Annotated in this window: 47 protein-coding genes; 16 read left to right on the top strand and 31 right to left on the bottom strand. The window is 62.6% G+C overall.

What is annotated here, in order from left to right; translation table 11 throughout:
• Window positions 1-128: 128 nt before the first annotated feature.
• The 5 genes from tsf to hprK form a co-directional block, all read right to left on the bottom strand.
• On the bottom strand, window positions 129-1,043 hold the full coding sequence (gene tsf / locus ACESY8_RS04605; protein ID WP_054338311.1) for a translation elongation factor Ts: 915 nt from the start codon (window positions 1,041-1,043) through the stop codon (window positions 129-131).
• Window positions 1,044-1,134: 91 nt separating this feature from the next.
• A complete protein-coding gene (rpsB, locus tag ACESY8_RS04610; RefSeq protein ID WP_009256930.1) occupies window positions 1,135-1,863 on the bottom strand; it encodes a 30S ribosomal protein S2 in 729 nt (242 codons plus the stop codon).
• Window positions 1,864-2,076: 213 nt separating this feature from the next.
• Window positions 2,077-3,270, bottom strand: a complete 1,194-nt coding sequence (locus ACESY8_RS04615) for a DUF4179 domain-containing protein (protein ID WP_054338310.1) — start codon at window positions 3,268-3,270, stop codon at window positions 2,077-2,079.
• Complete coding sequence (locus ACESY8_RS04620; RefSeq protein ID WP_024724138.1) at window positions 3,251-3,751, bottom strand: RNA polymerase sigma factor; 501 nt, start codon at window positions 3,749-3,751, stop codon at window positions 3,251-3,253. Before ACESY8_RS04620 ends, ACESY8_RS04615 begins: the two co-directional genes overlap by 20 nt.
• A 128-nt stretch (window positions 3,752-3,879) precedes the next feature.
• Entirely contained in the window at window positions 3,880-4,836 is a 957-nt protein-coding gene (gene hprK, locus ACESY8_RS04625) for an HPr(Ser) kinase/phosphatase (protein ID WP_007495549.1), read from the bottom strand.
• A gap of 179 nt (window positions 4,837-5,015) precedes the next feature.
• Here hprK and rpmB point away from each other — a divergent pair, with 179 nt between their 5' ends.
• Entirely contained in the window at window positions 5,016-5,204 is a 189-nt protein-coding gene (gene rpmB, locus ACESY8_RS04630) for a 50S ribosomal protein L28 (RefSeq protein ID WP_007495551.1), read from the top strand.
• 99 nt (window positions 5,205-5,303) lie between these two features.
• Window positions 5,304-5,780, top strand: coding sequence for a superoxide dismutase family protein (locus ACESY8_RS04635; RefSeq protein WP_009256933.1), 477 nt, complete (start codon window positions 5,304-5,306; stop codon window positions 5,778-5,780).
• Window positions 5,781-5,849: 69 nt separating this feature from the next.
• Here ACESY8_RS04635 and ACESY8_RS04640 read toward each other — a convergent pair whose 3' ends face one another.
• The 4 genes from ACESY8_RS04640 to ACESY8_RS04655 are packed head-to-tail and all read right to left on the bottom strand — an operon-like array spanning window position 5,850 to window position 11,641.
• A complete protein-coding gene (locus tag ACESY8_RS04640) occupies window positions 5,850-7,880 on the bottom strand; it encodes an S-layer homology domain-containing protein (protein WP_434307667.1) in 2,031 nt (676 codons plus the stop codon).
• An 18-nt stretch (window positions 7,881-7,898) separates the two neighbouring features.
• Window positions 7,899-9,080, bottom strand: a complete 1,182-nt coding sequence (locus tag ACESY8_RS04645) for an ABC transporter permease (RefSeq protein ID WP_054338309.1) — start codon at window positions 9,078-9,080, stop codon at window positions 7,899-7,901.
• Complete coding sequence (locus tag ACESY8_RS04650; protein ID WP_054338308.1) at window positions 9,077-9,808, bottom strand: ABC transporter ATP-binding protein; 732 nt, start codon at window positions 9,806-9,808, stop codon at window positions 9,077-9,079. The genes ACESY8_RS04645 and ACESY8_RS04650 overlap by 4 nt, the downstream gene beginning before the upstream one ends.
• Before the next feature lie 15 nt (window positions 9,809-9,823).
• Window positions 9,824-11,641: an efflux RND transporter periplasmic adaptor subunit gene (locus tag ACESY8_RS04655; protein WP_055180137.1), complete on the bottom strand. Its 1,818-nt coding sequence runs from the start codon at window positions 11,639-11,641 to the stop codon at window positions 9,824-9,826.
• Window positions 11,642-11,836: 195 nt separating this feature from the next.
• Here ACESY8_RS04655 and ACESY8_RS04660 point away from each other — a divergent pair, with 195 nt between their 5' ends.
• The 7 genes from ACESY8_RS04660 (at window position 11,837) to ACESY8_RS04690 (ending at window position 17,446) form a co-directional block, all read left to right on the top strand.
• Entirely contained in the window at window positions 11,837-12,514 is a 678-nt protein-coding gene (locus tag ACESY8_RS04660) for a response regulator transcription factor (RefSeq protein ID WP_007495566.1), read from the top strand.
• On the top strand, window positions 12,511-13,767 hold the full coding sequence (locus tag ACESY8_RS04665; protein WP_054338306.1) for a sensor histidine kinase: 1,257 nt from the start codon (window positions 12,511-12,513) through the stop codon (window positions 13,765-13,767). The genes ACESY8_RS04660 and ACESY8_RS04665 overlap by 4 nt, the downstream gene beginning before the upstream one ends.
• 78 nt (window positions 13,768-13,845) lie before the next feature.
• Window positions 13,846-14,241 carry a thioesterase family protein gene (locus ACESY8_RS04670; RefSeq protein WP_024724146.1) on the top strand — a complete coding sequence of 132 codons (396 nt, stop codon included), beginning with the start codon at window positions 13,846-13,848 and terminating at the stop codon, window positions 14,239-14,241.
• Window position 14,242: 1 nt separating this feature from the next.
• The gene (locus ACESY8_RS04675; protein ID WP_054338305.1) at window positions 14,243-14,716 is read left to right on the top strand and encodes a YbaK/EbsC family protein; all 474 of its coding nucleotides are present in this window, start codon (window positions 14,243-14,245) and stop codon (window positions 14,714-14,716) included.
• Between the two features lie 76 nt (window positions 14,717-14,792).
• The gene (locus tag ACESY8_RS04680; RefSeq protein ID WP_024724148.1) at window positions 14,793-15,380 is read left to right on the top strand and encodes an HdeD family acid-resistance protein; all 588 of its coding nucleotides are present in this window, start codon (window positions 14,793-14,795) and stop codon (window positions 15,378-15,380) included.
• A 119-nt stretch (window positions 15,381-15,499) separates the two neighbouring features.
• Window positions 15,500-16,255, top strand: coding sequence for a DUF2087 domain-containing protein (locus ACESY8_RS04685; RefSeq protein ID WP_434307669.1), 756 nt, complete (start codon window positions 15,500-15,502; stop codon window positions 16,253-16,255).
• 3 nt (window positions 16,256-16,258) lie between these two features.
• A complete protein-coding gene (locus ACESY8_RS04690) occupies window positions 16,259-17,446 on the top strand; it encodes an MFS transporter (protein ID WP_021632525.1) in 1,188 nt (395 codons plus the stop codon).
• Window positions 17,447-17,498: 52 nt separating this feature from the next.
• Here ACESY8_RS04690 and ACESY8_RS04695 read toward each other — a convergent pair whose 3' ends face one another.
• From ACESY8_RS04695 to ACESY8_RS04710, 4 genes are all read right to left on the bottom strand, one after another.
• Complete coding sequence (locus ACESY8_RS04695; protein WP_138306960.1) at window positions 17,499-18,164, bottom strand: TIGR03936 family radical SAM-associated protein; 666 nt, start codon at window positions 18,162-18,164, stop codon at window positions 17,499-17,501.
• Window positions 18,151-19,992, bottom strand: a complete 1,842-nt coding sequence (locus tag ACESY8_RS04700) for a TIGR03960 family B12-binding radical SAM protein (protein WP_055180146.1) — start codon at window positions 19,990-19,992, stop codon at window positions 18,151-18,153. Before ACESY8_RS04700 ends, ACESY8_RS04695 begins: the two co-directional genes overlap by 14 nt.
• Before the next feature lie 116 nt (window positions 19,993-20,108).
• A complete protein-coding gene (locus ACESY8_RS04705; protein ID WP_054338304.1) occupies window positions 20,109-21,239 on the bottom strand; it encodes an SLC13 family permease in 1,131 nt (376 codons plus the stop codon).
• Window positions 21,240-21,381: 142 nt separating this feature from the next.
• Window positions 21,382-21,588 (bottom strand): DUF6514 family protein, encoded by a 207-nt coding sequence (locus tag ACESY8_RS04710; protein ID WP_007495596.1) that lies wholly within the window; start codon window positions 21,586-21,588, stop codon window positions 21,382-21,384.
• Window positions 21,589-21,852: 264 nt separating this feature from the next.
• Between ACESY8_RS04710 and ACESY8_RS04715 the strand changes: the two genes are divergently transcribed.
• Together ACESY8_RS04715 and ACESY8_RS04720 are read left to right on the top strand one after the other, a co-directional pair.
• Entirely contained in the window at window positions 21,853-22,617 is a 765-nt protein-coding gene (locus tag ACESY8_RS04715; protein WP_009256948.1) for an XRE family transcriptional regulator, read from the top strand.
• A gap of 160 nt (window positions 22,618-22,777) precedes the next feature.
• Window positions 22,778-24,541: an aryl-sulfate sulfotransferase gene (locus ACESY8_RS04720; protein ID WP_054338303.1), complete on the top strand. Its 1,764-nt coding sequence runs from the start codon at window positions 22,778-22,780 to the stop codon at window positions 24,539-24,541.
• A gap of 29 nt (window positions 24,542-24,570) precedes the next feature.
• Here ACESY8_RS04720 and ACESY8_RS04725 read toward each other — a convergent pair whose 3' ends face one another.
• The 14 genes from ACESY8_RS04725 to abc-f all read right to left on the bottom strand — a co-directional run bounded on the left by ACESY8_RS04725 (window position 24,571) and on the right by abc-f (window position 35,194).
• On the bottom strand, window positions 24,571-25,287 hold the full coding sequence (locus ACESY8_RS04725; RefSeq protein ID WP_498794650.1) for a ClpP family protease: 717 nt from the start codon (window positions 25,285-25,287) through the stop codon (window positions 24,571-24,573).
• Window positions 25,288-25,501: 214 nt separating this feature from the next.
• On the bottom strand, window positions 25,502-26,188 hold the full coding sequence (locus tag ACESY8_RS04730) for a hypothetical protein (protein WP_243427552.1): 687 nt from the start codon (window positions 26,186-26,188) through the stop codon (window positions 25,502-25,504).
• Window positions 26,175-26,690, bottom strand: coding sequence for an RNA polymerase sigma factor (locus ACESY8_RS04735; protein WP_243427553.1), 516 nt, complete (start codon window positions 26,688-26,690; stop codon window positions 26,175-26,177). The genes ACESY8_RS04730 and ACESY8_RS04735 overlap by 14 nt, the downstream gene beginning before the upstream one ends.
• Window positions 26,691-26,760: 70 nt before the next feature.
• Complete coding sequence (locus ACESY8_RS04740) at window positions 26,761-27,114, bottom strand: sporulation initiation factor Spo0A C-terminal domain-containing protein (protein WP_009256953.1); 354 nt, start codon at window positions 27,112-27,114, stop codon at window positions 26,761-26,763.
• A 15-nt stretch (window positions 27,115-27,129) separates the two neighbouring features.
• Complete coding sequence (locus ACESY8_RS04745; RefSeq protein ID WP_009256954.1) at window positions 27,130-27,405, bottom strand: helix-turn-helix domain-containing protein; 276 nt, start codon at window positions 27,403-27,405, stop codon at window positions 27,130-27,132.
• A 154-nt stretch (window positions 27,406-27,559) separates the two neighbouring features.
• Entirely contained in the window at window positions 27,560-28,966 is a 1,407-nt protein-coding gene (locus ACESY8_RS04750; protein ID WP_054338302.1) for an aminopeptidase, read from the bottom strand.
• Between the two features lie 17 nt (window positions 28,967-28,983).
• Window positions 28,984-29,592: a dephospho-CoA kinase gene (gene coaE, locus ACESY8_RS04755; protein ID WP_044940364.1), complete on the bottom strand. Its 609-nt coding sequence runs from the start codon at window positions 29,590-29,592 to the stop codon at window positions 28,984-28,986.
• 85 nt (window positions 29,593-29,677) lie between these two features.
• Complete coding sequence (locus ACESY8_RS04760) at window positions 29,678-30,694, bottom strand: L-threonylcarbamoyladenylate synthase (RefSeq protein ID WP_054338301.1); 1,017 nt, start codon at window positions 30,692-30,694, stop codon at window positions 29,678-29,680.
• 21 nt (window positions 30,695-30,715) lie between these two features.
• Window positions 30,716-31,117, bottom strand: coding sequence for a nuclear transport factor 2-like protein (locus ACESY8_RS04765; RefSeq protein WP_021632533.1), 402 nt, complete (start codon window positions 31,115-31,117; stop codon window positions 30,716-30,718).
• On the bottom strand, window positions 31,114-31,245 hold the full coding sequence (locus ACESY8_RS04770; RefSeq protein WP_007495619.1) for a hypothetical protein: 132 nt from the start codon (window positions 31,243-31,245) through the stop codon (window positions 31,114-31,116). The genes ACESY8_RS04765 and ACESY8_RS04770 overlap by 4 nt, the downstream gene beginning before the upstream one ends.
• 18 nt (window positions 31,246-31,263) lie before the next feature.
• A complete protein-coding gene (locus ACESY8_RS04775) occupies window positions 31,264-31,521 on the bottom strand; it encodes a hypothetical protein (protein WP_007495620.1) in 258 nt (85 codons plus the stop codon).
• Window positions 31,522-31,574: 53 nt separating this feature from the next.
• The gene (gene prfA / locus ACESY8_RS04780; protein ID WP_021632534.1) at window positions 31,575-32,642 is read right to left on the bottom strand and encodes a peptide chain release factor 1; all 1,068 of its coding nucleotides are present in this window, start codon (window positions 32,640-32,642) and stop codon (window positions 31,575-31,577) included.
• 12 nt (window positions 32,643-32,654) lie between these two features.
• Window positions 32,655-33,296, bottom strand: a complete 642-nt coding sequence (locus tag ACESY8_RS04785) for an ElyC/SanA/YdcF family protein (protein WP_054338300.1) — start codon at window positions 33,294-33,296, stop codon at window positions 32,655-32,657.
• The gene (abc-f, locus tag ACESY8_RS04790) at window positions 33,293-35,194 is read right to left on the bottom strand and encodes a ribosomal protection-like ABC-F family protein (RefSeq protein WP_054338299.1); all 1,902 of its coding nucleotides are present in this window, start codon (window positions 35,192-35,194) and stop codon (window positions 33,293-33,295) included. Before abc-f ends, ACESY8_RS04785 begins: the two co-directional genes overlap by 4 nt.
• Window positions 35,195-35,259: 65 nt before the next feature.
• Between abc-f and mtnA the strand changes: the two genes are divergently transcribed.
• Window positions 35,260-36,249, top strand: a complete 990-nt coding sequence (gene mtnA, locus ACESY8_RS04795; RefSeq protein ID WP_054338298.1) for an S-methyl-5-thioribose-1-phosphate isomerase — start codon at window positions 35,260-35,262, stop codon at window positions 36,247-36,249.
• 60 nt (window positions 36,250-36,309) lie between these two features.
• Here mtnA and ACESY8_RS04800 read toward each other — a convergent pair whose 3' ends face one another.
• The gene (locus ACESY8_RS04800) at window positions 36,310-37,701 is read right to left on the bottom strand and encodes a UDP-N-acetylmuramoyl-tripeptide--D-alanyl-D-alanine ligase (protein ID WP_204681222.1); all 1,392 of its coding nucleotides are present in this window, start codon (window positions 37,699-37,701) and stop codon (window positions 36,310-36,312) included.
• A gap of 16 nt (window positions 37,702-37,717) precedes the next feature.
• Window positions 37,718-38,767, bottom strand: coding sequence for a D-alanine--D-alanine ligase family protein (locus ACESY8_RS04805; protein WP_204681224.1), 1,050 nt, complete (start codon window positions 38,765-38,767; stop codon window positions 37,718-37,720).
• A 161-nt stretch (window positions 38,768-38,928) separates the two neighbouring features.
• Between ACESY8_RS04805 and ACESY8_RS04810 the strand changes: the two genes are divergently transcribed.
• On the top strand, window positions 38,929-39,351 hold the full coding sequence (locus tag ACESY8_RS04810; RefSeq protein ID WP_054338297.1) for a hypothetical protein: 423 nt from the start codon (window positions 38,929-38,931) through the stop codon (window positions 39,349-39,351).
• 49 nt (window positions 39,352-39,400) lie between these two features.
• Here the strand turns inward: ACESY8_RS04810 and ACESY8_RS04815 are convergent, their stop codons facing one another.
• Window positions 39,401-40,693, bottom strand: coding sequence for an Ig-like domain-containing protein (locus tag ACESY8_RS04815; RefSeq protein ID WP_054338296.1), 1,293 nt, complete (start codon window positions 40,691-40,693; stop codon window positions 39,401-39,403).
• Window positions 40,694-40,793: 100 nt separating this feature from the next.
• Entirely contained in the window at window positions 40,794-41,996 is a 1,203-nt protein-coding gene (locus ACESY8_RS04820) for an FtsW/RodA/SpoVE family cell cycle protein (protein ID WP_021632540.1), read from the bottom strand.
• Window positions 41,997-42,106: 110 nt separating this feature from the next.
• On the opposite strand from ACESY8_RS04820, the gene tsaE reads away from it, so the two are divergent.
• From tsaE to upp, 3 genes are read left to right on the top strand one after another with little or no spacing between them, the layout of a single operon-like run.
• Window positions 42,107-42,535, top strand: coding sequence for a tRNA (adenosine(37)-N6)-threonylcarbamoyltransferase complex ATPase subunit type 1 TsaE (gene tsaE / locus ACESY8_RS04825; protein ID WP_007495635.1), 429 nt, complete (start codon window positions 42,107-42,109; stop codon window positions 42,533-42,535).
• Window positions 42,532-43,317 (top strand): tRNA (adenosine(37)-N6)-threonylcarbamoyltransferase complex dimerization subunit type 1 TsaB, encoded by a 786-nt coding sequence (tsaB, locus tag ACESY8_RS04830; RefSeq protein WP_007495636.1) that lies wholly within the window; start codon window positions 42,532-42,534, stop codon window positions 43,315-43,317. Before tsaE ends, tsaB begins: the two co-directional genes overlap by 4 nt.
• On the top strand, window positions 43,253-43,882 hold the full coding sequence (upp, locus tag ACESY8_RS04835; RefSeq protein ID WP_034566285.1) for a uracil phosphoribosyltransferase: 630 nt from the start codon (window positions 43,253-43,255) through the stop codon (window positions 43,880-43,882). The genes tsaB and upp overlap by 65 nt, the downstream gene beginning before the upstream one ends.
• Window positions 43,883-43,918 lie beyond the last annotated feature (36 nt).

Below are 43,918 nucleotides of genomic sequence, written 5' to 3' on the forward strand. Positions count from 1 at the left end.
GTTTTGCCTCCGGCAAAACGCTTGTACGCGCCATGCGGCGCGGGCCGCCGGAGGCGGGCGCAGGAGAACGCGCAGGCATGGAAAAGCGCCGGACACTCAGTGTCCGGCGCTCAAAGACAATCTGTGGTTTACTTGCCCAGCTGCTTAGCGATCTCTTCGGCGAAGTTCTCCTGCTTCTTCTCGATGCCCTCGCCCTTCTCAAAGCGGACGGCGTTCTTGAAGGTAATGGTGCCGCCCAGAGTCTTGGCAACGGAGGCGATATACTGCTCCACGGTCATGGCGTTATCCTTCACGAACTCCTGCTGCAGCAGGCAGTTCTCCTTGTAGAACTTGCCCAGCTTACCGGCGACGATGCCCTCCTTGACCTTCTCGGGCTTGGAAGCCATCTTAGGATCGTTCTCCATCTGCACCAGGAGGATCTTTTTCTCCTCATCCAGGGTGGCCTGGTCAACCTGGCTCTTGTCCCAAAAGCGGGGGTTCAGGGCGGCGATCTGCATGGCCACGTCCTTGCCCACGGTCTCCACCTGTTCGGCAGTCAGGCCAGTCTCCAGGTTTACCAGCACGCCGATCTTGCCGCCGGCGTGGACATAGGGCACGGAGATGCCATCGGTAAAGAAAGCAAAGCGGCGGACCTTGATGTTCTCGCCGATGACGAGCACCATCTCCTGCTGCTCCTCCTGCACGGTGCGGCCGTTGCCGTAGGAAAGGGCCATCAGGGCATCCAGGTTGGCGGGCTTGTTGGCGGCTACAACGGCGGCCACGCCCTTAACGAAGTCCACGAACTTCTCGTTCTTGCCCACGAAGTCGGTCTCTGCATTGACCTCGACCACCACGCCGACGCCGTTCACCACGGTGGCATAGGCCATGCCCTCGGCGGCAATGCGGCCCGCCTTCTTCTGAGAGGCGGCCAGGCCCTTCTCGCGGAGGATCTCAACGGCCTTGTCCATGTTGCCCTCGGCCTCAGTGAGGGCCTTCTTGCAGTCCATCATACCCACGCCGGTCATCTCGCGCAGGGTCTGTACGTCTTTTGCAGTGATTGCCATGATCACATTACCTCCATCTCAAATATCAAAAGGAGCGCCCCCCCCCCCCGGGGGGGGCGGGCGCTCTCAACATCACGGTTTGGGGCCGGAATTACTCGGCGGCCGCTTCCTTCTCAGCGGAAGCCTCGGCGGCGTCCTGGCCCTGCTTGCCCTCCTGGATGGCGTTGGCCATCACACCGGAGATCAGCTTGATGGCGCGGATGGCGTCGTCGTTGCCGGGGATAACATAGTCGATCTCGTCGGGATCGCAGTTGGTGTCCACGATGGCCACGATGGGGATGTGCAGCTTGCGGGCCTCATTGATGGCATTGCGCTCCTTGCGGGGGTCAACCACGAACAGCGCGCCGGGGAGCTTCTTCATCTCGACCACGCCGCCCAGATACTTCTCCAGCTTAGCGATCTCACCCAGGTGCTTCATGACTTCCTTCTTGGGCAGCATGTCAAAGGTGCCGTCCTCCTGCATCTTCTTGAGCTGGTTCAGACGCTCCACGCGGCCGCGCATGGTCTTGAAGTTGGTGAGCATGCCGCCCAGCCAGCGGGCGTTGACATAGTACATGCCGACGCGCTCGGCCTCTTCCTTGATGGCCTCCTGGGCCTGCTTCTTGGTGCCGACGAACAGCAGGGTCTGGCCGGACTCGCCCAGGGAGCGGACGAAGCTGTAGGCCTCCTCCAGCTTCTTCACGGTCTTCTGCAGGTCGATGATATAGATGCCGTTGCGCTCGGTGTAGATATAGGTGGCCATCTTGGGGTTCCAGCGGCGGGTCTGGTGACCGAAGTGGACGCCCGCCTCGAGAAGCTGCTTCATAGATACGACTGCCATGGTAAAATTCCTCCTTTATTTGTTGATTCCTCCACCCGGTTCATCCGAAGCCGGCCAACCTCCCATTTGGAAAGCACCTGGCCCATCGTCCGCGGGTGTGCGTAATCACATGCTTTGGTATAATATCACATCGTTCCCCGTTTTGCAAGGTTTTTTTCATTCCCGCGCAAAAAAGGGCCCGGATAGCTCCGGGCCCCTTCATAAAGTGTATACTCAGTCCTTCTTCCAGTAATAGTTGACCTCGTTCCAGTAGGTTTCATTTTGAAAATGCCGAGGGCCGAAATCAAAGTGGATTAGAGTGCCGGTCCGGTTCTCCCCTTCGTAGATTCGGCTGTTATCCCCTGTAAAGACCAGATTCTGTATTTCCGCCACATCGATGGGGGACTCCAGTTCGAAACGGACATGATCCGCCCGGAAAAAGGTTCGTCCTGCATCATCGTGAAATACGTCCTGAACCCCTCCCACCTTCTCAAACCGGGTTTGAATCTTGCTTCCGTCTGACATCAGGACGTACATCTGCCAAGGGCCATCCTGACCGAAGGCCGCGTCATAGGCCGCCCCGTCCGGGATCACCAGATCCATGCTGACGCTGATAGGCGAGATGGTCAGGTTCTCTGCCACCGCCAGAGTCACGCCGTTCAGATTCACACCGCACCGGCCCTGGAAGTCGTAATGGGTACCCATGCCAACCAGGGGGACGATCAGATCGATGTCCATACCATCCAGCATGGTGACCCATTCCCCCTGATACTGCATACACAGGGACTGGATCCCGGAAAACAGACAGTATGCGGCATCCTTCGGCATCGGATCTATATGCCCACGAATGATAAACTCCATTTTGTTGTCTGTGGGGTCGCTGTCCTCCACATAGTCTATTGCATACCCCGCCTCGCTGGAGCCGATAAAGCTGGTGCAGCTCTCGTCCCTATAGGCTCCGAAGCCGATTCCCCTGCCGTCCGGCCCGCCCCAGAGGACGGCGCGGTTGAAGCCCTCCTCCACCTGGTCGGGCTCGGGCAGTACCGTCCCCTCCGGCGCGGCAAACTCCACCAGGATATAGAACTGTTCCTGATCCGCCGCCGCCTCCTTCACGGTGACGGTGGCCCCGGAGCCGTTCTTGTCCTCGAACACCTGGTTCATCTGTACAATCCCCAGGTTTTTTGCCTGTTCCTCGCTGGTGATGCCGAACAGCTCCCGGAAGGCTGGGGACACCCCGGCAAGTGAGACGGCCCCCACCGCTCCTGTCAGGAGTGAAGCGGCGGCTACGATGGCCACCAACCCGCGATAGGGGAAGCGTGGGCGCTTCTCTTCCTGCCCGCTCCTCCGCTCCAGCAGGCGGCAGGTCAGCGCCTCCTTTTCCTCCGCCGAGAAGTTCAGCCGCTCCAACTCATCCCGATAGCCTGCCATAGCCCAATCCCTCCAATACATGCTTTAATTTCATCCGGGCCCGGCTCATCCGGGTCCGCACCGCATCGGCTCGCAGGCCCAGGATCTCCCCTATCTCGTTGGTATCATATCCTAAATAGTAGTAGAGCACCAGCACCTCCCGGTACTTGGCAGGCAGACGCTGCACCTCTTCCAGCACGCCGCCCTCCTCCGGCTGAAACGCCGCAGGCTCGGCCACGGCATCCAGGCCCACAGTGCGGGTGCGCCAGGGACTCCGGCGGACGTTTTTGCAGGCGTTGACCGTCACCCGCACCATCCAGGCCTGTTCGTGCTTCTCATTTTCAAAGGCACCTGGATATTCCAGCCGCTTAAGCAGCACCTCCTGGCATACGTCCTGGGCGTCGGGCACAGAATTCAGGATGGAATAGGCCAGCCTCAAGAGCCGGTCGGAGTAGGTCTCCACCAGCCGGGCAGCCAGCGCCTCCTCCGCATGCTCCGCCATGAATCTCCCTCCTTTTTCTCCGTTTGGAACGCGTTCACCTGATATACACCTCACGGCTCCCAAACGTGACACCCTCCAGCAGAAAAAATGCCCCGGTTTTCACCGGGGCGGCGGAACGTATCTCTTTTTTAATTATCATTCAACTGCGCACTCATGGCCTGGTCGAAGTGCTGGTTGATCTGCTTGGTAAACTCCACGGCGGCGTTGTACCCCATCTTCTTGTGGCGGTTATTCATGGCCGCCACCTCGATGATCACCGCCAGATTTCGGCCAGGCCGCACCGGCACGGTGAGAGAGGGCACCTGCACGTCCAGAATCGTGGTGTAGAGGTTCTCCAGGCCCAGGCGGTCGTACATGGCCCCGTCCTTCCACTGCTCCAGGTTGATGACCATATCGATCTCGGCCTCGTCCTTGACGGCGCTCATACCGAACAGGCGGCACACGTCGATGACGCCGATGCCCCGCAGCTCGATATAGTGGCGGATCAGCTCCGGCGCAGTGCCCACCAGCCGGTCGGTGACGTTGCGCTTGATCTCCACTGCGTCGTCCGCGATCAGCCGGTGGCCGCGCTTGACCAGCTCAATGGCGGTCTCGCTCTTGCCCACGCCGGACTCGCCCAGCAGCAGCACGCCCTCGCCGTACACCTCCACCAGCACGCCGTGGCGGGTGATGCGGGGAGCCAGATAGGACTTCAGCGCCGCAATGATGTTGCTCATGAGCACGCTGGTGGTGTCCGGGCTGCGGAGGATGGTTCGGTCGTACTTCTCGGCCATCTCCATACACTCGGGGAAGGGCTCAATCTCCCGGGAAATAATCAGGGCCGGAATGTCCTGGGAGAGCAGCAGTTCGAAGCTCTCCCGCCGCTCCTCGGAGGTCAGCCCCTCCAGATAGGTGGTCTCAACGCGGCCGATCACCTGGAGCCGCTTGGCGTCAAAGTAGTCGAAAAATCCGGTGAGCTGCAGGCCCGGCCGGTTCACGTCCTCCGTCCGGATCGACACATCCTCGTACCCCGCCCCGCCCCTCAGGACCTCCAGGCGAAATTCCTGAATCAGTTTTCCCAGCTTTACGCTGTAAAGGCTCTCCATTGGCGCTGCCCCCTTGCGGTATTATTAGTTATAGTATACCATTCTCCCCTGCTCCTTTGCAACACACTTTGGAAGAAAGGGATTTTTTGAAAAAAATGCTTGCAATTTTCGAAAAGCTCTGTTATTATATCATTCGATGCTTTATCAAGCTATCCTGACGAGCGAGGAGGTATAAGCGAATGGCCAAATGTGAATTTTGCGATAAGGGCGTTGTGTTCGGCATCCGGGTGTCCCACTCTCACCGCCGCTCCAACCGTCCTTGGAAGCCCAATGTGAAGCGCGTCAAGGCGATTGTCAACGGCACGCCCAAGCACGTTTATGTGTGCACCAGATGCCTCCGTTCGGGTAAGGTCACCCGCGCTGTGTAAGTTTGTAAAAAAGGGACCAGCCTTTGGCTGGTCCCTTTTTTCTTTGGAACGATTGCGCCTGTCCCCACATAGCATGGGGACAGAATGGAGGCGTATTCCATGGCTGATGCTCTGTGCCGCCTGCCCCGGGTCCTGCTGGATGGCCGCCCTGCCGCCCGTGCACTGCTCTGTGGCAGCAACGCCCACCCCGGCCTACGGGGCGAGGCGCTGTTTTATCCCTACCAGGACGGAACCCTATTGCTGATACGCGCCCTGGGGCTGCCCGGGGACGGCTTTTATGCCTGCCACATTCACGCGCTCGGCGACTGCTGCACCGGGGGCGACGTGGCCTTTCACTGCGCCGGTCCCCACTACGATCCGGAAGGCCGCGAGCACCCGAACCACGCGGGAGATCTCCCCGTCCTGCTCTCCAGCGGCGGCCGGGCGCTCTCCCTCGTGTATACCGGCCGGTTTCAGCCCGGGCAGGTGCTGGGCCGGTCGGTGGTACTCCACGCTCTGCCCGATGACTACCGCAGTCAGCCCACCGGCGCCGCCGGGGGCCGCATTGCCTGCGGCGTCATCTCCCCTGTGGCCTGAGCCGGGCCCGCATGGCTTGTCATGCGGGCCCGGCTTTCTGCTCTCTATTATCTATTGTATCTTGTTTTGCTATCCCACGGTCACCACCCGCACCACGGCGTCCCCGCCCAGTGCGCCGCTGTAGTACACGGTCAGCTCCGCTCCGTAGGATTTGGCGGCCGAGAGGGTCGTCCAGCGCCCGGTTTCTTGGTTGTAAACCTCTACCCCGTCGCTGACGGGCACCCGAAGGCCTTCCACCACCACGGCCTCCTCTCCGTCAAAATCAGCCCGGCTCACATCGGCCTTCTTCAGGCTCACAACCTCCACGGCCTTTCCCTCGGACGACACCGCGATGCCACCCATGGTTCCGCTCCTGACCGTCTTTCCCGTGATATATGCCTGGCTGGCTCCGCTGCTGTTCTCCACGGAGACGGTTCGGTTGGTATAGGTCATGCTGCCGCTGCCCCCAGTCTGCTCCCCGGCGGTCAGCAGACCGTAGGTAAATGCGTTCCCGGTCACATCGTCCAGCAGGAGGAGGCAGACCTTCCCGTTTTCGTCTGTGGCGTAAAAGTCGATTTGGGAGGCGGGTACGGTATCCGTCAGAATATCCTCCAGGGCAATTTCCGCCACCACGCTGGAGCCGGCCCGCTCGTAGAGCTTCACATCCTCCGACAGCGGAAGGCTCCCCAGGGTGCCGTCCGACGGATCCAGGGCATACTGGCTCCCGCCGGACACCGGATAGGCCGACAGGGCCCCGATCCCGGTGGAGCTGACCCGAACCAGCTCACCCACACCGGCGCCGTGGACGCTGAGCTCACCCGCCGCAGTCAGCCCGCAGGTCAGCTCCACCCCGTCCTCCTGAAGCACGCCGTAGAGCTCCGCCCGCTTCTCCGAGGGGGCGCAGGCAGAGATCACCTCTCCCGCCCCGTTCAGGGTGACGGTAATCCGGTCGCCCACCGCGAAGGCGGACAGCCCGGCCGCCGCCCCGTCCGCCACCTCCAGCTCCACGCCCAGCAGCGTGATGGAGGCGGGCGATGCGGCGTTGGGGCTGGCATTCTCATAATAGCCGGTCAGCATGACCCCCTCATAGGCCGCCGCCTCGGAGGCCACGACCAGATCGAGCGCCCCGGAGTCCGTATAATACAGCGTCACCTGCTCCCGGCCCTCCAGCTCATACCAGCAGTCGCCGTAGGTGCTGACCGCGCCGTCCAGCAGCACCCTGGTTCTGCTGGAGATGGCATACGTTCCCCCTCCGGCGGCGGTGATGCCGTCCGCCGCCACCTCCGCCGGGCGGAGGGTGCGATGGGACGAGTCGTCCGGCAGGAAGCCCACCGCCTTTCCCGCCTCGTCCAACAGCAGCGCGCCTTTCCGCCCCACCAGGCGATCCGGCACCGCCTCCGCAGGCTCATACCAGCTAATCGTCTGATTGGCATAGACCTCCACCGTGCCCAGGGTGCCGTCCGCCGCCTCGGCGTTATTGTCCAGCAGCACCGCGCCGGTTACCTTGGAGGCGCAGAGGTTGTCGATGTAATCCTGTCCGTCCCGGTCTGTCTGCCGCAGCACGCGATAGAGCAGCAGGGCCGCGTCTCCCCGGGTCAGGCCGGCTCCGCCGTCTGCGGGCAGGCCGTCCAGAAGCCCCAGTGCCCCGGCCTTATTCAGATAGTCCTCCGGCCAGAAGGGGCCGATCTCCTCCGCCGTATAGCCCAGCAAACTGAGAACCACGGTTACCGCCTGTCCCACCGTCACCGGGTCGTCCGGGCCAAAGCGGCCGTCGCCATAGCCGGCAAACAGCCCCTCCTCACAGGCCAGATTGATATAGGGGGCGGCCCAGCCGCCGCCCGGCACGTCGGAAAACCGGGTACGGTAGGCGCTTCCCTGCGCCTGATCCCCGTGTCCCTCCGTCAGAATGGCCAGCTTGCAGAACTGGGCGCGGGTCAGCGCGTCGTCCGGGTGGTAGCTCCCGTCGGAGTACCCGGAGACAATACCCAGGCCGGAGAGTACCTCCACCGCCTCGGACAGCTCTTCTCCGCTCACATCCGAAAAGGCCAGGGCGGGCGCCGCCGTGATCAGCCCCAGGCACAGCCCCGCCGCCAGCAGCAGCGCCAGAATACGTTGTTTCATCTGTGTTTCTCCTCTCGATTAGTCGGCGCGCAGGGCGTCCACAGGCTGCAAACCGGACGCCTTGGCCGCCGGGTAGATGCCGAACACGATTCCGATGGCGACAGAGAAGGCGAAGGCGCCCGCCGTCACCAGCGCGTCGGGATACAGGATCAGATCATACATGGCCTTTCCCAAAATGAGCGACAGCAGGTAGCCCAGGGCGATGCCGATGAGGCCGCCCAGAGCACTCAGGATAGCGGCCTCCACCAGGAATTGCCCCACGATCTCCCGCCGGGGCGCGCCGATGGACTTCTTGATGCCGATTTCCCGGGTCCGCTCCGTGACGGTGACCAGCATGATGTTCATGATACCGATTCCGCCCACCAGCAGGGCGATGCCCGCGATGCCGCCCAGTACCACGCTCATGGAGGTCATCTCCTCCGTGCTCTCGCTCATGGCGGAGTTGCCGTTCTCCAGCTCATACTCCCCCACGCTCGTGTCGATGGTCTCCCCCAGGAAACGCTCCAGCTTCGCCATCACCGCGTCCATATGGTCGGACTGATCCACCTTGACGGCAAAGCGGGTGAGCTGGGCGGTGCCCAGTATGGCCCGGTCCAGGGAGTAGGGAATCACCGCCATGTCGTCCATGGAGCCCTCCTCGCCCCCGTCCTTCTGGTAGTAGATCCCCACCACGGTGAAGGGCTCACCGCCGAAGTAGACGGTCTCCCCGATGGGATCCGCATATTGAAACAGGCTGTCCGCCACGTAGGAGCCGAGCACGCACACCCGGCTGCGCCGGTCGACGTCAAAGGCGCTGATGTCCCGCCCCTCCTTCAGGGTGTAGTTCCCGCAGACGGAGAACTGGTCGCTGCCCAGGTAGAGCGTCCCGCTGTCCAGCGTGGTGGTGCGGTATTTCATGGGCAGGCTTGTGGACAGATCGGGGCTCACCCCCAGCACCATATCGCCCAGCTCTCCATTCCCATAGTCATAGAGGGCGTCCATCACATCCACAGACCGGCTGGCGTCGTACCAGTTCACCGTGACGTTGACCTTGTTGACGCCCAGCTTCTCATAGTAGGCGGTGATGTCCGCGTTGTAGCCGGACACCAGCGCCACCAGCACCAGCACGGCGGTCACGCCGATGATGATGCCCAGCATCGTGAGGAAGGAGCGCCCCTTTTTCTCCCGGATGGAGTCCAGGGCCATGCGCAGCGCGTTCATGGCGCCACCCGCGCCGGCGGGGCGCTCCAGTCCACCAGCACGCCGTCCCACAGGCTGTCGTGGACGATTCTCCCATCCTTCACCCGCACGGTGCGGTCGGCCTGGGCGGCGATGCCGTTGTCGTGGGTGATCAGGATCACGGTGGTTCCCTCGGCGTTCATCTGACGCATGAGGCCCAGTACCTGTTCGCCGGTTCTGGAGTCCAGCGCCCCGGTGGGCTCGTCGGCCATGAGGATGGGCGAGCGGGCGGCGATGGCCCGGGCGATGGCCACCCGCTGCTGCTGGCCGCCGGAGAGCTGGGCCGGCCGGTTGTCCGCCTTGGCGGCGATCTCCACCTTTTCCAGCGCCTCCATGGCCCGCGCCCGCCGCTCCGCCAGCGGGACCCGCTGGTAGAGCATGGGCAGCGCCACATTCTGCCAGACGTTCAGGGACGGGATGAGGTTATAGCCCTGGAAAATGAACGCAATCTGCCGGGAGCGGATCTGGGACAGCTCCCTCTGGGTGCGCTCCCGGATCGGGGTGCCGTCCAGGAGATACTCCCCCCGGGTGGGCACGTCCAGGCAGCCCAGAATGTTCATCATCGTGGACTTGCCGGAGCCGGAGGTGCCGATGATGGCCACAAACTCCCCCTGGTCTATGCTCAGCGTGACCCCATCCAGCGCGTTGACCTGGTTTTCCTGCCCCTCGGCGTAAATTTTATAGACGTCCTTCAATTGAATCAGGCTCATACAGAATCCCCCTTCTCAGCCCATGGGGCCGCCGCCGGGCATCCCGCCGCCCATGCCGCCAGGCATTCCGCCGCCGAAATCCGGCATCTCTCCGCCGCTGAAGTCCGGCATTTCCCCGCCGCCCGGGAAGCCGGATTGCTCCTCACTCTGGCCCTGGCTGGTGGTATCCCCGCCGCTCGGGGCCGTCTGCTGATAGCGGGTGAACACCTCCACCCCCTCCTCCACGCCGGAGAGGATGCGCACATACTGGCTGTTGGACACCCCGGTTTCCACCGGCACGGCATAGAACCCGTCGGGCACCACGCCGTCCTCCAGCTCCACCGCGTTGTCCGGCGCCGCGTCCGCCTTGACGAAAAGGCAGGTTCCCTGGCTGGTGCTCTTGAGGGCCGCGATGGGGGCCAGCACCCCCTCGGACTCGTCGCCCACAGTGATGGAATAGGAGACGTTGACGCCGGCGGAGAGGGCGCCCCCGCTGGGAATGGTGATGGTGATGGGGAAATAGGCCACGCCGTTGGAGTTGGTGGCCTCATAGCTGATCTCCGTGACGGTGCCGGTGTAATGGGTGTCGCTCTCCGCCCCCGACTGGGTAATGTCCACCTCCATACCCATGGCAATGCCGTCGATGTCCAGCTCGTCAATGTTGGCGGTGATGGTCATGGAGTCCAGGTTGTAGAGCACCACTGCGGTCTGCCCCGCCTCCCGGGGGCTCTCCCCTTCCCGGACATTGACCATGATGATCTTCCCCGCCAGCTCGGCGGTCACCGCATAGTCGGAGCGCTTTTCCTCCGCCTCCGCGATCTTCTCCTGGAGCTGGACAATCTTTTCCTGAGTCTGGGTGATCTGCTTGTTCACCGACTCCACCTGCTTCTGGTAGTCGGCCCCGTCGAGCTGGACGAGGACGGCCCCGGCGCTCACCTGCTCATAGTCCACCGCCCCGATGCCGGTCACCTCGCCGCCCACCTCGGCGGTGAGATCCTGGCTGCGGCGGTACTCCAGCTCCCCCTCCACCGACGGATAGAGCTTTTCGCCCGAGTCCGCCACCAGATAGCCGGCGCCCGTCATTCCCTCGGTGAAGGCGCCCGGATTGTCCAGGGTGACGGTGACGGCAAAGCAGTGGGTGCCCTCCGCCGTCACCCGGTCCACCATCTGAATGTCGGTGACGGTCCCCTCCTGGTTGAGCATGAGGCTGGCCACGGACACCCCGGCCTTCATGCCCACGTAGACCTGATCCTCATAGGCGTAGCTGAAATACTGGGTCAGGCACATCTGGCTGTCGTCCACAAGGGTGGCCAGCTTGGTTCCGGCGGCCACATTGTCCCCCACGTCCACGGCCACATCGGTGATCCGGCCGGCAAAGGGGGCTGTCACAGTGAGGGCGGCGATCTCCTCCTGGAGCTGGGCGAGCTGTTCCTGGTAATCGTCCAGCTGGTTTTCCTGCTCGGTGATCTGATCCTGATACTCCTCAATCTGGTCGTCCAGCTCTGAATCGTCCTGGGTGTAGAGCAGATCACCCACCTCCACCGTGTCGCCGGCGGAGACATATACGCCGGTGATCTCCGCCTCCGAGGCGGTGGTGTACGTAACGCTGTCCGCCGGCATGGTGGTTCCGGTGCCGGAGAGCGTTGTGGACAGGCTGCCATAGGTGGTCTGCTCCGTCAGGGGCGTCTGCTCCTCCCCGCTGAAAAACAGGGCCTTTCCCCCGAGGGCGGCACCGGCCGCCAGGGCCAGAACCAGCAGCAGCGCCGCCCCGCGCCTCACCGTCAGCCGCCGGCCGGGCTTCCGCTCGGGCGGCGCACTCCCCTCCGCTTTCTTCCGCAGTGCCATCAACTGCATGCAATCGTCCTCCCCTTCTGTTCCGGTTTCGGAGGCCAGTATAGGGGGAGAAACTGAAATTACTCTGAAAAGGGCCGCGTGAGATTGTTAACACTCTGTAAATCCTTTTGTTCGCCGCCCCGCCTATCATATATTTCAGACAGATTTCAGTTCTCTCCTTTATAATGGAGAAAAACGCAGGAAAGGACAGAAGGTATGCGCATCTTGATTGTAGAGGACGAGCGCCGCCTGGCCGAGGCGCTGGGCCAGATCATGGCGGAGCAGCGCTATCAGGCCGACGTGGTGTTTGACGGGGCGGATGGGCTGGACTACGCCCTCACCGGGCAGTACGACGCCATCGTGCTCGATGTGATGCTTCCCAAGGTGGACGGCTTTGAGGTGGCCCGCCGCCTGCGCTGCGCCCACGTCTCCACCCCCATTCTGATGCTCACCGCCCGGGATGAGATCCCGGACAAGATCGCGGGGCTGGATCACGGCGCGGACGACTATATGACCAAGCCCTTCGACATCGGGGAGCTGCTGGCCCGGGTGCGGGCGCTCACCCGGCGGCAGGGCGAGGTGATCGGCGAGCAGCTCGCCGCCGGGGATCTGGTGCTGGACACCCCCACCCGCAGCCTGCGCTGCGGGGAAAAATCCGTCCGGCTGGGCTTCAAGGAGTTCGACGTGCTCCGCCTGCTGCTGGCCGCCCCCCGGGCCGTCATTCCCAAGGAGGACATCATCTCCAAGGTATGGGGCCTGGAGTCGGAGGCGGAGGACAACAACGTGGAGGTCTACATCTCCTTTCTGCGGAAAAAGCTGGCCTATCTGGGTTCCCGGGTGAGCATCGGCACCGTGCGCAAGGTGGGCTATCACCTGGAGGTGCCTGCGGTATGATCAAGCGGCTGCGGCGGAAATTCATCCTGATCAACCTGCTGCTGGTGGGCCTGGTGCTGGCGGTGGTGTTCATCCTCTTTGTGGGGGCGAACGTCCGTCGCCTGGCGGGGCAGAGCGATGCCGCCCTCCGGCTGGCCCTGTCCTGGCAGGAGGGGGAGGGGCCGCCCCGCTTTGAAATCGGCGGCCCGCCGCCGGAGGAGCGCGAGCCGGACGGGGCGCACCGCTTCTCCCTGATCCCGGTTTTTGTGGTCACCGTGAAGGACGGGGCCATTACCGGCCTCAACGACGGCGGCCAGGTGGACGTTTCGGAGGAGACCGCCGCCGAGGCGGTGGAGCAGGCCCAGTCCTCCGGCGCCAGTCAGGGCGTGCTCAGGGAGCTTCGCCTGCGCTTTCTGGTGGAGCGCAGGCCCGACGGCGAGCTCCGCATCGCCTTTGCCGATCTGGGCTGGGAGACTGCCTCCCTGCGCAATTTGTCCCTGCTGTCCCTGCTGGTGTGGGCTCTGGCCATGGTGGGTCTCTTTTTCGTGAGCCTTGTCCTCTCCTCCGTGGCCCTGCGCCCGGCGGAACGGGCGTGGCAGCAGCAGCGCCAGTTTGTGGCCGACGCCTCCCACGAGCTGAAAACCCCCCTCACCGTCATTCTGGCCAATACCGGCCTCGTCCTCTCCCATCCCGAAGACACGGTGGCCGCCCAGTCCAAATGGCTGGAGTACACCCACGACGAGGCGGAGCAGATGAAGGAGCTGGTGGACGATCTGCTCTTTCTGGCCAAGTCGGATGCCGCCCGCCAGCCGGCCGCCCGGGCGGAGACGGCCATGAGCGAGGTGGCGCTGGGCTGTCTGCTCCCCTTCGAGTCGGTGGCCTTTGAGGCGGGCGTGGCGCTGGAGCACCGGATCACCCCCGGCCTGTCCCTGCGCGGAGACGATGGGCAACTCCGCCGGCTGGTGATGATCCTCCTGGACAACGCCGTGAAGTACGCCGGGCCGGGCGGCACCGTCACCCTCACCCTGGAGCGGCACCAGGAGCGGCTGCGGCTGGCGGTACACAACACCGGCGAGCCCATCCCGCCGGAGCACCTGCCCCACCTCTTCGAGCGTTTCTACCGGGCGGACGCCGCCCGGAACCGGAGCGGGGGCGGCTACGGCCTGGGGCTGGCCATTGCCAGGAGCATCGTGGAGGGCCACCACGGGCGGCTCACCGTCACCAGCACCGCCGCGGCCGGCACCACCTTCACCGCCCTGCTCCCCCGCCGGTGACGGTTTTGCTTGTCAGAACGGCGCGGCTGTTGTAAAATGGGCCTGTTCCAGAAGAAGTTGGAAAGGAGAAACCAATTCATGTCCGTTACTGTAGGAAGCAAGGGCCGCGCCGCGTGCGTGGTCAACGATCAGAACACCGCCGCCGCCGTGGGCAGCGGCCTGCTGCCCGTGTTCGCTACTCCCCAGATGATCGCCCTGATGGAGAACGCCGCCGTCGACGCCACCCAGGCCTCCCTGGAGGAGGGGCAGGGCACCGTGGGCACCCGGCTGGACGTGAGCCACGACTCCGCCACCCCCGTAGGGATGCAGGTATGGGCCGAGGCGGAGGTCACCGCCGTGGACGGCCGCAAGCTCACCTTTGCCGTCACCGCCTACGACGAGGCCGGCCCCATCGGCAAGGGCACCCACGAGCGCTTTATCATCCAGAACGACAAGTTCCTGGCCAAGGCCCAGGGGAAAAAGAAGGGGAATTGATATGTCCATTGAGACGGGCCGGGCCTACCTGCGGGCCAGAGGCTATGAAGACCGGATTCAGGAATTCAGCGTATCCAGCGCCACGGTAGAGCTGGCGGCCCAGGCGGTGGGGTGCGAACCCGCCCGCATCGCCAAGACCCTCTCCTTTGCGGTAGACGGGGGCTGCGTGCTCATCGTCTGCGCCGGGGACGCCAAGATTGACAACACCAAGTTCAAGGCCCAGTTCCACACCAAGGCCACCATGCTCACCCCGGAGCAGGTGCTGGACTTCACCGGCCACGCCGTGGGCGGCGTGTGCCCCTTCGGCATCGATAACCCCGCTGTGACCGCCTACCTGGACGTGTCCCTCCGCCGGTTTGACACGGTCTACCCCGCCGCAGGCAACGCCGCCTCCGCCGTCCGGCTCAGTTGCGGAGAGCTGGACATCCTGTCCAACAGCTCCGGATGGATTGATGTATGTAAAAACTGGAGCTGATTGGACACTCCCGCCCTTCTGTCCAATGACTTTTCCGCCCGCCGGGGGTATACTAGAGCATAAAGGGGGTTTTCTTATGCGGGAATTTTTTCATAATATGAAGCTTAGCTTTCTTCTGGCCGCGGTGCTCTACATCATCCTCGGCCTAATCCTGCTGATCTGGCCCGGCGTCAGCGCCACCGTGTTTTGTTATGCCTTCGGCGGCATCCTGCTTATTTACGGCGTGGTGACCATCGTCAGCTTTTTCCTTCGGGACAGCCGGCAGGGCAGCTTCGTGTTCGAGCTCTTCCTCGGTATCGTCGCTGCGGCCCTGGGCCTGCTGTTCCTGCTCCGCCCGGTCATCGTGGCCTCCGTCCTGCCCGTGATCCTGGGCCTGTTCATCGTGGTGGACGGCCTGGTCAACCTCAAACGGGCGCTAGAGCTGCGCCGGATGCTCTATCTCCGCTGGACCGTGCCCCTGGTGCTTTCCGCCGTATCGGCGGTGTTGGGGCTGGTGATCGTCTTTCAGCCCTTCCTGGCCGCGGAGGCCCTGGTCATGCTCATCGGTGCGGTGCTCATCTATGAGGGGCTGTCCGACCTATGGACTATCTTCCGGGTAAGCCAGTGGACCAAGGAGTACCGCAAGCACCACCCGGTGGATGTCGACCAGATCGATTTTGAATAAACCAATAAAAAGCAACTCCCGGGCGAACGCCCGGGAGTTGCTTTTTATATTGACATTTCACTTTAACATTTATATAATAATAGACACTATAATAAAATGTTTGTTGGGTGGTTGTTGTCATGGAACAACAGGAATTATTATGGTCGTCCTCCCAGCAGGAGTTGGTACGGGGTATCGCCCTGCGGGATGGACAGTACCGCTGCCTCCTCTGCGGAGCCGCCTTCCCCCAGGGGGAGGTCTTTCCCCGCGGGGGCCGCTTCTATGATGCCGAGGCCATGGCAGCCCTCCATCTCCGGGAGGCCCATGGCTCCGTGCTGGAGCATCTGCTCCACCGGAACCCCGGTCTGCTGGGGCTATCCGAGGTTCAGTTGGAGCTGCTCCGCATGCTCGCAGAGGGCTGCACGGATAAGGAAATCGCTGCGCAGAAGGGGGTTTCCCCCTCCACCGTGCGCAATCACCGCTTCAAGCTCCGGGAAAAGGAGCGGCAGGCCCGACTCTTTTTGGCCCTGATGGAGCTACTGCGCACCAGCCGCATCTCCAGCCCGGTGGATACCGGCTTTTGCCACCCCCATCCCACTGCGTCCATGGTTGATGCGCGCTACGCCGTTACTGAGGAGGAGCGGCAGGCCATCCTGGCCGCCTGTTTCGACGAGGCCGGCGCCCTGCGCCAGTGGCCTGCCCGTGAGAAGCGCAAGTTGGTCGTACTCAGCGCCATCGCTGAGCAGTTCACGCCCGGCCGACAGTATACGGAGAAGGAGGTCAACCGGCTGCTGGGCCGGATCTATGAGGACTTTCCCTACCTCCGCCGCCTGTTGATCGAATACGGCTTTCTGGAGCGCACCGCCTCCGGCTCCGCCTACTGGCGCAAGGAGTAGGCGGTGGGCCGGGCTGTCGGCGGCCGGGCCGCCGCCCTCCTGCTGGCCGGACGAACGGTTTCCCGGTTCGGCTCCTCCTTTTATCTGGTCGCCCTGCCCCTCTATGTGCTCGAGCGCACCGGGAGTCTGGGGGCGTCCGGCCTTTTCTTCACCCTGACCAGCCTTCCGCCCCTGCTGGCCGTTCCCTTCCTGGGGCCGCTTGTGGAGCGCGCCCACCGGAAAGGATTGCTGATCCTCTGTGATTTTGGTGCCAGCGCGCTCTGTGCCCTTCTCCTGCTTTTCCCCGGCCCCCCGCTCCCCTTCCTCCTTGCGGGCACCATGCTTTTTCACCTGCTGTCCCATTTGTTCGAAATTGCATCCAAGGTTCTCTTTTCGGAGCTGTGTCCACCGGAGCGCCTCTCCTCCCTCAATGGAATCAAAAGCCTGCTGGATCACGGCGCGGCGGTACTGGCCCCTGCGGCGGGCGCGCTTTTGTTTGGACTGTGTGGATTCCGGGCCATCCTCCTGCTGTGCGCGCTGGCCTACGGCCTCTCCGCCCTCCAGGAGTGCTTCATTCCCTACGCGCCGCGCCCCATCCAGCAGGCGGAACCGCCCCGCCTGCGGGCCGGTATTCGATATCTGCTGGGCCGGCGGGAATTGTTCTCCCTCTTTCTTCTGGTGATGGCCCTCAACTTTTTTGTAGCCAACAGCGAGGAGATCATCTTCCCCGGCATTCTGGTGGAGCTGTACCAGTTTCCAGAGTCCCGATACGGCCTGGCGGTCTCCGCCTCCACCGCCGGAACCCTGCTGGCCAGCCTGTTCCTGATCCGGGCGGCCCACCTCCGCCCCCTGGAACACCTGCGCGCCCTGTTTCTGGTCAACAGCGCCCTGATGGCCGCCCTTGGTCTGGCCGCGCCCCTTCTGCGTTCCGTTCCAAAGCTTTACTTTGTCCTCTTCTTCACCTTCCAGCTTTTGATCGGCTGGCTCACCGCCTGCATCAACGTCCCGCTGATCTCCTATTTCCAAACCCGGGTACCGCTGGAACAGCAGGGGCGGTTCTTTGCCCTGCTCGCCTTCTTCTCCGGGATACTGATCCCCCTGGGCATCTCCTATACCGGAGTCCTGGCCGACTGGCTGGGTCCAGGCGCGGCCTATGCCTGCAACAATCTCTGTGTCATTGTTCTGGTACTTCTGGTAAGGCTTCCGGCCTGAAGCGAACAAAGCCCGCAGGATTTTATATCCCGCGGGCTTTGTTCGTTGTCTCTTATTCCCAGGTCTGAAACTGGCCGTCCAGCACCGCGCGGCGGTGGAAGATGACGAAGTCGGGGGCGGCGTCGGGGCAGTGCTCCCGGATGGCCGCCACCACCAGCTCCGGGTTGAGGCCGGGATTCTGGGCCCGGAGCACCAGGTCCAGGGCGATGGTGTCCCGCCGCTCCTCCACGGTGGCCCTGGCGATCAGGGGAATGAGGTCCACCTCGGTAAAGCCGCTCTTGGCCTTCTTGCTCCTTTTGGTCATCACCAGGGAGTCCCGGGCCAGCAAATCCCGGATGGCGCTCTCCGCGCCGAAGGGGGCCCCCGCCTCATACTCCAGGGTGACGATATAGTTGACGTAGCACAGCTCCTTCACCGGCCGCACCGCCTCATAGCAGCGCTGGACGGTGATGCCCGCGGGCAGGGCGGCGTTCATCTTCGCCGGCACCTGATCCAGCGGTGTGTCCAGCACCTGGCACTCCAGTACCTCGCACCCGCTGGAGAAGCCCACCGACAGGGGCAGAGGGATGGAGACAAAGGCGTGGGGATTGAAGCCCTCGGTGTGCTTGATGGCGATCCCCGCCCGGAGGAAGGAGCGCTGGAAGGTGCGCATCAGATCCAGATGGGAGATAAACTTGGCGGTGTCCGCCTTGCTGAACGCTAATCTATGCTTCGGCATCGCATTTCCCTCCCGGATAGAGCTTGTCCGCCCCGCAGCCGGTACACTGTACCCGGCAGTCGGGGGTGATCACCGCCTGATAGGCCCGCTCCCGCTCCCGCCACAGGAAGGGCGTGGTCACGCCGGTGGAGGTGACCGACCAGGGCAGCACCTCGTCCTTTTCCCGCACCCGGTTGGCATAGAAGGCGGGGTCCAGGCCGCAGGCGTCAAAGGCCGCCATCCAGCGGTCAAAGTCAAAATACTCGCTCCAGGCGTCGAACTTGGCGCCCTGGCGCCAGGCCTCCTCAATCACGTCGGCCACCCGGCGGTCCCCCCGTGAGAACACTGCCTCCAGGAAACTGGTGTCCGGATCGTGCCAGTTGTAGCGGATGGAACGACCCCGCATGTTGTCCCGCAGTAGCTTGACCCGCCGCCGGTACTCCTCCATGCTCACCTGGGCCTCCCACTGGAAGGCGGTGTGGGGCTTGGGTACAAAGCAGGCGGTGGACACGGTGATGGTCACCCCCCGCTTGGGGTTGGGGGTGCACTCCTTCCACGCCTTGTATACCTTCTCGGCCAGCTCGGCGATGCCCAGCACATCCTCGTCGGTCTCGGTGGGCAGGCCCAGCATGAAATAGAGCTTCACGCTGCTCCACCCGCCGGAGAAGGCGGTGCGGCAGGAGCGGAGGATCTCCTCCTCCGTCACATTCTTGTTGATGGCGTCCCGCAGGCGCTGGGTGCCCGCCTCCGGGGCAAAGGTCAGCCCCGACTTGCGCACATGCTGCACCCGCTCCATCAGGCCCAGGGAGAAGTTGTCCGCCCGCAGGGAGGGCAGGGACAGGGAGACCTTGTTGGGCTCACACCACTCCAGCAGGCCGTCGCACAGCCCCTCCAATGCCCGGTAGTCGCTGGTGGACAGGCTGGAGAGGGTCATCTCCTGGTAGCCGGAGTCCCGGCACGCCTCGATGCCCTGCTGGACCAGCCGCTGGGGATTGCGGGGGCGCACCGGCCGGTAGGCGTAGCCCGCCTGACAGAAGCGGCAGCCCCGGATGCAGCCGCGGAACACCTCCAGCATCACCCGGTCGTGGACGATCTCGGTGGAGGGTACAATGGTCTTAACCGGGAAATAGCTCTTGTCAAAGTCCTGGACGATGCGCTTGGTCACCCTGGCCGGAGCCCCCTCCAGCGGGGTGACGGCGGCCACCGTGCCGTCGCCGTGATAGCTCACCTCGTAAAGAGAGGGCACATAGACGCCAGGAATCCGGGCCGCGGCGGTGAGGAACTCCTCCTTACCCCAGCCCTCCTCCCGGGCCTGGCGGTAGAGCTGGATAATCTCCACACTCACGTCCTCCCCTTCCCCCAGGACGAACAGATCCACAAAGGGGGCCAGGGGCTCTGGATTAAAGGCGCAGGTTCCCCCCGCCACCACGATGGGAGACAGCTCTGTCCGCTCCCCGCTGCGCAGGGGAAGGCCAGCCAGATCCAGCATGTTGAGCACATTGGTATAGGCCATCTCATAGCCCAGGGAGAAGCCGATCAGGTCGAAATCGGCGATGGAATCGCCGCTCTCCAGGCCGTACAGGGGAATCCCCTCCCGGCGCATCTCCTCCTCCATGTCGCCCCAGGGGGCAAACACGCGCTCACACCACACCCCATCCATCTCGTTCATTAGCCCGTAAAGGATACGCACGCCCAGATTGGACATGCCGATCTCATAGGTGTCCGGGAAGCAGAGCGCGTAGCGCACATCCACCGCGCGCCGGTCCTTGACCACTGCGTTATACTCCCCTCCCGTATACCGGGCGGGCTTCTGAACCCGTGGGAGGATGTGTTCCAAAGTACGATTCATGCCGAACCCTCTCCATGTATCTCGAAATCAATAGAAAATGCAGTAAATTGTATTATACTATGTCTTTTCCCGCCTTGCAACCCCCATTCAAAAGGAATTGCATTCCATCTTTCCGTCTACCCGGCCAGAAGGGCAGCGCATAGGCACAGGAGAACCAATGCAGCCCCGTTGGCCGCAGTGAACAGCAGCAGATAGCGCCCCGGCCTGGCCCCCGGCGTACGCAGGTAGACCTTAAGCGAGATGAGGCTGGCCAGCGAGGCAATGGGGGTCCCCAACCCGCCCAGGTTGGAGCCCACCAGAAGGCCGCGCCAGTCCGCTGTAAATCCGGACAGGAGCACTGCTGCCGGAACGTTGCTGATGATCTGGCTGGTCAGGCCGGTGGTCAGCGCCGTGTGGCCTTCCATCAAGGAGGCCAGGGCGGCATGTACCGGGCCGCAGGCCCCGATGTTTCCGGCAAACAGGAAGAAGCAGAAAAAGGTAGCAAGCAGGCCATAGTCCACCCTGCGAAACAATCCCCGGTCAAAGAGCAGCAGACCGCCCGCCACCACGGCCAACAGCGCCGGATAGGGCAGCACCCGGAATACCGACAGCAGGCAGAGCACAAACAGGCCTGCCATCAGCCCCAGACGGCCCGGCCTTCGAAGCTCCGCCTGTTCCTGAAACCGGACCTGAATTCCCTCATCCCGGACACACAGGAGGGATGCGGCCGTCAGCACAGCCAGGCTGACCAGGGTCAGCGGAAGCATGGTCCCAAAAAACTGTTCCGCCGTCAATTCGTAGTCGGCATAAAGATAGAGATTCTGCGGATTACCCACCGGGGTAGCCATGCTCCCAAGGTTGGCGGCCATGGTCTGGAGCACCACAAGGGGGGCCAGGTATTCCGTCCGTCCGATCAGCCCCAGCACCAGAACCGCAAATGGAACAAAGGTGATGAGCGCCACATCGTTGGTCACCACCATGGACACAAAGAAAGGCAGCAGCACTAGGGCAAGGCTGACCAGGCGCATCCGCCGCTCCCCCGCCAGCAACCGCTGGGCCAGCACTGCAAAAACACCGCACTCCTGCAGTCCCGCCACCACCGCCATCAGGCAGAACAGAAGGGTGAGTACCCGCCAGTCAATATAGTTCAGATAGGCCGGCGAGGGCGGATTGAGAAGCGTGGAAGCGGCCGCGCAAACCGCCGCGATACAGAGTACCGGCTCCTTCCGCAGCAGGGCCAGCCACCTCCCCTTCTTCTCCTGAACCATCCATTCATCCCCTTCCAAGTGCAAAGAAAAAGCCACCCCGGCGGGTGGCCTTTCTCTCATGTTCGACAGCCGAATGCCATACATTAGTTTACTCGCTTCCCGCTCTGTGGTCAAGAGCAAAGCGGCCCGCCGCCCCGCTCTTTCACGAGTGCCGGAAGTCCTCCACCACGTCGGCCAGATGTACCGGTGACAATCCCGCGCTGTTGCAGCATTCGGCCAGCCGGTTTACCTCCTGGAAGTCCGTGGATATCCGTCCCACGCAAATGCCATTCGTCCCCCGAATTCCGTACATCTGCGGGTGGGAGGCCACATCCAGGAATACACAATACGTCTTGTGGTTGTTTCTCATGTAAGCTCTCTCCTCATTCCTAATACTTTTCGGTGATAAACGACTGAATTCGACCAGGTTCTCTCCTTTGCCGTGGTATACTAACCGTTGCCCCTTTCAAGGTCAGTGTTTTTCGACCATCCCCCTATCTTGTATTTCCTTCCGTGCTAATCCCTATATTATGTATTTCGAGAGGAATGTCAATACAATCCGGTTATTTTGACTGGTTCACCGGATTTTTTTACCACATCCGGTTAACTCATGTTCGTACAGGAGGGGTGTTCCATGTCCATGACCGAAAAACTGGCCTACATCAAGAAGCTGCGCCACTTGACCACGGAGGAGATCGCACAGCAGTCAGGCGTTCCGCTGGGGACTCTGAACAAAATCTTTTCCGGTCAAACCAAAAATCCAGCCGTCGGGCCTGTGGACAAGATCACTCAGGTCCTGCGCATTCCCATACACTACCTTTTAGATGACGAGCTTCCGATTGAATACCATGTCAGCACCTCCACGGACGATGGGATTTTACTGCTCTCCTCAGAGGAAATTCAATTTCTCATGAAATACCGGGATCTGGAGCCTCACAGCAAGCGGGCGGTGGATACCATGACCGAACTTCTCAATATGCCGCCTGGCCGGTTGGCAGGAAATCTGCCGGTCAAGCGGACCTTTTGCTATGTAACCGCTCCTCCCGGGGACTCCAACCCATTGGGTGACTCCTTTTTTCTGCGGCCTGTACTGATCCCCGAGACAGATGCCGCCGCCCGTGAGGCAGACTTTGCCGTTCTGCTCACCAACGGCAGTATGGAGCCGCTCTACTCCGCCGGAACCATTCTGCTCTGCAAAAGGGAGCATGCCTCCCGCCAGGAATATGGCCTGTTTCTTCTCAATCAGGAGGCGTTCATTCGCCGCCTGTACTATAAACGGGGCATCACCAAACTGGTCGCCCCTAATCTGAACTTCAAAGACATTATCATCCATGAGAACGACTCTCTGAAGTGTATTGGTACTATCACTGGCATCGCACACGGATGCCGGTGGGAATAGCCGGGTCCACAGCCCAATTCGGGCTGTGGACCCGTTCTGTTTACGCCCATTTTCTGAGCCCGTCTCTCAAAATTTACATTTTAACTCTTGACACTTTCGCTGCGTCGGCTACTATATGGAAGGAGGAAGCTATGGACTTTACATAAGGGGATGTCGTGCGATGAATAAGAAAAAGTGGATCAAACGCCTGCTGATCACCTTGGCCGTTCTGCTCTGCGGCTTTGCCATTTTTGAAATCATCGTCCATGTGCTGATGGACTCTGAGATGAGCAGCCGGGACGATTGGAACATCCAGTTGGGAGAGCGTATGTATACCAGTGAGGAGCGGGGCGTTTCCCTCTACTCCGCCCCCTGCGAGGCCAGCATTCCCGTCTCCCGGATGGTGCCGGATGAGTATGAGGAGGACGGCTTCACCTACTACGACGAGTCGGTTCAGCACCGGCTGGGGCAGGAGCTGATGGAACTGGTACAGCAACAGGGGAACGCCGCCATCGACGCGCCGCTGGCCCTCCTTAATCCTTTTGGAACCGGGAGCAACGGGCTCCTCCTCGCCTTCCAGACGGACCGGAAAAGCGAAATCCGCTATACCATCCACACCACCAGCGCAGAACTGCCTGACTATACCGCCACAGCGCAGGGCTTGGGGGACAAGCAGTTCAGCAGGAAGCACTGCTTCCTGCTGGTGGGTCTCGTCCCGGGCGAGACCCAGGAGGTGACACTGGAGGCCATAGGCGAGTGGGGCAAGGTACAGGAGCGCGCCACCTTCACCATTGAGATGCCCCCCTCCAGCTCCGGCTATGACAGCCGGCTTACATACACCGACGGGGACAGCGCCGCCGCACTGAGCGACGGCCTCTTCTACGCCACCGGACTGGGCGATTATTACGGCTACACCTTCTTCTTTGATAACTCCGGCGTGCTGCGCTATGAGATGGTACTGGAGGGCTTCCACTCCGACCGTTTCCTCTACACCGACATGGGACTCTACACCTGCGTCAGCAGCCGAAAAATCGCGTTGCTGACCCCCATTGGTCAGGCTATCCGCATCTATGACCTGGGCCAGTATGAGCTGCACCACGACATCAACTGGGGGCCGGACGGCACCATTCTGGCCCTGGTCAACGACACGGAACAAGACACCGTGATGGATGTGGTTGTCGAGTTGGACCCCGAAACCGGCGCTGTTACCGAGCTCGTGGATTTCTCCACGCTGATGGACGGCTATTACGGCACCATGACCCATCCCGTTCCCCTCACCGGCTCCTCCTTCTGGCAGGCCGGCGAGGACGACTGGCTCCACCTCAACTCCGTTCAATACAGGCAGGCGGACGACAGCATCCTGGTCAGCTCCCGGGAGACCTCCACCATTGTGCAGGTATCCGGCGTCCACAGCACACCAACCCTCACCGCCCTGATCGGCGATCCCGCCTTCTGGGCGGGGACGGAGTATGAGTCGCTCTCCTATCAGCCCCAAGGGGATTTTGTCCCCCAGTACGGCCAGCATGACGTGGAGCTGGTTGAGGATGACAGCCTGCCGGAGGGACAATACCTTCTGCGCATGTACGACAACAACTATTGGAGTCTGAGCACCCGGGACGACTACGAGCCTGAGCTGCCCGACAGTGTTGGAACCAGCCTCACAGGTGGGTCTGGAATCCACTCCTATGTGACCTATTATCTGGTGGACTCCAACGCCAAAACCTTCTCTCTGGCCAAGCAGTTTCCCGTCACCTATTCCAGCATCGTTTCAAACGCCCAGTCCTTTGACGGCAATTATGTGGTCAACAGCGGTGTGGCCCATGAATTTGGCGAGTATGACAGCGAAGGCAACCTGATCCGCGCCTTCTCCTACGACTGTATGATGAATGGCTACCGTGTCATGAAGGGTGACTTTGAGGGCTTTTGGTTCCGGGAGGCGTCATAAACAGGCAACAGACAAGGGAGCGCCGCAGATTATTCTGCGGCCCTCCCCGTTTTTTGCTCATCCATCATCTGGTGCAGGCAGGCCAGCGCGTCGGACAGGCCGCCGATTTCGTCAATCAGTCCCAGGCGCACCGCCTCCTCCCCGTAGATCACGCTGCCAACATCCGCGGCCAGCTCCCCGGTTTGGAGCATCAGCCGGGTGAAGTCCTCCCGTTTTACACGGCTGTTCCGGGTGACAAACTGAATAATCCGCTCCTGGATGCGCGCAAAGTAGTTGAAGGTCTGGGATACCGCGATCACCAGGCCGTTCAGCCGCACCGGGTGGATGGTCATGGCCGCCGACGGGGCGATAAAGGACCTCTTGGCCGACACCGCCAGAGGCACGCCGATGGAATGCCCGCCCCCCAGCACCAGGGAGACGGTGGGCTTGGACATGGAGGCGATCAGCTCGGCGATACCCAGGCCCGCCTCGATGTCGCCCCCCACGGTGTTGAGCAGCACCAGCAGGCCGTCCACCTCGTCGCTCTCCTCAATGGCCGCCAGCAGGGGCATGACGTGCTCATATTTGGTGGTCTTGGCCGAGGAGGGCAGAACCTGGTGGCCCTCGATCTGTCCTACAATGGTCAGGGTGTGGATGGTCCCCCGCTCCGTCCGGATGGTGGAGGAGCCCATATCCACGATCTGCTGCTGGCGCTGGTCGCCGCCCTCCTCGCTTCCGGTCTCCGCAGTCTGCTTCGTCTCATCCATGCCCATACCCTCCCAAAATGTCGTTTGGATTCAGTATGAGCCGGCGGGGGCAATTTTATGCAACCGCCGCAGCGCGCCTTACTCCGGAAGCCGGTCCAGCCAGCACCCCGGCCCAGCGGTACCGTCCTGGTTCATCGGCAGATAGCGCTGGCCGATCGCGATGCCTGTTACCTCCCTCGGATCGATGGCTCTCGGGAAATACCATACGATATCCTCACCCCAGCGGTCCTTGTTTCCAGGAGCGTAATAGGTCAGGGTGTCCTCCTCCGTGAAAAAATATGTACTTCTCTGTCGCTGCGGTCAGGGTATCCAGCCGCTCTCCGGTCAGAAGTTCCCACGGAAGAGGTGCGAAAAATGGCTCCACCGAGGGGAGAATGCGGGAAAATTCTACTGTATAGACATCCCCCGTCTCCATCTGGCACGGAGCGATATCGTCCAGCGCGAGGGCAAACAGTGCCGTATCGGCTTCCGCGTCGTAGGCAATACAGGGATCGCGGTAGGATTCCAGGGCAGCACTTTCGTGCAGCCGCTCCCCCGCCAGATCCTCCGCCTCCAGGTATGCAGTGCCCCCATTCTTATCCGCCAAAACCCGCACTACCCGCAGCTCGATGCCCTGGTCCGTAGCCGACACCCCCTCTACCTCCTGAGCGTAGGGTTCAAAGCTGCCGAGGAATTGGACCAGCGTTTCCCGTAGAGGGGGTGAGACTGCGACGGCGGTCACGGCCAGAGCGGCGCAGATAGCCGCCGCCATAAGGCCGGTGCGCAGCGGACGGCGGCGGTTTTCTCTCTCCGTCATGCGCCCCGCCGCGGCCAAAATTGCCTCCCGCCGCTCCATACTCAGGTGAAGCTCCGAGAGCACCGTCTCCAGCTCGGCGTGCATGCTCTGCTTATTCCTGCTCATAGTACCACCCCTTCAGACGTTCCTTCAGCAGTCCCCGGGCCCGTGAGAGCCGTACCGTCACGGTGGAGACCGGAACGTGTAGCCTCTGGGCGATCTCCCAGGCCTTCCACTCCTGGTAATAGTAAAGGATGATCACTTCCCGGTATTTTGGCGGGAGGGCCTGTATAGCCCGCACCAGGGTATCGTCCGGCGGTTCCGGTCCCTCCATGTGCAGGCTGTCCAGGCTCTCCTGCAGCGCCCGCAGAAGCCTCCACGGGCTCCTGAGCTGGCGCTTACACCCATTGATAGCGATACGCACCAGCCACGTCTCCACGGCACAGTCTCCTCGAAACCCCGGCCAAGCCCTCAGCGCACGAAGGAAGGTGTCCTGCACCGCGTCCTCCGCTTGGCTCCGGTCTCCCAGATAGAGCGTGCACAGCCGCAGGAGGTGGTCGCCGTGTTCCTCCAACAGGCCGGCCAGATCCATGGATTCCCTGCGCACCGAGGTCAAAGGCTTTTCCATATCCCCGCCCCCCTTCTTCTTTCCTGTCTATTAGACCATGTTCCTCCCTCCTTTGCTACAAAAACTTTTCCTACTCTTCATCCGTACTAGAACCGGACGGCAACAGGCTGGCATGCAGGATTGCGAGCAGTTGCGCCGTACACGGCTTTTGGGAGAGTTCCCGGCGGGCCAGAGTCTCCAAAAGCGGCCGGTTTGAATTCCAAATCACACGGCCCACGGTACGGATATCCCGCTCCACTGCCTTCCAGTTCGTTCCGTATTGCTTTGCTACATCCGGGTAGAGCCATTTTGTCACCAGCAGCAGACGCTCCGGCTCCTCTGCACAGAGCTGGAGCGCCCGTACCAGATAAGAAAATCCGGTATAGTTGGCCGTTGCGCCCAGCCGATACAGCAGATGATATGCGTCCTCCGAATGAATTTTCATACTGTCCCTCCCCCATCAGGCGTGTCGCGCTTCCTCACCATCGCAGAGCGCCCGCGATTCTTCCCGAGATTTCTGTCCTCCTTCGGAGAGCTGCAGAAGCGTGGAGAGCTCCATTCCCAGTATGGCCGCCACCCGATCCAGGGCGCGAAGCGTAGGGTTTGCACGGCCGTGCTCGATCCTGCGCAGATAGGTCACGCTCATCTCCGCCTCCAACGCCAACTTTTCCTGTGTCAGCCCCTTTCTCTCACGCAGTACAACAATGATTCTACCGATTTCTACAAAGTTCAACATAAAATCCCTCCTATTTCCATAGCATAGGAGAGATCACCAGATTTGACCAGATTATATAGTATCGGTTTCTCTTTTTTTAGTTTTAACTTTCTTTTTGCCGTAAAGCAAGCGCACCTGCGGTCATCCCGCAGGTGCGCTTGCTTCCTATGCAAATTTACTTCTCGTAGAACGCCTTGATTCCCTTGTAGGTCATATAGCAGTCCAGCTTACCCACTGTCTCGAAGGGGGCGTGCATGCTCAGCACGGGCACACCCGCGTCGATGGTGTCGATGTCGCGCTCGGCCATATAGCAGGCCACGGTGCCGCCGCCGCCGGCGTCCACCTTGCCCAGCTCAGCCATCTGCCACACCACGCCGGCCTCGTCCAGCACCCTGCGGATATAGGCCACCACCTCGGCAGAGGCGTCGGAGGCGCCCGACTTACCGCGGGAACCGGTGTACTTGCACAGGCCGATGCCGTAGTTCACCCGGGCGCTGTTGCGCTTCTCATAGACCTCGGCGAAGTTGGGGTCGTAGGCCGCGGTCACATCGGCGGACAGGCAGAAGGACTTCTCGTAGCAGGCCTTCAGCGGCACCCGTTGGGCGTCGCACAGGTCGCTGACAAAGGTATCAAAGGCTGCGGATTTCATGCCGCTGACGCCGGCCGAGCCGATCTCCTCCTTGTCCGCCAGCATACAGACGGCGGTCTTACCAGGGGTGCCCAGGGCCAGAAGGGCCGCCAGACAGGCAAAGCCGCACACCCGGTCGTCGTGGCCGTAGGCACCGATCAGGGAGCGGTCGAAGCCGATGTCGGCAGCCTTGAAAGCGGGCACCACCTCCAGCTCGGCGGAGATGAAATCCTCCTCCACGATGTGGTACTTCTGGTTCAGGTAGTCCATGACGGCCAGCTTCACCCGGTCGGAGCCCTCGTCGTCCTTAAAGGGGCGGCTGCCGATGAGCAGGTTCAGGCTTTCGCCGGGGATGGCCTCGCCCAGGGGCTTCTTGGACTGCTCCATGCCCAGGTGGGGCAGCAAATCGTCAATGGTGAACTGGGGGTCCTCCGGCGCGCCGCCGATGGACACGGCCACGGTGGAGCCGTCCTTCAGGGCCACCACGCCCCGGAGCTCCAGGGGGATGGTCACCCACTGGTATTTGCGGATGCCGCCGTAATAGTGGGTCTTGAAAAAGGCCAGCTCTGCGTCCTCATAGAGAGGGTTGGGCTTGAGATCTAGCCGGGGGGAGTCGATATGGGCCGCGCCGATGTTGACGCCCTCGCTGAGGGGTCTGGTGCCCACCACGGCCAGCATCAAGGCCTTGCCCCGGTTGATCCGGTACAGCTTGTCGCCAGGATTGACCGCCATGCCGCGGGTGAAGGGCTTGAAGCCCTTAGCCTCCGCCAGGCGCACCGCCTCGGTTACGCACTCCCGCTCCGTCTTGCCTGCGTCCAAAAACTTCTTGTAGTCCTCACAATAGGACTTCATATCCGCCTCGTCCTGGGCGCTCAGGCGGTCGTAGCCGTTCTTGGGCTGGTAGAGCAGCGCCTCGCGCCGCAGCTCTCCCGCCGTCTTCTGCTTCTCTTCCATTTGAATTCCTCCTTCGTCTAGTTCCGATTGCTCAGTATCTGCTCAAACAGTTGCTTGGCACGGGCCTGAAAGGCCTCCGGCGTGTCGTCCGCCCGGTTTTCCAGGAGATAATCGCAGTGGGTGCGGAAAAAGCCGTCCCCCTGCTGGGCCTCCACCCGCTTCCGGGCGTAGTCCTCCGAAATCCCCTCCCGGGCCATGATCCGCCGGATGCGCAGTTCCCTGGGGGCCAGTATGCCCACTATCGCGCCACAGGTCTCCCCCAGGCCGCTCTCAATGAGGGCGATGGCGTCGATGGCCACGGCGCTCCGCCCCTGCTCCTCCGCCCCGGCGGCCTGCCGGTCGATCTCGGCCAGGATGAAGCGGTGGGTGATGGCGTTCAGCTCGGCCAGGGCCGCCGGATCGCCGAATACCACCCCGCCCAGGGCCTTGCGGTTGACACGGCCCTCCCCGTCCAGAATGGAAGGGCCAAACCGGGCGGTCAGCTCCGCCCGCAGGGTGGCGCTGGACTCCAGCAGGGCGTGGTACACCGCATCCGCGTCGATGATATGGGCGTCCAGCTCCGCCAGGGCCTGGAGCGCGGTGGTCTTCCCCGCCCCGGTGGGGCCGGTGATGCCGATGCGTTTCATGGATGGCTTCGCCTCCGTGGTTCAGTATAGCATATCTCGTTCCGGGTTTGTTATGTATTTGTAAATTTCCACCGCAGGAGAGGCTTCACTCCGCCCGCACGATGTGGAAGCCGGCGGCCTTGTTCAGCCGGTTGGCCACCGCCAGGCCGATACCGGCGGCGGCGGGACACTGGGCCCAGATGTGGGACACGCCGGTGCCGTCGAACCAGCGCAGGGCCTCAAAGACCCGGCGGGCCTGCTCCGGCACGTCGGTGCTGGGCCCCAGCTGCTCCAGCGGGTGGCCGGCAAACAGCCCGGCGTATTCGTCGAAGCAGATCACCCCGTCTCCGGGGGCCATGTGGGCCTGGATGTAGCGGGCCGCCGCCGCCGGGGCCCCCTGCACCACGGTCACCGGGGCCTTGGGGGCGTAGTGGCGGTACTTCATGCCGGGAGCCCGGGGCTGCTCCCCCGCGCCCATGAGCCGGGTCACCGCAGGATCAACCGCCACCTCACCCAGCGCGTCCCGGAGCTGTTCCAGGGTGACGCCGCCGGGGCGCAGAAGCCGTGGGGGCATTACCGTCAGATCCACGATGGTGGACTCCACCCCCACCGCGCAGGGTCCCCCGTCCACGATGCCGTCAATTTTTCCGTCCATATCCTCCAGCATGTCCGCCATGTTGGTGGGGCTGGGCCGGCCGGAGGTATTGCCCGACGGGGCGGCCACCGGCACGTCGGCGGCCGCCAGAATGGCCCGGCAAACCGGGTGGGCCGGACAGCGCATCCCCACGGTGTCCAGCCCGGCGGTCACCACGTCGGGCACCACGCGTTTCCGCCGGAGCACCATGGTCAGCGGCCCCGGCCAGAAGCGCTCCGCCAGGGCGTAGGCCGTGTCCGGAATGTCCACGCAGTAGCGTTCCAGCCAGTCCGCCGAGGGGATGTGCAGAATCAGCGGGTTGTCCTGGGGCCGCCCCTTGGCCGCGAAGATGTGGCCCACGGCGTCCGGGTTCAGGCCATTGGCCCCCAGGCCGTACACCGTCTCTGTGGGGATGCCCAGCAGGCCGCCCCGGCGGAGAATCTCCGCCGCCTCCGCCGTGTCCCGCGGCTGTAGTCTTTGTGTGTGCAATGTGCTCACCTTCCCGATGGTTCAGCTTCTCCCGATGGAACTGCCGATGTGCTTTTCCTTCCGCCACTGGGGCGGGGGCCCATCGTCCGCCCAGTACTCATCTAAGCGGGTGATCCTGTCCTCCGCGAAACGGAAAAAAGACACCGCATGAAAACGGGCGCTCCTGTCCTTCGGCCACACCGCTGTGACCGAAACACAGCCGTCCTCCGTCCATTCCGCACGCTCCACCGCGCCCTCCCAGTCCCCTGGGTACTCACAGTTGGCCCGAATGTATTCCTCCGCCGTGAAGCGCTCGTCCGTGCAGTGCCAATACACCTCTGCTTCCGGCGCGAACCACTCCCGCAGGGCTGCGGCATCCTGCCGCGCCACGTCCGCCCAAAAGCGGGACAGACGCTCCCACAGCGCGGCATCTTCCCTGCTCAAAAACGAACTCCCCTTCCATGCCGAACCCGGGCACTCCGTCGTGCGCTTCCCTCCACGATGGTCAGCACGCCCGCGGCCAGCAGGGCCGCGCCAGAGACAATCTGTAAAATGCCGATGGCTTTTTTCATAAAAATACCCTCCCCTGCTTATTCGTAGATGCCCACCGGCGTCCCGGCCAGCTCGATGGTGGTGTCCGGGGCGAACCGGGCCTTTTGCAGATAACCCTTCACGGTGAGAATACCGTACTTGGGGTTCACCTTCTCGTCCTCCAGCTCCAGCTCCAGATAGTCCGCCCCTGAGCCGGTCAGCCAGCCGTCGTCCTCCAGCAGCTCCGCCAGGTCGGACTTCACCATATCCAGGGTCAGCTTCTCCGGCAGGGCGGTAAAGTGAATGATCAATTCCACGCTTTCTTACTCCTTTTCTCAGCCTTGTGCGCTGTTTTTTGGCCGTCCCCGCCTTAGCCGTCCTGCTCCCGAGCCCTCAGCCGCTCCGCCTGGTCGGCGGTCACCAGCGCGTCGATAATCTCATCCAGATCGCCGTCCATGACGCTCTCCAGCCGGTACAGGGTCAGCCCGATACGGTGGTCGGTCAGCCGCCCCTGGGGGAAGTTGTAGGTGCGGATACGCTCGTTGCGCATGCCGGTGCCCACCTGGCTGCGGCGCTCCGCCGTCACCGCCTCCTCCTGCTCCCGCACCTTCTCCTCGTACAGGCGGGAGCGCAGGATCTGCATGGCCCGGTCCCGGTTCTGGAACTGGCTGCGCTCCTGCTGGCACTCCACCACCGTGCCGGTGGGCTTGTGGATGAGCCGCACGGCGGAGGAGGTCTTGTTGATGTGCTGGCCGCCCGCGCCGGAGGAGCGGAAAACCTGCATCTCGATGTCCGCCGGGTTGAGCTCGAAGTCCACCTCGTCCACCTCGGGCAGCACCGCCACCGTGGCGGTGGAGGTGTGGATACGCCCGCCCGACTCGGTCTCAGGCACCCGCTGCACCCGGTGGACGCCGCTCTCGAATTTCAGACGGGACCAGGCCCCGTCTCCCTCGATTGTAAAGCAGATTTCCTTCACGCCGCCCAGCTCCGTCTCGTTGACCGAGTCCACCTCCACGTGCCAGCGGCGGGCGTCGGCGTACATGGAGTACATGCGGAACAGGGAGTGGGCAAACAGGGCCGCCTCCTCCCCGCCCACTCCGGCGCGGATCTCCACGATGACGCTCTTGTCGTCGTTGGGGTCCCGGGGCAGAAGCAGCACCTTGATCTCCTCCTCCAGCCGGGCCAGCTCCTCCCTGGCCTGCTGGTACTCCTCCTGGGCCAGCTCCTTCATATCCGGGTCGCCCATCAGGGCCTCGGCATCCTCCAGATCCTGCCGGCGGCGCTGGTAGGCCCGGTAGGCCATGACCACTGGCTCCAGCTCCCGCTGCTCCTTGTTGAGTCTGGCCACCAGTGCGGGATCTTCATAGGTCTCCGGCGCGCTCAGCCGGGCCTCCACATCGGCATAGTGGAGATCCAGGGCGCGCAGCTTTTCCATCATTTCCAAGTCATATCACCTGTCAAACAAAAAGGACTTTACCAGTGCAAAGGGTTCCCGAATATACATCTTCAGCCGGGACGGCACATGGGTGCAGGGGGCCGCCAGGGTGGACAGCTCTCCCGCTCCGCCGGAGGCGCGCTCCCACAGCATACGCGCCCGGGTGAGGTGGAAGCCGCTGGACACCAGCACCACGCCGGCACTCGTGTCCGCCCCCTTCTCCTCCAGCAGCGCCAGGGTATACCGGACGTTCTGCCAGGTGTTGTGGGACTGGTCCTCCTGCCAGATGCGCTCCGGCTCCACGCCGTGCTCCGTCAGGTAGTCGTACATAGCCTGCGCCTCAGTAGTGGGTTCGTCGGGGCCCTGGCCGCCGGAGACCACCACCTGGACGTCCGGGTGCTCCTCTAGGTAATCCAGCGCCTTGTCCAGCCGGTCCTGGAGCAGAATGGACGGCCCCCAGGGCTTCACCTGACAGCCCAGGATGACCATGAGCCTGGGCTCGCCCTGTATGTGGTCATAGGCACCATACATCACCGCGCCGAATAGGGTGCCGAAAGCCAGCGCCCCCGCCAGCAGCAGGGCCAGCACGGCCTTCCGCCACAAGGGCCACCGCTTCCCCTCATAGGGACGGTAGCAGCTCTTCCTTCTCCGGTTCACCCTCGGGCCTCCTCCAGCTCGGCCGCCAGCGTCTCCCACTTCGTGTAAAGCGCGGCGATCTCCTCCTCCAGGGCCTTCTGCTCGTCATAGACCTTCTGCAGCTCCAGATAGTTGGAGGCCACCTCCTCGGCCTTGAGGGTCAGCTCGTATTGCCGCTCCTCCGCCTTGGCCACCGCCCGCTCCGCCGCGGCCACCTGCTTCTCCAGCTCTTTGGTGCCGCCGGGACGGCGGGGCTTTTCCTTTTTCGGCTTCTCCGGTTCCGCCTTGACGGGGACCGCGGCCTGGAGCCGTTTCCGCTCCTGGGCGGCCCGGTACTCCTCAAAGGTCCCCCGGAAATCAATGATCTGTCCGTTCTCCAGCATCCAGATACGGGTGGCAAAGCGGTTGATGAAGTAGCGGTCGTGGGAGACAAAGAGCAGATTGCCCTCGTAGCTCTCCACCGCCTCCTCAATCCACTCCCGGCTGGCCACGTCCAAGTGGTTGGTGGGCTCGTCCAGGATCAGCAGATTGATCTTCTCGTCCATGAGCATGCACAGGCGCAGGCGGCTCTGCTCCCCGCCGGAGAGGGCGGACACGGGCTTGAACACGTCCTCCCCCCGGAAGTTGAAGGCCGCCAGCCGATTGCGGGCCGTCTGGGTGGAGCAGTCCTGGTCGTAGATCATGGTGTCCACCAGATTGCGCTCCGGGTGGGAGAAGCGGATGATCTGGGGCAGGTACCCCACCTTTACAGTCGGTCCCATGCGCAGCTTTCCGGAGTCCGGCTCCTCTTCCCCCAGCAAAATCTTCAGCAGGGTGGACTTGCCGGTGCCGTTGTCGCCCAGCAGGGCAATGCGCTCGCCGCCGATGACCTCCAGGTTCACGTGGTCAAAGAGAGTGCGCCCTTCAAAGGACTTCTTCAGTTCCTTGACGGTGAGCACCTCGTCCCCGCGGAACTCGCGCTCACCGAACTTTACATCCAGCCGGCGCTCCTTGGTGGGCTTGTCGGTGGTGCGGATACGCTCGATGCGCTTCTCCATGGACTGGGCCCGCTTGAAAATCTTGTCGTTGCCCGAGTAGGCCCATACCCGCAGCTGCTCGGCCGCCTTCTCCAGCTGCTCGATCTTGGCCTGCTCCTTCTCGTACTGCTTGAGCTTTTCCTGGTAGCGCCGCTCCTTCTCCACCACATAGAAGCTGTAGTTGCCCGAATAGAACTCCGCCTTGCCGTCGTGAATCTCAATGACCCGCTTGACCACCCGATCCAAAAACCAGCGGTCGTGGGAGATGGCCAGGACGGTGCCCTTGTAGCGATCCAGATACTCCTCCAGCCACTCGGTGGCCCGGAGATCCAAGTGGTTGGTAGGCTCGTCCAGCAGAAGGATGTCGGTGTCCTCCAGAATCAGGCGGGCCAGGTTGACCCGGGTCTTCTCCCCGCCGGAGAGCGAGGAAAAAAGCTGTCCCCGCATGTCCTGGGAAATCTCCAGGCCGTTGCACACCTTGTTCAGCTCCGTCTGGGTGTCATAGCCGCCTCCGGCCTCAAACGCGGCGGAGAGGGCGTCGTACCGCCTGAGAAGGGCGGGGTCGCTGTCCGCCCCCATCTGCTCGGTAAGGCGGAGCATCTCCGCCTCCATGGCGTGGAGCTTATCAAAGGCGGTCTGGAGCACGTCTCCCACCGTATACTCCGGCGGATAGACCGGGATCTGGGAAATAAGCCCTACCCCCTTGCCGGGGGCTATGTGCACCTCGCCCTCGTCCCAATCCAGTTCGCCGGTGAGGATTTTGAACAGTGTGGTCTTGCCGGCGCCGTTTTTGCCCAGCAGGCCCACCCGCTCCCCCTGGTCTACCTGAAAGGTCAGGCCGTCCAGTATCTTTTTGCCTACCTCGAACTCCTTGGACAGGTTCGAGACGGAGATATCAATCATTTGTTTACTCCTGTTGTCCGTTGTGATATAGTGAAAGACGAAATCAAGGAATGGAGGTTTTCCCTATGGACGCCATCCGATGGGAAGGAAATACCCTTTACCTGCTCGACCAGACCAAGCTCCCCGTGACCGAAGTGTGGCTCCCCTATACCGATTACCGGCCAGTGGCCGATGCCATCCGCACCATGGTGGTGCGGGGCGCCCCCGCCATCGGTGTGGCCGCCGCCTATGCCTACTGCCTGGCCGCCCTGGCCGGTGAGGGGCTGGACGAGGCCAAGGAGACACTGGCCGCCAGCCGGCCCACAGCGGTCAACCTGTTCTGGGCCCTGGAGCGCATGGAACGCAAGGCAAAGGAGTGCGGCGGCGCGGCAGAACCGCTGATCGCCGAGGCCAAGGCCATCCACGCCGAGGACGTGGCCATGTGCCGGGCCATGGGGGCCCACGGGGCGGCGGTGGTGCCGGAGCACGCCCGCATCCTCACCCACTGCAACGCCGGGGCCCTGGCCACCGGCGGCTACGGCACGGCACTGGGTGTCATCCGCGCGGCCCATGAAGCTGGTAAAGTAAATATGGTTTACTTTGATGAGACCCGACCGCTCCTCCAGGGAGCCCGCCTGACGGCCTACGAGCTGGTATCCGACCACATCCCCGCCACCCTGATCGCGGACAACATGGCCGCCAGCCTGATGGCCAAGGGGAAGATTGACCTGGCTGTAGTGGGGTGTGACCGCATGGCCGCCAACGGCGACTTTGCCAACAAGATCGGAACCTACTCCGTGGCGGTCAACGCCCATTACCACGGCATTCCTTTTTATGTGGCCCTCCCCTGCTCCACCATCGACCTGTCTCTGGCCGACGGGAGCGGCATCCCCATCGAGGAGCGGGACAGGGACGAGGTGCGCACCCTGTACGGCACCCGCACCGCCCCGGAGTCGGTGGAGGTCTGCAACCCCGCTTTCGACGTGACCCCCCACAGTCTGGTCACCGGCATCATCACCGAGAAGGGGGTCATCTACCCGCCCTTTCAGGAGAATCTGCAAAAGCTGTTTGGATAAAGACGGGCCGATGGGAACACCGGCCCCTGCTGGCCGCCGGGCGGACACCCGGCGGCCCTTTTATGCCTCCCCTGTGATGGTGAGCAGATAATCCACCAGCTCCTCCAGCGCCATGCCGCGGGAGGCCTTGACCAGAATGGTGGCATGGGGCCGCACCACGCCGTCCAGCACCGGCCTGGCCTCCGCCTTTGTGGGGCAGTAATAGCACTCCGGCACGCCGGCGGCCTGGGCCGCGTCATGGATGTGCCTTGCCAGCTCGCCCACCGCCACCAGGCAGTCGATGCCCGCCTTGCCCAGGTAGTCGCCCACGCCGGCGTGGAGGGCGGGGGCCAGGGGCCCCAGCTCGAACATGTCGCCCAGTACGGCTACCTTATACGCTCCCCGGGCACTGGAGAGCACCTCCACCGCCGCCCGCATGGACTGGGGGTTGGCGTTGTAGGTGTCGTTTAGGATGGTGATGTCATCGCCCCGGTGGAGCAGGTTCATACGCATTTTGGTGGGGGCAAAGTGGAGCACGCCGTCGGCAATCTGCGTCTGCGTCAGGCCAAAGTGCTCCCCCACCGCCGCCGCCATCAGCGTGGGGTAGATCATGTGGTCGCCCAGGGCGGGAATCTCCACCCGGAAAGAGTCGTGAGGCGTTTTCACTTCACAGGTCATATGGCTCTTGCCGTCGCTGACCAGCCCCTCCGCCCGGTAGTCCAGCCCCTCTCCGGCGCCCACGCGGGTGAACGCATAGGGGAGCTTCCCCGGCAGGGTGTTCAGCAAGGGATCGTCCCCATTGATGACCACGAAGGCGCCGGACTTGACATGGTGGAAGATCTCGCTCTTGGCCTCCAGGATCTTTTCCCGGGAGCCGAAGTGCTCGATGTGGGAGTCGCCGATGTTGGTCATCAGCACCACGTCGGGCTCCACCAGGGCGGAGAGGTAGTCGATCTCCCCGGCGTGGTTCATGCCCAGCTCCAGCACGGCAATTTCGTGCTCCCCGCTGAGGCGCAGCAGGGTCATGGGCACGCCGATCTCGTTGTTCAGGTTGCCCTCGGTCTTGAGCACCCGGTACTTCTCCCCCAGCACCGCCGCCACCATGTCCTTGGTGGTGGTCTTACCCACCGAGCCCGTCAGGGCCACCACGGGTATGGGGAACTTTTTCTTGTAATACTTGGCCAGATCCCGCAGGGCCCGCTGGGTGGAATCCACCTTGATATAGAACTTGCCCGGCAGATAGCTCTCCCGCTCCCGCTGGGTAAAGCAGCCCGCAGCGCCCCCCTCCAGGGCGGCGTTGATGTAGGCGTGGCCGTCGAATCGCTCCCCCACCAGGGGCACAAACAGGGACCCAGCGTGGATGGTGCGGCTGTCCGTCTCCACCCGTCCCACCATCCGGTTGATATCCCCAAACTCTCCCAGCAGCTTACCGCCGACCGCGTCCATGATTTCACGTATGGTCATCGGCTCCATAATCCGTTTCCGCTCCTTATCTTCCCTGTTTTCGGGCCTCCAGAGAGGCGTGCACAATGCGCTGGCACAGCTCGTTGTAGTCAATGCCCGCCGCCGCGGCCTCCTGGGGCAGCAGGCTGGTGGGTGTCATGCCGGGCAGGGTGTTGATCTCCAGGAACCAGGGCTCCCCGTCCTCCGTGAGGATGAAGTCCGCGCGGGAGTACACCGACAGCCCCAGTGTCTCGTACACCCGCAGGGCCGCGGCCCGCACACGCGCCTCCTCCTCCGGAGTAATCTCCGCCGGGCAGACCTCCAGAGCGGCGCCGGGCTGGTACTTGTTGGCATAGTCGTAAAAGCCCTGCTTGGGGATGATCTCAATAGAGGGCAGGGCTTTATCCTCCAGGATGCCCACCTGGATCTCCCGGCCCCTGATGTACTCCTCCAGCACCGTGCGCCCACCCAGGGCCAGTCCTTCAGTGAGGGACCGGCGCAGCTCCTCCGCCGTGTGGGCGATGGATACACCGATGGAGGAGCCGCTGGCCACCGGCTTGACCACCAGGGGCAAGCGGGCAGTCTCTACCAGTCGGTCGATGTCCGCGGCGGTGTAGGCGACGGTCTTCCAGCCGGGGGTGGACACCACGTCGGCCACCATCCGCTTGGTCAGATCCTTGTCCATGGCGATGGCGCTGCCCAGATAGCCCGCGCCGGTGTAGGGAATTCCCATCAGATCAAAGGCGGCCTGCACCCGCCCGTCCTCGCCGCAGGTGCCGTGGAGGGCCAGGAATACCATGTCGGCCATCCGGCACAACTCCAGCACCCCAGGGCCGAACATGCTGGGGCTGTCCCCCTTCCGGCCGCGCCGCACCTGATCCAGATCCGGAGCCTCGCGGCTGATTTTCTTGTAGGCCTCGGACACAGGCGCGTCAAAAAATGCCTCGTCCACCCCGCCCGTCTCCAGGCCGAAATATAAGTCGATCAGGCCCGCCCGGTGGCCCAGCGCCCGCAGCGCCTCGGTCACCATGGTTCCTGTGGAGAGGGACACATTCCGCTCCGGAGACAGTCCCCCTGCCAGCACAACAATCTTCATAACACACCTCACTCGGGAGTTTGATACAATATGATACGCACTAGTGGTATATTATAGCACGGTTCCGGCCTATTCTCAACCTTCTTTCGAACCTTCCCCGTCCAATTCTTGCAAAAGCACCTCCTCTGTGGTAGAGTAGAGCGTAGAATGAGAGGTGCGCTGTGAAAATCGCGTGGTATGAGCCGCTGTTTTTCCTCTTCTTTGGGGCGTTTCATCTGCACCGTGTCTGGGGGCTGGCGGACCGGGAGGGCTACGCCGCCTTCTGGCTGGGGGTTCTGGCACAAAAGGGTTCCCTCTACTTCGGCCTGATGGGCCTTCTGGCCGTGCTGTGCCTGGCGGGCGTCGCCACCTTCTTTCGGAATTGGGGCCGCAATCCCTGGTGGCGGTGGATCTACCTCTTCGGCGGCAGCTATGTCCTGTTCGATCTCCTTGCCATTGCCGCCGGCCTGTCCTTTTGGCACTCCCTGCTGGCCTGGATGTTTGATGTGACCTCCCCCTGCTGGAATTTTCTCTGGGGCTTTTTCGTCCTGCTGGGCGGCGCCTCGGCCGCCCTGGGTCTCTCGCTTCTGGTGCGCCGCACATAGGCAATGGGCCGGTTCCCTACGGAACCGGCCCATTCTCTCTGTTCAGAGTTCAGAACCAGCCGGCATCCCGGCTGTCCTGCAGCTCCAGCGCGCCGCACAGCAGCTCGGCCGCCTCGCCCCTGGTAAGGGGGGCACTCAGGCCTCCGTCCAGCGACAGTACGCCGCAGGTGGCAAGATTGGCGGCAGACTGGGCCGCCCAGGTGGGAATCCCCTCCTCCGCCAGCGTATCGGCGGACACGTCAGTCACCTGAAGGGCCCGGTCCAGGAGCACCGCCGCCTCTGCCGCGGTGATGGGCTCCTCCGCCTGGAACACTACCTGCCCATCACTGGAGCGGCTGCCCTGCACCAGTCCCGCCTTCAGCGCGGAGGAGACGTAGGGCTTGGCCCAGGTGGGAATCGACACATCGTCGGCAAAGCCGGTGCGCTCTACGTCCTCCAGGGCCTCCATACCGGCGGCGTTCATGGCCATAGCCACAAATTCCCCGCGGGTCACGGCAGCGTCGGGCTGGAAGAAATAGGCCCCACCCATGCACTCGCCCACGAAGATCCCCTCCTCTGCCAGTCGGATGGCAGCCTTATGGGCCGGGTCGCCGTCCATGTCGGCGTAGGTGACCTTGGTATTCGGCTTTTCAATCTTGATCTTAACGGTAGCGGGGTCGGAGGAGTTGCCCACCGCATCCACCGCCACATAGGTGAAGGAGTCCTTGCCAGTCTTGTTTTCATAGGGAGTGTAGACAAATTCGCTGCTGCCGTCCTCCGGCATGGTCACCGCCCCGCGGGCGGGCTTGTTGAGGATATGATACGTGAGCAGATCCCCCTCGGGGTCTACGGCGGAAAACTGGGCAGTCACCGCCACATTTTTGTAGGTGGTGAGCTCCAGGTTTTCCGCTACCGGCGCGCCGTTTGCCTCGGCCAGCAGGTAGAGTTCAACGGTGACGGCATCGCCGCTCCGCCCGTCGGAAAAGACCGGGGTGAACTGGAACTGAGCCTCCAGGCCGGCCGGTGCGGCCAGAGGGGTGAAGCGCAGTCCGTCCACCGCCTCCATAGCAATCACGTCGCCCACCTGGATGCCCTGAGCGCCCAGGGTGAGACAGCCGACCGCGGCATCCGGCAGAGTGGCGATCACAATGCTGTCCAGCTTGCCGGAGCCTTCCACAACGAAGTCCTCCTCGGAAAAGGAAATGGGTTCCGCCGCCGGGCCGTTTTTGGTCATGGCCGCCACGGTTGGGACCGCCTCATCCTTTTGGAAGAAAAAGGCGGATGCAGGCCAGCCAGCGGAGTACAGGACCGCCGCCAGCACTGCCAGCGGCAGAGCGCGGCGCAGAAGGACGCGGTGTTTCAAGACAATTACCTCCTTGTTTGGAAATCATCCGTAGTCTTTGCCAAATCAAGGAGAATATACGGCGGAGGCCATCCAAATCGGACAGCCCCCGTCCACTGGTTCAAATACGGCTCCGATCCCGCAGCCAGCTCGGAAGGGAGCGCATTTTGATACTGGAGATAATGCCCATGGCCGCAAACATGGTGACGATGGAGGTGCCGCCATAGCTGATGAACGGCAGTGTCAGCCCCACAACGGGGAACACATAGAGACACATTCCCACGTTGACTCCAACCTGGGCCAACAGCATCCCTGCGTACCCCATGGCGATGAAAGCGCTTTGAGGCGAGCAGGCCCGCCGCGCCACCCAGATGCAGCGGGCAATGATCGCTCCCAGCAGGAGCAGCAGAACAATACACCCGATCAGGCCGAACTCCTCTCCGCAGACCGCAAAGATCTCGTCGGTGTGCCGGGCGGGCAGGGCAGACTCAGAGAGGCTCTGGGTCTGAATCCCCTTGAGATACCCCATACCGAACAGCCCCCCGCTGCCGATAGCCAGGATGCTGCGGGTCTGCTGAAAGCCCTGTCCCTGAGTCTGTTCGCTGATGGTCTCCGTATTGCCCATAATATGATCGATGACCACGGTGATACGCCGGGCGAAGTACTTGTCGCTGATGTGGGGCCAAATGAGCACGGCCCCTATGACACAAACCACAATGGCCAGCAGGAACCACCGCTTTTTCACCCCGCCCGCCCAGGCCATGATGACAAAGATAAAGGCATAGGTCAGTGCCATACCGAAATCGCCGGAGGTCGCCACAATCAACCCGATCATGACCAGGGTGTGGCCCGCCAACTGGAATACGGAGGAGGGGCGGCTGAGTCCCCGCTCCCGCTGCCGGTTCATCTGCCAGGCCAGCAGCAGTACGAAGGTCAGCTTGGCCAGCTCCGCCGGCTGCAGATTGACCGGAAAGCCGGGAATACTCAGCCAACTGTTGTTGCCTGTCTCATCCGCGCCGATCCCCAGTGGGGTCAGGAGCAGCAAATTGATAAACAGTCCAAACAGAAAGAGCCATTTCCAGGATTTTTCCGTAAACAGCTCAATATCAACCGAGGACATGGCGATATAGACGAACACCCCCAGAACGATACCCACCGCCTGGATCAGCATGCAGCGCAACCCCGCCGAGTGGTTCATATAACGGGTGGCGCTGTAAATCAGCACCATTCCGAAGCCGCTGGCCAGCAGGCAGAGCGTCAGCAACAGCCGGTCGCCCCGGTGTATAAATTCGCGGATCGAATCGGTCAGCCAGTTCAACCACATCCCTCCCTTCCAAAACCGTGCTTAAAATCAATTTAGTTTACCATCTTTTTTGCGTTTGGTAAACGGGTGTGGTATAATATTTAAGCGAATTTTCACATTCGAGGTGTTATATGGAATATATATCCAACTCCCCAGCAGAGACCGAGGCGCTGGGCGAGGCGCTGGCCGCCCGGCTGACGGCGGGGACGGTGGTCGCCTTTACCGGAGATCTCGGGGCGGGAAAGACCGCTTTCACACGGGGACTGGCCCGGGGATTGGGCGTTCCCGACCGGGTCACCAGCCCCACCTTTACCATTGTCAACGAATATGAGGGGGGCCGTCTGCCCCTGTTCCACTTTGACATGTACCGGCTGGGCTCCTCCGACGAGCTGTTCGACATCGGGTGGGAAGACTATCTGGCCCGGGGCGGCGTGTGCGCCGTGGAGTGGAGCGAGATTGTCAGCGACGCGCTGGAGGACGGCGTGCTCCGGGTGGACATACGGCGGGGAGCCGGTGAAGGAGAGCGCATTATTACCATCACGGGAGGGACGGACGCATGAAAATATTGGCCCTGGAGTCCTCCGCCACCGCCTGCTCGGTGGCGCTGTGTGAGGATGAGGCTCTGATTGCCCAGTCCTTCCAGAACAATGGCCTGACCCACTCCCGCACCCTCATGCCCATGGCCGTATCCCTGCTGGACAACTGCGGAACCGCCTTGGACGCGGTGGAGCTCATCGCCGTGGCGGCCGGGCCCGGCTCCTTCACCGGCCTGCGCATCGGTGTCGCCGCCGCCAAGGGGCTGGCCTGGCCGGGGAACAAGCCCTGCGCGGCCTGCTCTACCCTGGAGTCCATGGCCTGGTGTCTGGCCCACCTGGACGGGGAGATCTGTGCAGTCATGGATGCCCGCCGGAACCAGGTCTACAACGCCCGCTTCCGTGCGGCAGGCGGCCGCTTGGAGCGCCTGTGCCCCGACCGGGCCGTGGGCCTGGACGCCCTGGCCGACGAGCTAAAAAAGAGCGGGAATCCGCAATTTCTGGTTGGAGACGGCGCACTTTTATGCTATACTACCCTCAAGGAACTGGGGTTGGACATCCGGCTGGCGCCTCCCCACCTGCGGCACCAGAGTGCCTGGGGGGTTGCCCGGTGTGCACTGGAGCTGACCAGAGCGGGCAGGCTGACCGACGCGGCCGGACTGACGCCCAATTACCACCGGCTCTCCCAAGCGGAACGGGAGCGGCTGGAAAAAGAACAACACAAAGGGGAATCGTGCCATGGACATGGAAAAAGTACACATTTTGGACCACCCTCTGCTGCAGCACAAGCTGTCCATCCTGCGGGATGAGAACACCGGAGTTAAGGACTTCCGTGAGGTGGTCTCAGAGATCGCCACGCTGATGTGCTATGAGGCCACCCGCGACCTGCCCCTGGAGGAGGTGGAGATCAAAACTCCCATCACCACCGCCAAATTCAAAACCATCGCAGGCAAAAAGCTGGCCATTGTCCCCGTTCTGCGGGCTGGCCTGGGTATGGTGGACGGCATCCTGACCCTTATTCCCTCCGCCAAGGTGGGCCATATCGGCCTGTACCGGGACCCCGACACCCTGGAGCCGGTGGAGTACTACTGCAAGATGCCCAACGACATCGCCGAGCGGGAGGTCATCATTCTGGATCCCATGCTGGCAACCGGCGGCTCTGCCTCTGCGGCCATCCAGTTTATCAAAAATTATGAGGTCAAAAATATCAAGCTTATGAACATCATCGCCGCTCCTGAGGGCATTCAGCGGGTCCACCACGACCACCCTGATGTGGATATCTACTGTGCCGCTCTGGACGAGAAGCTCAACGACCATGGCTACATCGTCCCCGGCTTGGGCGACGCCGGTGACCGTATCTTCGGCACCAAGTAAAAAATCCATAAGCATGCGGCGCGGGCAGATGCCCGC

It is taken from the genome of Clostridium sp. ATCC BAA-442, assembly GCF_964239415.1.
Taxonomy (GTDB): Bacteria; Bacillota; Clostridia; order Oscillospirales; family Oscillospiraceae; genus Flavonifractor; species Flavonifractor plautii.

Excerpts from the sequence above, each read along its gene's own strand:
- tsf (WP_054338311.1), bottom strand. The coding sequence starts at position 1,043 with ATGGCAATCACTGCAAAAGACGTACAGACCCTGCGCGAGATGACCGGC.
- rpsB (WP_009256930.1), bottom strand. The coding sequence starts at position 1,863 with ATGGCAGTCGTATCTATGAAGCAGCTTCTCGAGGCGGGCGTCCACTTC.
- ACESY8_RS04615 (WP_054338310.1), bottom strand. The coding sequence starts at position 3,270 with ATGGCAGGCTATCGGGATGAGTTGGAGCGGCTGAACTTCTCGGCGGAG.
- ACESY8_RS04620 (WP_024724138.1), bottom strand. The coding sequence starts at position 3,751 with ATGGCGGAGCATGCGGAGGAGGCGCTGGCTGCCCGGCTGGTGGAGACC.
- hprK (WP_007495549.1), bottom strand. The coding sequence starts at position 4,836 with ATGGAGAGCCTTTACAGCGTAAAGCTGGGAAAACTGATTCAGGAATTT.
- rpmB (WP_007495551.1), top strand. The coding sequence starts at position 5,016 with ATGGCCAAATGTGAATTTTGCGATAAGGGCGTTGTGTTCGGCATCCGG.
- ACESY8_RS04635 (WP_009256933.1), top strand. The coding sequence starts at position 5,304 with ATGGCTGATGCTCTGTGCCGCCTGCCCCGGGTCCTGCTGGATGGCCGC.
- ACESY8_RS04640 (WP_434307667.1), bottom strand. The coding sequence starts at position 7,880 with ATGAAACAACGTATTCTGGCGCTGCTGCTGGCGGCGGGGCTGTGCCTG.
- ACESY8_RS04645 (WP_054338309.1), bottom strand. The coding sequence starts at position 9,080 with ATGAACGCGCTGCGCATGGCCCTGGACTCCATCCGGGAGAAAAAGGGG.
- ACESY8_RS04650 (WP_054338308.1), bottom strand. The coding sequence starts at position 9,808 with ATGAGCCTGATTCAATTGAAGGACGTCTATAAAATTTACGCCGAGGGG.
- ACESY8_RS04655 (WP_055180137.1), bottom strand. The coding sequence starts at position 11,641 with ATGCAGTTGATGGCACTGCGGAAGAAAGCGGAGGGGAGTGCGCCGCCC.
- ACESY8_RS04660 (WP_007495566.1), top strand. The coding sequence starts at position 11,837 with ATGCGCATCTTGATTGTAGAGGACGAGCGCCGCCTGGCCGAGGCGCTG.
- ACESY8_RS04665 (WP_054338306.1), top strand. The coding sequence starts at position 12,511 with ATGATCAAGCGGCTGCGGCGGAAATTCATCCTGATCAACCTGCTGCTG.
- ACESY8_RS04670 (WP_024724146.1), top strand. The coding sequence starts at position 13,846 with ATGTCCGTTACTGTAGGAAGCAAGGGCCGCGCCGCGTGCGTGGTCAAC.
- ACESY8_RS04675 (WP_054338305.1), top strand. The coding sequence starts at position 14,243 with ATGTCCATTGAGACGGGCCGGGCCTACCTGCGGGCCAGAGGCTATGAA.
- ACESY8_RS04680 (WP_024724148.1), top strand. The coding sequence starts at position 14,793 with ATGCGGGAATTTTTTCATAATATGAAGCTTAGCTTTCTTCTGGCCGCG.
- ACESY8_RS04685 (WP_434307669.1), top strand. The coding sequence starts at position 15,500 with ATGGAACAACAGGAATTATTATGGTCGTCCTCCCAGCAGGAGTTGGTA.
- ACESY8_RS04695 (WP_138306960.1), bottom strand. The coding sequence starts at position 18,164 with ATGCCGAAGCATAGATTAGCGTTCAGCAAGGCGGACACCGCCAAGTTT.
- ACESY8_RS04700 (WP_055180146.1), bottom strand. The coding sequence starts at position 19,992 with ATGAATCGTACTTTGGAACACATCCTCCCACGGGTTCAGAAGCCCGCC.
- ACESY8_RS04705 (WP_054338304.1), bottom strand. The coding sequence starts at position 21,239 with ATGGTTCAGGAGAAGAAGGGGAGGTGGCTGGCCCTGCTGCGGAAGGAG.
- ACESY8_RS04710 (WP_007495596.1), bottom strand. The coding sequence starts at position 21,588 with ATGAGAAACAACCACAAGACGTATTGTGTATTCCTGGATGTGGCCTCC.
- ACESY8_RS04715 (WP_009256948.1), top strand. The coding sequence starts at position 21,853 with ATGTCCATGACCGAAAAACTGGCCTACATCAAGAAGCTGCGCCACTTG.
- ACESY8_RS04720 (WP_054338303.1), top strand. The coding sequence starts at position 22,778 with ATGAATAAGAAAAAGTGGATCAAACGCCTGCTGATCACCTTGGCCGTT.
- ACESY8_RS04725 (WP_498794650.1), bottom strand. The coding sequence starts at position 25,287 with ATGGATGAGACGAAGCAGACTGCGGAGACCGGAAGCGAGGAGGGCGGC.
- ACESY8_RS04730 (WP_243427552.1), bottom strand. The coding sequence starts at position 26,188 with ATGAGCAGGAATAAGCAGAGCATGCACGCCGAGCTGGAGACGGTGCTC.
- ACESY8_RS04735 (WP_243427553.1), bottom strand. The coding sequence starts at position 26,690 with ATGGAAAAGCCTTTGACCTCGGTGCGCAGGGAATCCATGGATCTGGCC.
- ACESY8_RS04740 (WP_009256953.1), bottom strand. The coding sequence starts at position 27,114 with ATGAAAATTCATTCGGAGGACGCATATCATCTGCTGTATCGGCTGGGC.
- ACESY8_RS04745 (WP_009256954.1), bottom strand. The coding sequence starts at position 27,405 with ATGTTGAACTTTGTAGAAATCGGTAGAATCATTGTTGTACTGCGTGAG.
- ACESY8_RS04750 (WP_054338302.1), bottom strand. The coding sequence starts at position 28,966 with ATGGAAGAGAAGCAGAAGACGGCGGGAGAGCTGCGGCGCGAGGCGCTG.
- coaE (WP_044940364.1), bottom strand. The coding sequence starts at position 29,592 with ATGAAACGCATCGGCATCACCGGCCCCACCGGGGCGGGGAAGACCACC.
- ACESY8_RS04770 (WP_007495619.1), bottom strand. The coding sequence starts at position 31,245 with ATGAAAAAAGCCATCGGCATTTTACAGATTGTCTCTGGCGCGGCCCTG.
- prfA (WP_021632534.1), bottom strand. The coding sequence starts at position 32,642 with ATGATGGAAAAGCTGCGCGCCCTGGATCTCCACTATGCCGATGTGGAG.
- abc-f (WP_054338299.1), bottom strand. The coding sequence starts at position 35,194 with ATGATTGATATCTCCGTCTCGAACCTGTCCAAGGAGTTCGAGGTAGGC.
- mtnA (WP_054338298.1), top strand. The coding sequence starts at position 35,260 with ATGGACGCCATCCGATGGGAAGGAAATACCCTTTACCTGCTCGACCAG.
- ACESY8_RS04800 (WP_204681222.1), bottom strand. The coding sequence starts at position 37,701 with ATGGAGCCGATGACCATACGTGAAATCATGGACGCGGTCGGCGGTAAG.
- ACESY8_RS04805 (WP_204681224.1), bottom strand. The coding sequence starts at position 38,767 with ATGAAGATTGTTGTGCTGGCAGGGGGACTGTCTCCGGAGCGGAATGTG.
- ACESY8_RS04820 (WP_021632540.1), bottom strand. The coding sequence starts at position 41,996 with ATGTGGTTGAACTGGCTGACCGATTCGATCCGCGAATTTATACACCGG.
- tsaE (WP_007495635.1), top strand. The coding sequence starts at position 42,107 with ATGGAATATATATCCAACTCCCCAGCAGAGACCGAGGCGCTGGGCGAG.
- tsaB (WP_007495636.1), top strand. The coding sequence starts at position 42,532 with ATGAAAATATTGGCCCTGGAGTCCTCCGCCACCGCCTGCTCGGTGGCG.
- upp (WP_034566285.1), top strand. The coding sequence starts at position 43,253 with ATGGAAAAAGTACACATTTTGGACCACCCTCTGCTGCAGCACAAGCTG.